This is a genomic window from Nostoc sp. UHCC 0302 (assembly GCF_038096175.1).
Taxonomy (GTDB): Bacteria; Cyanobacteriota; Cyanobacteriia; order Cyanobacteriales; family Nostocaceae; genus UHCC-0302.
The window spans coordinates 3287862-3345532 of sequence record NZ_CP151099.1 but is presented as its reverse complement, the minus strand read 5'-3'; the positions used below and the strand labels follow the sequence as shown (position 1 = coordinate 3345532).

The 57671-nt window shown below is 43.4% G+C and carries 50 protein-coding genes and 9 pseudogenes (2 of these 59 cut by a window edge); 27 read left to right on the top strand and 32 right to left on the bottom strand.

The window, feature by feature from the left end:
- The 11 genes and pseudogenes from WKK05_RS14475 to WKK05_RS14425 all read right to left on the bottom strand — a co-directional run.
- Window positions 1-253 carry the start of a hypothetical protein gene (locus WKK05_RS14475; RefSeq protein ID WP_341530338.1) on the bottom strand. Its footprint begins 872 nt before the window's first position, so only the first 253 of its 1125 coding nucleotides appear in the window; the start codon lies at window positions 251-253; its stop codon lies off the left edge, out of view.
- 16 nt (window positions 254-269) lie between these two features.
- Complete coding sequence (locus WKK05_RS14470; protein ID WP_341530337.1) at window positions 270-1304, bottom strand: hypothetical protein; 1035 nt, start codon at window positions 1302-1304, stop codon at window positions 270-272.
- Window positions 1305-1327: 23 nt separating this feature from the next.
- The gene (locus tag WKK05_RS14465) at window positions 1328-4597 is read right to left on the bottom strand and encodes a type 2 lanthipeptide synthetase LanM family protein (protein WP_341530336.1); all 3270 of its coding nucleotides are present in this window, start codon (window positions 4595-4597) and stop codon (window positions 1328-1330) included.
- 277 nt (window positions 4598-4874) lie between these two features.
- Complete coding sequence (locus WKK05_RS14460; protein WP_341530335.1) at window positions 4875-5180, bottom strand: NHLP leader peptide family RiPP precursor; 306 nt, start codon at window positions 5178-5180, stop codon at window positions 4875-4877.
- An 82-nt stretch (window positions 5181-5262) separates the two neighbouring features.
- Window positions 5263-5463: a hypothetical protein gene (locus WKK05_RS14455; RefSeq protein ID WP_341530334.1), complete on the bottom strand. Its 201-nt coding sequence runs from the start codon at window positions 5461-5463 to the stop codon at window positions 5263-5265.
- Between the two features lie 61 nt (window positions 5464-5524).
- Window positions 5525-8191, bottom strand: coding sequence for an NHLP bacteriocin export ABC transporter permease/ATPase subunit (locus WKK05_RS14450; RefSeq protein WP_341530333.1), 2667 nt, complete (start codon window positions 8189-8191; stop codon window positions 5525-5527).
- A 248-nt stretch (window positions 8192-8439) separates the two neighbouring features.
- The gene (locus tag WKK05_RS14445) at window positions 8440-8649 is read right to left on the bottom strand and encodes a hypothetical protein (protein WP_341530332.1); all 210 of its coding nucleotides are present in this window, start codon (window positions 8647-8649) and stop codon (window positions 8440-8442) included.
- 54 nt (window positions 8650-8703) lie between these two features.
- The gene (locus WKK05_RS14440; protein ID WP_341530331.1) at window positions 8704-9891 is read right to left on the bottom strand and encodes a hypothetical protein; all 1188 of its coding nucleotides are present in this window, start codon (window positions 9889-9891) and stop codon (window positions 8704-8706) included.
- Between the two features lie 118 nt (window positions 9892-10009).
- The gene (locus WKK05_RS14435) at window positions 10010-10159 is read right to left on the bottom strand and encodes a hypothetical protein (RefSeq protein WP_341530330.1); all 150 of its coding nucleotides are present in this window, start codon (window positions 10157-10159) and stop codon (window positions 10010-10012) included.
- 726 nt (window positions 10160-10885) lie between these two features.
- Window positions 10886-11605, bottom strand: a pseudogene (locus WKK05_RS14430) (IS1 family transposase).
- Between the two features lie 420 nt (window positions 11606-12025).
- Window positions 12026-12325, bottom strand: a complete 300-nt coding sequence (locus WKK05_RS14425) for a nuclear transport factor 2 family protein (RefSeq protein WP_341530329.1) — start codon at window positions 12323-12325, stop codon at window positions 12026-12028.
- Between the two features lie 150 nt (window positions 12326-12475).
- Here WKK05_RS14425 and WKK05_RS14420 point away from each other — a divergent pair, with 150 nt between their 5' ends.
- Complete coding sequence (locus WKK05_RS14420; protein ID WP_341530328.1) at window positions 12476-12751, top strand: HU family DNA-binding protein; 276 nt, start codon at window positions 12476-12478, stop codon at window positions 12749-12751.
- A gap of 366 nt (window positions 12752-13117) precedes the next feature.
- Here the strand turns inward: WKK05_RS14420 and WKK05_RS14415 are convergent, their stop codons facing one another.
- Window positions 13118-14419 carry an MFS transporter gene (locus WKK05_RS14415; protein WP_341530327.1) on the bottom strand — a complete coding sequence of 434 codons (1302 nt, stop codon included), beginning with the start codon at window positions 14417-14419 and terminating at the stop codon, window positions 13118-13120.
- Window positions 14420-14947: 528 nt separating this feature from the next.
- Here WKK05_RS14415 and WKK05_RS14410 point away from each other — a divergent pair.
- Together WKK05_RS14410 and WKK05_RS14405 are read left to right on the top strand one after the other, a co-directional pair.
- On the top strand, window positions 14948-15097 hold the full coding sequence (locus tag WKK05_RS14410; RefSeq protein WP_341530326.1) for a hypothetical protein: 150 nt from the start codon (window positions 14948-14950) through the stop codon (window positions 15095-15097).
- 136 nt (window positions 15098-15233) lie between these two features.
- Window positions 15234-16454, top strand: coding sequence for an ISL3 family transposase (locus tag WKK05_RS14405; protein ID WP_341530325.1), 1221 nt, complete (start codon window positions 15234-15236; stop codon window positions 16452-16454).
- Between the two features lie 70 nt (window positions 16455-16524).
- On the opposite strand, the gene WKK05_RS14400 is transcribed toward WKK05_RS14405, so the two are convergent.
- The 4 genes and pseudogenes from WKK05_RS14400 to WKK05_RS14385 all read right to left on the bottom strand — a co-directional run bounded on the left by WKK05_RS14400 (window position 16525) and on the right by WKK05_RS14385 (window position 18895).
- Window positions 16525-16884 (bottom strand): hypothetical protein, encoded by a 360-nt coding sequence (locus WKK05_RS14400; protein ID WP_341530324.1) that lies wholly within the window; start codon window positions 16882-16884, stop codon window positions 16525-16527.
- A gap of 119 nt (window positions 16885-17003) precedes the next feature.
- Window positions 17004-17762 (bottom strand): annotated as a pseudogene (locus WKK05_RS14395) (ISL3 family transposase).
- A gap of 45 nt (window positions 17763-17807) precedes the next feature.
- Window positions 17808-18230: a transposase family protein gene (locus WKK05_RS14390; protein WP_341530323.1), complete on the bottom strand. Its 423-nt coding sequence runs from the start codon at window positions 18228-18230 to the stop codon at window positions 17808-17810.
- 374 nt (window positions 18231-18604) lie between these two features.
- Window positions 18605-18895 (bottom strand): HNH endonuclease, encoded by a 291-nt coding sequence (locus WKK05_RS14385; protein ID WP_341530322.1) that lies wholly within the window; start codon window positions 18893-18895, stop codon window positions 18605-18607.
- A gap of 412 nt (window positions 18896-19307) precedes the next feature.
- Here WKK05_RS14385 and WKK05_RS14380 point away from each other — a divergent pair, with 412 nt between their 5' ends.
- On the top strand, window positions 19308-19910 hold the full coding sequence (locus WKK05_RS14380; RefSeq protein WP_341530321.1) for a glutathione S-transferase N-terminal domain-containing protein: 603 nt from the start codon (window positions 19308-19310) through the stop codon (window positions 19908-19910).
- A 136-nt stretch (window positions 19911-20046) separates the two neighbouring features.
- On the opposite strand, the gene WKK05_RS14375 is transcribed toward WKK05_RS14380, so the two are convergent.
- Complete coding sequence (locus WKK05_RS14375) at window positions 20047-20184, bottom strand: hypothetical protein (RefSeq protein WP_341531304.1); 138 nt, start codon at window positions 20182-20184, stop codon at window positions 20047-20049.
- On the opposite strand from WKK05_RS14375, the pseudogene WKK05_RS14370 reads away from it, so the two are divergent.
- A pseudogene (locus WKK05_RS14370) lies at window positions 20118-20255 on the top strand (HU family DNA-binding protein); the annotation flags it as partial. The gene WKK05_RS14375 and the pseudogene WKK05_RS14370 overlap by 67 nt on opposite strands.
- Here WKK05_RS14370 and WKK05_RS14365 read toward each other — a convergent pair.
- From WKK05_RS14365 to WKK05_RS14355, 3 genes are all read right to left on the bottom strand, one after another.
- Window positions 20233-20421 (bottom strand): hypothetical protein, encoded by a 189-nt coding sequence (locus WKK05_RS14365; protein WP_341530320.1) that lies wholly within the window; start codon window positions 20419-20421, stop codon window positions 20233-20235. The pseudogene WKK05_RS14370 and the gene WKK05_RS14365 overlap by 23 nt on opposite strands.
- A gap of 1014 nt (window positions 20422-21435) precedes the next feature.
- Window positions 21436-21846, bottom strand: a complete 411-nt coding sequence (locus tag WKK05_RS14360) for a hypothetical protein (protein ID WP_341530319.1) — start codon at window positions 21844-21846, stop codon at window positions 21436-21438.
- Window positions 21847-22284: 438 nt separating this feature from the next.
- Window positions 22285-23112, bottom strand: coding sequence for an IS982 family transposase (locus tag WKK05_RS14355; RefSeq protein WP_341530318.1), 828 nt, complete (start codon window positions 23110-23112; stop codon window positions 22285-22287).
- A gap of 82 nt (window positions 23113-23194) precedes the next feature.
- Between WKK05_RS14355 and WKK05_RS14350 the strand changes: the two genes are divergently transcribed.
- Both WKK05_RS14350 and WKK05_RS14345 read left to right on the top strand, forming a co-directional pair.
- Entirely contained in the window at window positions 23195-23878 is a 684-nt protein-coding gene (locus WKK05_RS14350) for a class I SAM-dependent methyltransferase (protein WP_341530317.1), read from the top strand.
- Window positions 23879-24350: 472 nt separating this feature from the next.
- Window positions 24351-26210 carry a hypothetical protein gene (locus WKK05_RS14345; RefSeq protein ID WP_341530316.1) on the top strand — a complete coding sequence of 620 codons (1860 nt, stop codon included), beginning with the start codon at window positions 24351-24353 and terminating at the stop codon, window positions 26208-26210.
- Window positions 26211-26259: 49 nt separating this feature from the next.
- Here the strand turns inward: WKK05_RS14345 and WKK05_RS14340 are convergent.
- Window positions 26260-27410 (bottom strand): annotated as a pseudogene (locus tag WKK05_RS14340) (IS630 family transposase).
- A 42-nt stretch (window positions 27411-27452) separates the two neighbouring features.
- Here WKK05_RS14340 and WKK05_RS14335 point away from each other — a divergent pair.
- The 5 genes from WKK05_RS14335 (at window position 27453) to WKK05_RS14315 (ending at window position 30131) form a co-directional block, all read left to right on the top strand.
- Entirely contained in the window at window positions 27453-27791 is a 339-nt protein-coding gene (locus tag WKK05_RS14335; RefSeq protein ID WP_341530315.1) for a cupin domain-containing protein, read from the top strand.
- A gap of 115 nt (window positions 27792-27906) precedes the next feature.
- The gene (locus WKK05_RS14330) at window positions 27907-28746 is read left to right on the top strand and encodes an alpha/beta hydrolase (RefSeq protein WP_341530314.1); all 840 of its coding nucleotides are present in this window, start codon (window positions 27907-27909) and stop codon (window positions 28744-28746) included.
- Between the two features lie 301 nt (window positions 28747-29047).
- Complete coding sequence (locus WKK05_RS14325) at window positions 29048-29353, top strand: 2Fe-2S iron-sulfur cluster-binding protein (protein ID WP_341530313.1); 306 nt, start codon at window positions 29048-29050, stop codon at window positions 29351-29353.
- A 77-nt stretch (window positions 29354-29430) separates the two neighbouring features.
- Window positions 29431-29604 carry a rubredoxin gene (gene rd / locus WKK05_RS14320; RefSeq protein WP_322650442.1) on the top strand — a complete coding sequence of 58 codons (174 nt, stop codon included), beginning with the start codon at window positions 29431-29433 and terminating at the stop codon, window positions 29602-29604.
- A 269-nt stretch (window positions 29605-29873) separates the two neighbouring features.
- Entirely contained in the window at window positions 29874-30131 is a 258-nt protein-coding gene (locus tag WKK05_RS14315) for a hypothetical protein (RefSeq protein WP_341530312.1), read from the top strand.
- 108 nt (window positions 30132-30239) lie between these two features.
- Here WKK05_RS14315 and WKK05_RS14310 read toward each other — a convergent pair whose 3' ends face one another.
- On the bottom strand, window positions 30240-30869 hold the full coding sequence (locus WKK05_RS14310) for a DUF4331 family protein (protein ID WP_341530311.1): 630 nt from the start codon (window positions 30867-30869) through the stop codon (window positions 30240-30242).
- 69 nt (window positions 30870-30938) lie between these two features.
- Window positions 30939-31976 carry an NAD(P)-dependent oxidoreductase gene (locus tag WKK05_RS14305; RefSeq protein WP_341530310.1) on the bottom strand — a complete coding sequence of 346 codons (1038 nt, stop codon included), beginning with the start codon at window positions 31974-31976 and terminating at the stop codon, window positions 30939-30941.
- A gap of 712 nt (window positions 31977-32688) precedes the next feature.
- On the opposite strand from WKK05_RS14305, the gene WKK05_RS14300 reads away from it, so the two are divergent.
- On the top strand, window positions 32689-36294 hold the full coding sequence (locus WKK05_RS14300) for an NB-ARC domain-containing protein (RefSeq protein WP_341530309.1): 3606 nt from the start codon (window positions 32689-32691) through the stop codon (window positions 36292-36294).
- 139 nt (window positions 36295-36433) lie between these two features.
- On the opposite strand, the gene WKK05_RS14295 is transcribed toward WKK05_RS14300, so the two are convergent.
- From WKK05_RS14295 to WKK05_RS14270, 6 genes are all read right to left on the bottom strand, one after another.
- Window positions 36434-36919: a hypothetical protein gene (locus tag WKK05_RS14295; RefSeq protein ID WP_341530308.1), complete on the bottom strand. Its 486-nt coding sequence runs from the start codon at window positions 36917-36919 to the stop codon at window positions 36434-36436.
- A gap of 566 nt (window positions 36920-37485) precedes the next feature.
- Window positions 37486-37794: a hypothetical protein gene (locus WKK05_RS14290; RefSeq protein ID WP_341530307.1), complete on the bottom strand. Its 309-nt coding sequence runs from the start codon at window positions 37792-37794 to the stop codon at window positions 37486-37488.
- A 49-nt stretch (window positions 37795-37843) separates the two neighbouring features.
- The gene (locus WKK05_RS14285) at window positions 37844-39538 is read right to left on the bottom strand and encodes an alpha/beta hydrolase (RefSeq protein ID WP_341530306.1); all 1695 of its coding nucleotides are present in this window, start codon (window positions 39536-39538) and stop codon (window positions 37844-37846) included.
- A gap of 68 nt (window positions 39539-39606) precedes the next feature.
- Entirely contained in the window at window positions 39607-39774 is a 168-nt protein-coding gene (locus WKK05_RS14280) for a hypothetical protein (protein ID WP_341530305.1), read from the bottom strand.
- Between the two features lie 400 nt (window positions 39775-40174).
- The gene (locus WKK05_RS14275; RefSeq protein ID WP_341530304.1) at window positions 40175-40480 is read right to left on the bottom strand and encodes a 4a-hydroxytetrahydrobiopterin dehydratase; all 306 of its coding nucleotides are present in this window, start codon (window positions 40478-40480) and stop codon (window positions 40175-40177) included.
- Between the two features lie 103 nt (window positions 40481-40583).
- Entirely contained in the window at window positions 40584-41357 is a 774-nt protein-coding gene (locus WKK05_RS14270) for a Coq4 family protein (RefSeq protein ID WP_341530303.1), read from the bottom strand.
- A gap of 188 nt (window positions 41358-41545) precedes the next feature.
- Here WKK05_RS14270 and WKK05_RS14265 point away from each other — a divergent pair, with 188 nt between their 5' ends.
- Window positions 41546-45247, top strand: coding sequence for an NB-ARC domain-containing protein (locus WKK05_RS14265; RefSeq protein ID WP_341530302.1), 3702 nt, complete (start codon window positions 41546-41548; stop codon window positions 45245-45247).
- Between the two features lie 252 nt (window positions 45248-45499).
- Here WKK05_RS14265 and WKK05_RS14260 read toward each other — a convergent pair.
- Window positions 45500-45661 (bottom strand): annotated as a pseudogene (locus WKK05_RS14260) (four helix bundle protein); the annotation flags it as partial.
- Window positions 45662-45722: 61 nt separating this feature from the next.
- Between WKK05_RS14260 and WKK05_RS14255 the strand changes: the two are divergent.
- Together WKK05_RS14255 and WKK05_RS14250 are read left to right on the top strand one after the other, a co-directional pair.
- Window positions 45723-46213, top strand: a pseudogene (locus WKK05_RS14255) (DUF6444 domain-containing protein); the annotation flags it as partial.
- An 89-nt stretch (window positions 46214-46302) separates the two neighbouring features.
- Window positions 46303-47047, top strand: a pseudogene (locus WKK05_RS14250) (transposase); the annotation flags it as partial.
- Here the strand turns inward: WKK05_RS14250 and WKK05_RS14245 are convergent.
- Window positions 47044-47463: pseudogene (locus tag WKK05_RS14245) on the bottom strand (DUF4277 domain-containing protein). The pseudogenes WKK05_RS14250 and WKK05_RS14245 sit on opposite strands and share 4 nt — an antisense overlap.
- A gap of 467 nt (window positions 47464-47930) precedes the next feature.
- Entirely contained in the window at window positions 47931-48380 is a 450-nt protein-coding gene (locus tag WKK05_RS14240) for a glycosyltransferase (protein ID WP_341530301.1), read from the bottom strand.
- A 27-nt stretch (window positions 48381-48407) separates the two neighbouring features.
- On the opposite strand from WKK05_RS14240, the pseudogene WKK05_RS14235 reads away from it, so the two are divergent.
- The 11 genes and pseudogenes from WKK05_RS14235 to WKK05_RS14185 all read left to right on the top strand — a co-directional run.
- Window positions 48408-48924 (top strand): annotated as a pseudogene (locus tag WKK05_RS14235) (transposase); the annotation flags it as partial.
- A gap of 771 nt (window positions 48925-49695) precedes the next feature.
- The gene (locus WKK05_RS14230; RefSeq protein ID WP_341530300.1) at window positions 49696-50232 is read left to right on the top strand and encodes a VOC family protein; all 537 of its coding nucleotides are present in this window, start codon (window positions 49696-49698) and stop codon (window positions 50230-50232) included.
- Between the two features lie 144 nt (window positions 50233-50376).
- On the top strand, window positions 50377-51243 hold the full coding sequence (locus tag WKK05_RS14225; RefSeq protein WP_341530299.1) for an oxidoreductase: 867 nt from the start codon (window positions 50377-50379) through the stop codon (window positions 51241-51243).
- 243 nt (window positions 51244-51486) lie between these two features.
- Window positions 51487-52197, top strand: coding sequence for an SDR family oxidoreductase (locus tag WKK05_RS14220; RefSeq protein WP_341530298.1), 711 nt, complete (start codon window positions 51487-51489; stop codon window positions 52195-52197).
- A gap of 286 nt (window positions 52198-52483) precedes the next feature.
- Window positions 52484-52810, top strand: a complete 327-nt coding sequence (locus tag WKK05_RS14215) for an NIPSNAP family protein (protein WP_341530297.1) — start codon at window positions 52484-52486, stop codon at window positions 52808-52810.
- A 53-nt stretch (window positions 52811-52863) separates the two neighbouring features.
- On the top strand, window positions 52864-53121 hold the full coding sequence (locus WKK05_RS14210) for a hypothetical protein (RefSeq protein WP_341530296.1): 258 nt from the start codon (window positions 52864-52866) through the stop codon (window positions 53119-53121).
- A 279-nt stretch (window positions 53122-53400) separates the two neighbouring features.
- Entirely contained in the window at window positions 53401-54126 is a 726-nt protein-coding gene (locus tag WKK05_RS14205; RefSeq protein WP_341530295.1) for a VOC family protein, read from the top strand.
- A 258-nt stretch (window positions 54127-54384) separates the two neighbouring features.
- Complete coding sequence (locus WKK05_RS14200) at window positions 54385-55401, top strand: nitrilase-related carbon-nitrogen hydrolase (protein ID WP_341530294.1); 1017 nt, start codon at window positions 54385-54387, stop codon at window positions 55399-55401.
- Between the two features lie 43 nt (window positions 55402-55444).
- A complete protein-coding gene (locus WKK05_RS14195; RefSeq protein ID WP_341530292.1) occupies window positions 55445-56536 on the top strand; it encodes a thioredoxin family protein in 1092 nt (363 codons plus the stop codon).
- A gap of 60 nt (window positions 56537-56596) precedes the next feature.
- Entirely contained in the window at window positions 56597-57532 is a 936-nt protein-coding gene (locus tag WKK05_RS14190; RefSeq protein WP_341530291.1) for an NAD(P)H-binding protein, read from the top strand.
- A gap of 120 nt (window positions 57533-57652) precedes the next feature.
- Window positions 57653-57671, top strand: partial view of an alpha/beta hydrolase gene (locus tag WKK05_RS14185; protein ID WP_341530290.1) — the beginning only. 1034 nt of this gene lie beyond the right edge of the window; the window shows 19 of its 1053 coding nt (coding positions 1-19); its start codon is at window positions 57653-57655; its stop codon lies beyond the right edge, outside the window.

Here is a 57671-nt window from a genome sequence, read left to right as displayed (position 1 = left end):
TTTCTGGTAATTTTGTTTTGGGATGAGTACCTGTTAAGATTTGTGAACCAACTTGACAATGCCTTGTACATAATAAAAAGTCCACTGTATCTTGATTTTTACCTAAACGACATTCAAACCCAAATAAAGAAGTGAGTTCTGCTGGTAGTTCTTTAACTAGTTGCTGAATATTCGCCAAACTTTCAGAATCGATTAAAGTAGGTGGAATATCAGCAGCGATCGCTGTGAGATAATCTGTTAATGGACTGTTCATAATTTGTCAATTTAAGCTAGTTTTGTAACCAATTTTCATAACGACTCAACGCTTCTAAACAAATGGCTGTGGTAAATTCATCTGAGCCATAATGAAGTGTTCCGCCATCTACCTCTGATTCTATAAGGCACATAGGTTCTTTAAACCAAGAGCCATTTTCGCTCTGAGTATGGCTGAGATAAATAATTGCTTGATGTAACCAATCACCTAAGATACCGTAATTGAAAGCAGTACAGATGGCATAAGCTGTTGATAATGGACTTTGATTTATTGAACCATCATTTGCCAACGAGTTGGTAATTTTTTCTATGTTTTTCCCTACTGATTTTTGTAATGATTTTGCACCGTTAGCATAAGCCCTAGAGATGAGATAAGGCAGCACAAAGTTATTCGGAAAGTAGATAAAAGATTGGGCTTCTTTATCTTCCAAAATCAATTGATTTAAATAATTACTTACATTTTGGGTAGATTCATTATCTCCCAGATATAAAAGAATATTTGCTAAAACTCCACTACAAATATCATTTTCTGGAGGTGCTATATAATGTGTGCGTTTAGTATACTCTGGGTGCTTAGGATAATCTTGTAACCAGGTATAAAACAATCCATCATTATTTATATTATTCAAAAAAACATCTAAATTATCCGGCACATTAAAGCCGTTACTTTTTAAACAAAACGATGCACAAGCTGTATCATCTAAATCTGGCAAAATCCCAATTGGTGTATAGTAAACGAACCTGCCTCCAGATATTTTAATGTTACGATTAGTACCAAAGAAACGCCAAACAGCAGGTGATTCCATTTCTTGGAAGAGAAATTGCAAAGCTTTATTTCGGATTGTATTAACTTTGGGATTATTGATAAAACTGAGCGAGTAGAAAACAAAAGTAGTAATATAAGTTGTGCTAATATATTGGCAGTTTTCCTGCATTTTTGGGTTAAAAGATATGAAGGTTTTAAATTCTCCATGAGGCAACTGATTTTTCAGGAGAAAGTCCAAACCTTTGACTAAACAATCTTTTGTTTGATGTTTAAGTAATACTGCCATAACATAAATCCTTTAAAAGTAATTTATCCCCACATCAAAACTGAAGGCAAATTTTCGCTATCTATCAGCCGCAATAGCTGGTAACCAATACCTGATACTCCTAAAAAGAAACCTGGATCGTAAATATCGCAAAGTTTCCTAGAAAATAGATAGAATCCTCCCGCAGATTGGGATCTTTGAATTATCCAAGCTGCTTGCTGTTGAGCAGTTTGGCATAATTCTGGGCGAGAAAGGCGGTGTGCTGCTTCTAAAAGAAAATCCATTTTTCCTAAATTGCCACAGCAGAGAAAATCTGCTCCATTCATGTCAAACTTCTGGATAACTTGGACAGATGTTTCTATTTCCTGGCGAATTCCTTTGTTATCTAAAATGCCCAAATTGGCTATACGAGTTAAGCCAATACCAGTAGAACCATAACACCAGCTGGCAATTCGCATATTTTGGGGATTTTCACCTTGTAACCAATTTTTAGCTTGGGGATGGAAAACTGATTGTTCGTAGGCAATTCCCTCTTCAGCAGCTTCTAAAAAGAATGGTATTTTAGTCACTGCGTATAACTGTAACAACGCATGAATAATGCCTGTGACTCCATGAGAAAATCCAATGATTACTTGCTCGTCAATGGTTTTCCAAGCCTGGTACTTGCCGTTAGCGAGAACGCGCTGCTTTAGTAAATGTTCGCCACAAGCGATCGCTTGTTTCAAAATTCCTGAGTCACCAGTGACGTTGTATAATGTCAACAGTCCTAAAATTGTCCCAGCAACCCCTGCGATTACATCTAAATATTCATCTGTAATAATCTGTTCATGACTAATAAATGAGGCAATATATGTTGCTTCTTCTATCAGTACAGGCTCATCTATTAATTGACTAATTCTGACAAAAGCATAAACTAGTGAGCCTAAACCTTCAGCGCCACCAATGCCCATATCCTGAGCTATTTTGTTAAACTCTGTACTGAACAATTTTTGACGTAGTGGCTGCAAAATTCTTAGTGTTAAATCGTGCCATTCTGCATCTTTTGTCACCTTGGCTAAGGCAGCAAAAAATAAGGCTACTCCAGTAGTACCACTGTATAAATTATAATCTAATGGCTGTAATTTGAATCTCTGGGCAGTGAAGACATAACGAAAACCAATCCACGTGATACTACCATCCTCAGCATAAGTTGCCCGATCTTTAAGATCGGATGCGATCGCCATTACTTGTTCTAGTATCTCTTCATTACTTAAAGCAGCGATTGTATCTAGAGATATATCCTTGGCTTCATCTGTGTTCGTACTTTCATGGCGGACAATATGGGAGTATAGCGAGCCTTTGATCAACTGAATCTGTTGTTGTAAATCTTGATTTCCTAGTTCTCTAAACCGATGATTTACTACAGATAAACTATCTAGCGGACAACAGTTTTTGATAGTTTCAGTTGGTGAAAGTATTAAATCTTGGCTATCCGAAAGCATCGTGAAATAAGGTACATCCAACTGCTCCATAGCCTGTAGTTCATATTTTAGTACCTGCCAAAATGGATGTATCTTTTCCGAAGTGAGAAAAGCTCTACTAAGAACATCAAACTCAATACTGCGATCTATACCATCTTTAAGATATTTTGGTGCTAATGTCCTAGATAACAAAAATCCATAGACTCGAGTATCTCGAAAAATAAATCGCAGTTCTTGATGCTTAAACTTTGTCAAAGGACTATCGGGAGCTAAAATTGCTTCTCTGCGCTCTAGTAGAAACTGATACATCTGAGCAAAACCATCAACAATTTCTCCGGTGTAGTCTGTCAGTGAAAGCTGTACACCATCCAACAAAGGAACATTTTTCTCAACCCCTATGGTTGCATAATCATTGATCGTGTTCATGCGATCGGTATTAATATTTTGCCATTTGGGTTGGCGAAAGGGTGTTTGTTGGTTTAAAGTACCTCCTATGGCGCTGAAATCGTAGGCTGTCCTACCATCTGGGCCAAATTCCCACCAAGGTAATAAACCAATTCGTAACACAGAATTTGCTATTTGCTGATTAGCTTTAGAAATTGCTCCGGTGGAATCATTATGCTCATCATCAACTTGTGGACGAGGCTGCATGAGGGATTCCATATCTGCGAGAACAGGATACTCGCCGTGAGCAATCACATTTTCGTTATGGCAATCTGTGGTATCCAAAGCATACAATAAACATAATAACATCCCCATGCGTTGATAGTAATTATGTGCTTCTGTTGGATTATTGCAAGGTAATTGTTCTACAAATTCTATCCACCCATATTGAGAACGATCTAATACCTGAAGTACTTTAAAGGATAAAGGCACACCCTGTTGATTTAACCAATCTAAAAATTGAGTGTAGGCGACTTCTACACCACAGTCTTTAGGCTTGTAAACTAATTTCATTCCTGATGTAAATGTCAGGATAAAAACTGAGCGTCCTTGCTGATGAGGATCGGAAATAGAACACTGGATAGTAACTACTTCTCCCAATTTTTCCCCGCTATGGAACTGATGCTGAATTAAATCCCAATCACTAGCTAAACGTTGAATAAATTCAGCCGTTGCATTCACCCATAAGTCTAATACTATAGCAACTAATCGAGCTAATACACTATATTCTTGGAAAAATTCTAATAATTGTCCTTGGAGTAAATTTTCAATAAAATCTAAATATTTCTCCCTCCCTGTTTTCTCATTCTTAATTTGTTGGAATAAACTATTAAGTGCAGACTGCCTAAAATTGCGAAAGATATTAAATTCTAAATGAAGAGCCTGACTGCAAGTAGAAGACAATCTCTTTAGTAAGCTGCGCTCAAGACAAATATGTGCTGTCTCAGCAAGACGTGAAAAAGCATTACTATTCACTTGAGCAATTAATTTTTGTCTAGCAATTTGAATAAATGGTAAAAACAATTCTTCAAAGGGAATTGGATGCTGAGGATCAAAGCACCTATCTAATGAATCAGAATTTCTTAAATTTTGAATGGGAAAGGATGCTGTTGCTTCTAATATAGTTTTTAAAGTTTTAGCCCAACTGGGGACATTTGGACTATTGGGAAATTTAGTTGCACCCAAAACTGGGAGAACTTGAGCTAAATCCAGATTTTGCCAAGCTAAACGCTTAGTAAAGTTTGTTTCATTCCCTTCTGCTGCAATGCGACACCAAGAGTCCAGACGAGTATTCGCCAGTTGTTTGTTAATTTGGGTTTCATCAATAGTCCAGCCGCTAGCTAGACGTTCTTCTATAGTGCTAGATTTATTGATAATATAATTTAAAGACTTTTCTAAACTTTTTTCCATGATTTTTTTAAGGAAAAGAATAAACAATGAAATACGTAAGAGAATTAAAACAAAGATTAATTCCCAATACGTCATTATTAACAAACAATAGAAGAAAGAAAATTAGCGGCACACTCTCAAGAACTAGAGTTAGTAGGGTGTATAAAGCTACCTATTTTCATATTGCATTACAGAATGACAGTTATAAACAATGTGAATAGCTGCACTTTAAGTAGCGTTTAAAACACCCTACATCTCATAAAAAACCCTACACTTTAATGTCAAAACATTAAAAGTATTAGTCTAAACAGGTCTTACTCCAGCTACAAATTGTGCTAGGCGCACCACCAGCTACAGATGCTAGTTGCTCTAGAGATAGTTCTGCTTCCTCTTCTTCTTCATTAGCACTAGGAAGTACTAAGTACAAGTTTGTATCATTTGCTTGCAGTACTTGAATGTTAATTGAATCGGGAATATCTATACCTAATTCTTGGGAGATTGCTGCTTTAGGCTCGTTCAATAAGGATTGTCTAAAACTCGAATCTCTTAAAGCTCTAGCGATGATTTGAGATTGTACATCATTGTTGTTGTTTAGTTGAATCATGGTAATAAATCCTTGTTCGGTTCGGTTGTTTGGTGGACAATTTAAAAAATACAAATAAATCGGGGAAAACTAGGGGAGATTTTCACCCGATCGCATAATTCATCCGAACGCTCCCTGTCAGGCTGGTGGTAAAGGTGTTAATTCCAAACCTAAAACTGGTATAAGGTTGCTCAACTGCTGAACTGGCTCCTAAAATTGCTGCTTCTTTGACTGGTTTTAACTTCATCCTTAATGCCTTATCTGTCGCAAACATTTTTTGAATTGGTATAATTTGCGAAATCATCCCGCAATTATGCAACGTCTAGAAAAGTTAATTCACTCAGCAAAATTAATGCGATAGACCATTAAGCCATCTGTCGCGCCATCAAATTAGCGAATAATCCTTCTTGATTGACTAATTCCTCAAATTTGCCCTGCTGTATAATACGACCGGCTTCAATCACATAAATTCTGTCAGCGTTGCGGATAGTGCTGAGGCGATGGGCGATGACTATGCGCGTTACTCCCAAATTCTCTAAACTAGCACTGACTATGGCTTGGGTACGATTATCTAAAGCGCTGGTAGCTTCATCAAAAATCAGGATTCTTGGTTTTAAAACTAAAGCACGGGCAATTAACAGCCGTTGACATTGCCCACTAGAGAGGTTTGTCCCTCCTTCGGAAATAACGGTGTGCATTCCCATTGGCATCGACTTAATATCATCAGCAAGCCCAGCCATCTGTGCGGCTTCCCAAGCCTCTGCCATTGTCACTAATGCGCTACTAGAAATGTTCTCAAAAATCGAAGCGCTATTAATGCGGCCATTTTGTAGAACTACACCAATTTGCCGCCGCACCGCAGATATGTCTAACCCGGATAATTCTTGACCATCATAGTAAATGGTGCCATTTTTTAATGTTTCAAACCCCAACAACAGTCTAATAATTGTTGATTTGCCACTACCAGAAGGCCCTACCAAAGCAATAAATTCTCCTGGTTCTGCCTCAATTGTGACATTATCTAAATTCAGGGGGCCATCCTCTCGATAGCGGAAAGTTACGCGATCGATTTTCACTTTACCTATTAATCGTCCCGGATCGCTCTTACTCAAGTCAATTTCTGGTTTGGCTTGAAAGATGGGCTTTGCCCGTTCCCAGAAAATGCTGATATCCAATATGCTGATTATGCTGTTGCTCAGTTGTGTAGCGCCAGCGATAAATATGGCAAAGGCTGAGTTAAATGCCAAAAATGTACCTGTGGATAATCCTGTGCCGTTGGGAGATGGGGCTTGTGTAACTAACATGACTGCCAACCAAAAAATGATCATTGAACTAATGGTTGGCATGACGGTATTAAATATCGCTAAAGCATCTTCTATCAATTCTGTACTCAGCTTGAGTTTTAGCTGTTGACTATACTTTTTTGCCCAGTGAGCAAAAGCTCTATCCTCTGCACCTGTGACACGGAGTTTAGATATGCCACCAACCATCTGCACATTAAAACCAAAAATATCACCCTCTGTTTCTTCTAAAGCACGCAACTTCTGGCGGGTAATAACACCAAAGATGGATGTCAAGATAATCGTTAATAGTCCTACTGCTACGACTACTAAAGCCAAGTTAGAACTGTAGAAAAATAACAGTCCCAAGTTGAGTAGGGAGAAAAAGCTGGTGAAAATTGTCCTTATAAGCGTGCCGCTGAGTTTCTGGCGAATTTGAGTGATGATGGAAATACGAGATTGTAAATCCCCAATGGAATACTCACGAAAGAAGGAAACCCGCAGATTGAGTAGTCTATCCCAAAGGGCGGCTTGAGAATCTAAAGTGGCTTTACTTTCTAATCTCAGGATGGAAAACCCTTGGGTAATTTGAAAAACCACTGCACCAAAACTAGCCGCCAAAAGACCAAAACTGATTTGTACTAACAAAACTTTGTTGGCATCGGGAATAATGGAATCGATGAGAATGGCAGTTGCTAAGGGGGTTAGCATTCCTACTAATGCGCCGACAGCTCCCATCAAGAGGACGATCGCTATTTCTTGTATATTTCCCTTAAAGGCAAACTGCAACAAATCGATCGCTGTCACATTCTCCATTGGTAGGGGGCGATAAAATACGTAAGCAAACGGCGCTAGTTGTTTAGCCGTATCATTGTTAACACTAATGCGCGTAGAATATTCTGGGTCAAAGATTTCATATTTTCTGGCGCCTACTGGCAGTATAGCTACAGGACGGTTATCTTGATTGGTATATGCTAGTAAGGCGCTAGTATCTTTTTGCCACCATTGCTCTTGAAGTAATACCCGGCGGATGCGGATTCGAGATGCACGAGCGATCGCTTCTAATGGTTCTTTAATCCGCTTCATGTCCTCAGAAGGCGCAGGGGGTAAAATCTTAATTTCTAACGCCTTTCCCACCGCACCAGCAGCAATCATCAGGCTTGTACCTTCCTGTAATTGAGCTTGTTTTGGCTTGAGAACTAATGCTAAATTGCCTAAAGCACCAACTTTTACTTGATAGTTAAGTTTTTCTCGTTCTTGGAATTGCTGCTTTTTGATGGTTAACTGCTCTTGTTCTATTTCAATGAGAATTTGGCAGAATTCCCTATGTAATTTATAGAGAATAACTTGAATAGTTTCCCAATCAGTAAGTTTTTCAGGATGGGAAAAAGCAGGAGGATTTACCCATTTATCATCAGCATAATTACAGATATTTTTTTCCCAAATCTGCAATAATTTCCCTAAACTTGCTGCTATTTCCTGACTTAGGCATTCGTCGCCTTCTTGGTTTGTTAACTGCCACAGTACAGTATCTTCCATTGCTATAGCTAAAATTTTATGGCTATTAGCTGATATGCCAAATAATGCTTCCCCTGGATTGACGCTAAATAGATAACGGCGACTACCCTCAATACCATTATCAATGGGAATAGCAAACACAGCGATTACCCCCGATTCAACCCGCCAACAGGCATGCTGATTATTTAATATCAAGAACTTATTACCTGTAAGCAGTAATCTAGAATCACTCATTAGCAATTGGCGGTGCAATAGTTGTATGCTAGCGGCATATAGTGTTCTATTGTATTTCCACTTCTGACCGAATGTTAGTAAAGCTTAAAAAAATACCTGGCTCTGCGACTTTGTCTAAAACTTTAGCATAAGTATCGTCACTCCAATACCTTCGCCAAAACAAAAGTATGAAGAGGGTAGTGCTATACACCTGTATAAGAGATAAGATAATTGATATTAAATGCCAAATTGCCAAAATTGCTCAGGGGTTATCTTATCTCATATTCCAACTCTAGAAGATTCAACAATTTTTCTTCCACAGCAGTAAGATAAGGTCGATTCAGTTTCCCCAACGACTGCAACAGACTTTTGACTGTCTCCTCCAGCGAATCAGAATATATTCGCGCAAGGCGATCGCTCAAGGATTGGATCTGTTGACACTCCTGGGGTAGGTAGTTGAAGGACTTCAGGTACTGCAAGCCAACCGTATACTCCTAGGGTGTTGATTTTGTTGAAGAAACCCTCAAAATTTCTCATGCAGTTTCTGTGTCGCTAGTTGAGACAGAAAACAAAATTCTTCTTTTCGAGAGCATGGATTGACCAAAAACTTGAGCCGCCCAGTCTTCAACATCTAAAAAACGGATTGTTTCTAATGCTTTTTTCACAAGAGTAGTTGTCAAATTCATGGTTGATAAACAAATACTCAAAAACATTTGACCTATTTGTTTAAAAGGAGAACGAGAAGAAAATTGCTTGTATTTTCCAAATAGCGATTCCAAAACATCCGTTGTAGCTAATAATGTTTGTCCTGGTTGAATAAAAGAAAGCTCAATTGTTAAATAGCCCAGAATTTTTTGTGCAAACTCTTCGGGATAATTCACAAGCATTGTTAAGTGTTGTTGAATAATACTGAATATTTCTTGGTTTAGCCCACATAGTTTAATTTGAGTTTCTACAAAACGAGTGATTTGAACCATTTGGCTCCAATTTTTTAGGGAATTTTGGTAAGCCGCTAACCATGCAAACTTCTCTTTCAATTTACTGTGAAGAACGTCTGGTTCTATACTTGGTACTAAATAGGTTAAAGTATCTAACGGCGAATTCAATATACGGAAAGCCCAATCTAGAAGTTTTTCTACGTTGAAATAACGGCACTGTGAACGTTGCGATGGAGGGGATAAGAAAGATAATTCCGTCTGTTGCAGTTGTTTTCGGCATTGACTACACTGCTGTATAAAAGACTGATATTTTTCGCAATTTCTTAACTCATGCTTCAGGAATAAAGCCATTGCATGAGTTACATCATATGTATAAATTACATCAGGAAATTGACTTTTATACAGCTTTATTCCTCTTTGAATATCGCTGCCTCTGTCCGCAATTATTTGTTTAGGGCGACCAAATTTTTGAGTGATTTCCGTCAATTTCTGCTCTATGAGTTCGCCTTTGGTTGAACGCATTATCTCCAATGCCAGAACTTGAACATCTTGATGTTGCAATCCTCTTTTTGACGGAAAAACTTCTTCTATTAGCAGTTGTTCAGGAACTCCCAAAACTACTAAACCTTTTTCATTTCCTAGTTCTACCGTTAAATCAACAATAAAAATCCAATCATCTCGGTATTCTTTTTCTCTCGTCAGTTCATACAACCCAATTCTCCCTAACCATTTTCTAACGCTACTAAAGCTAGGCGTAGCTTCAGAGAAAATTTCTTTATACAACTCAAATGTATGAACAACCCCTCTATAACTGCTGCCACATTTGATTACCTGTTGTACTGAAATTTGTATGGTTTCGGCTGAATAATGATGCCCCTTAGCAACTAACTCTCCTTCTGAATCAATCTCTTTTTTTTTCCAAGCCTGTTTCTATGTTTGCTTTTTGTAGTTTTTCTTCAGCATTTTTGGCTCGATTCTTCCAATAATCTCTTGACGCGGATAAATCTCTCACTTTTATTTCTAATGCTCTCAGTTTTTTTTGCTTTTCCAAGGCTCTCTGTTTCCAATTGTCTCGACCCTTGTGAAATAGCCTTGCCAACCGACTACTTGGACTTTTAAACTCTTGCATTTACTCTCAAGTGTTACATAGTTCTTGCATGAGAAACTACCATCCTCAAGCTCTCAAAGTCAACACCCTAGTATACTCCCCATCCCAGGTTTTGACGGTACAGCTGAAGTCATTTACCTGATTAACGATGCCCCAGCAGCCACCCTTGCCTCGGAGTTCCGGGTTGGGGTAAAAGTAGCGGTGCGATGTAGAAGTTGAGTGTTAAAGGATGAAATGAATCCTTACAAAATGAGTGGAGAGCCAACTCTCCCAGTGGCGGACATTACCATCCAACGTATGTCAAGGTCAAAGGTACTGCATCCCCAGACGACCCTAATCTTAAAGATTATTGGCAACACCGTCAGACCCAATACGGTAAATCTTATTGGGAAAAAGGTTCTAAGTTTTACAAAGTAGCCTGTAACTGGCAAAATGTCCACTAATTGTAAAGATTTTGTAAGTGACCTTTAACTCAGTATTTTCATACTTGAATTCTACTCTTTTGATAACTGGCGCTGACGGAAACGCAGATATAGCAATCCTACTCCAGCTAAAACTGTAGCTCCTGTAGTTAGAGGTTCTGGGACTGGAGTTAGTAAGAAAGAGCGGCGTTCACCATTGTCATTAAATGCGTAGCCGATAATCGGCGTTGCTGAATCAAAATATGAATTATGCGATCACCTCAAGCTTGCGGGCGCTATGCGCCCGCAGCGCATCATCACCGTACTGAAGATAATGTATTACTAATCGAATAGAATACCTCAGCATTTTTTCTGATTTGGAGTAACACTCATGTTTTACGATGTAAGCGAGCCAGATAATGTCTTAGACGACTGTTTTCTCCCTCTACTCTCGTCATATAAGTCTTACTAACAATATGGTCTTCATTACTGATAAAAACAGGATAAACAGTATATCCATCAGTAACATAAAAATAAGACTGCCAACATCTTATAATCTGCCACAATATTTTAAAAGTTTCTGAACTCCTATCGCCTAAAACCCAAGATATAATTCCCGCAGTACTATGATTTACGGCTGTCCACAGCCATATTTTGTTTTTTTTTACCGATGAAAGTTTCTAGTTCATCAACTTCTGCAACTTCTGGTATTTCACTTCTATCAGGCGTATCTGTTAAAGCCATCCCAACTTCTTTCACCCAATTTATCACAGTAGTATGATGTACTTTTTTAACTCTTTCTATAGCTCGAAATCCCAAACCGTTAACGTACATCTCTAAGCACTCACGCTTAATATCCTCTGTATATCCTTTCTGATCATAAAACTCAATAAACTGACGTTTGCATTGAACACAGATGTAATGAGAGTTTACCTCTTTGTTGACCATTCTTACGAATGTGAGTTGATGCACACCTTGGACATTGCATAGCGATCGCCCTAATTCATATTTCTATTCTGCAACGCCAAATTCTTAAGACTTAGGATTGTCAAGGATGCCATACAAAGGTTTATGTAACGCACCCAAGTTCCTAACAGCTACCAAATCGGGGAGATGTGCCAAATTCTAGCTAAAGACAACCCAGAACTCAGAGGTAAGGCTGGCTGTTAGGCGATTGTCAAACAAGTGAACGACTTCAGTTGCACTGTAAGACTGTGGGATGGCTAATTGACGGTTGGGTTGCAGTACCTAAAGTCCTACAATTACCTGCCTGCCGAATGCCATCGCATTACACGAGTGTATTCGAGTGAACTGGAGGAATCGGTGCAGAGGTTTTTAGAGTCGCTGGCGAAGCTGAATCGGGCTTATTTGACGGCTTTGGAAGAAAAAGTGTTGAATTTGCTAGAGTTTAAAATAAGAGCTTGGTAACAAATTGATTTATTCTAATGCGGTTATGAACTTGAACAGATTGTGAATCTGAAATTTTGTCAGTGGAACAGCTTATGTCTTCAATTGTCCATTTCTGCTTGATATCTCCGAATGAGCCAAACAGTTGACGTACTCCGTCTGGGCCTGGAGTCAGCCCAGGTAAAGCACCATGAATCTTCCAATTCGGGGCAGTCATAGAGCAAATATCTTCAATCTGATGCTCACTAATCAGGTCAAGCCATCGTTGAGCAATTATTTTGTTGTCCTCAATTTTAGACATCACTACTCCTTTTCTAGCAAACTGAAAAACTGAATAATAATTTAAATAATAGGAGGTACTGATGCAAGAGTTCTTTTATTTGCAGTGAAAAACTGGTGTGTTAAGGTTTTTGTACGCCCAACTTTTAAAAACAACACTTAGAAATAATTTATGAACAAAGGTGAACTAGTGGATGCTGTAGCAGCAAAGGCCAACGTCACAAAAAAGCAAGCTGATGGAATCGTCAGTGCTTTTTTAGAAGTAGTGAGCGAAGCTGTAGCAAATGGGGAGAAGGTAACGCTCGTTGGCTTTGGGTCATTTGAGCGACGCGAACGTGCCGAGCGCGAGGGGCGTAATCCCAAAACCCAAGAGACAATGACTATTCCAGCTACCAAAGTGCCTGCGTTTTCTCCAGGGAAGCTGTTCAAAGAAAAAGTAGCGCCATAGATGCATTAGGTTTACCGCTAGTAATCAATCACTGCTCCTGCTGTAGCCCTTGCTGTTCTCAAGACCGCATAGGGTAACTGTAGGGGGGACGTGGGTGTTGGGTTGCAGATGTTAGACAAGCGCGATCGCTGTGTTTATTTTAAATATCCAATCACTGCTTAGTAATGGTCTAGTACATTGGGGGCATAAGCTAAGAATTTTGACTTTTGAGAAGGTCAGCGGTAGTAGTAGGTTGCCAACCCAAGCAGAAGCTGGGTTATGGCTGGGAAAAGGGATTCATGTTAAAGGGGAAATGGCTAAAAACATTCTTGCCCTTTCCCCTTGTCCAATAAATCACCAAGTTCACTCTCAAGAGCGAATGTATCATCAAGAGATAGTATCGAGTCTTTCTAAAGAAGAGTCATGACGCACTATCAGAGCAAGAATTCCGCCAAATAGCAGTGCTGCTGCCATTACAAGCAGCCCTCCGGTAAAACTATTAGTGGCATCTTTAATTAAGCCGATAACGTAGGGAGCAACAAATCCTCCTAAATTGCCTACAGAGTTAATTAACGCTAAGGAGCCAGCAGCAGCTGTACCACTCAAAAAAGCAGTGGGTAAAGCCCAAAATGGCCCTAAAGCCCCCCAAATTCCCAGTGCTGCCAAGGAAAGGGACGCTAGCGCAGTCACAGGCTGATGAAAGTAAGCACTTAAAACTAGACCAAATGCGCCAATAAAAGCTGGGATAGCTACATGAGCGCGGCGTTCTCCAGTCTGGTCTGAGTGGCTACCAACAAAAACCATTCCAATCGCACCTACAAGATACGGAATAACTGAAAGAAATGCCACCCATAGGTCACTTAATCCAGAAAAACCTTTAATAATTTGTGGCAGCCAGAAACTAATACCATAAAGACCAATTACTAGTGTGAAATAAATCAGGCTCAGTAACCAAACTTTAGGATTGACAAGAGATTGAAGTAAGGTGTAACTCTTGTGCCTAGTTTTGTGTTCGTTTTCTAGCCGTAATCTCTCCTGGAGCCAGGAACGCTCCTCTACTTCCAACCATTGAGCTTGCTCTGGACGTTCGCAGAGATAACTCAGCACTACAAAACCCATAAAGATGGCGGGTAAACCCTCTACTAGAAATAACCACTGCCAACCTGCTAATCCCATAATTCCATGTAGGGTCAGCAGCAGACCAGAAAGGGGCGCTCCTACAATCCCAGCTACCGCAGTTGCTGTCATAAATAAAGCTACGGTTTTAGCGCGTTGAATTGTTGGGAACCAATAAGTGAGGTAAAGAATAATCCCAGGGAAAAAGCCAGCTTCGGCAATTCCTAATAAAAAACGTAATAAGTAAAAGCTCAAAGGACTTTTAACGAACATCATACTTGCGGCAATTACGCCCCAAGTTATGACAATCCGGGCAATCCAAACCCTAGCACCAATTCTTTCTAGGATAAGATTGCTAGGAATTTCAAACAAAAAGTAGCCCAGGAAGAAAATCCCTGAGCCGAAACCATAGATTGTGGAACTAAAGCCCAAATCGTGATTCATTTGCAAGGCGGCAAACCCGACATTAACCCGATCCAAATAAGCAATGATATAAAGCACAAATAACAAGGGAATCAGCCGCCGAGTTACCTTGTTTAATACCTTTGGTTTGAGCGTTTCATCTGATGTCATCTCACTTGTCCAATTTTATTCCTTGCGGTTGCTGTTATTTCAAAGTCAAGCCATGCCTGCGGCGGGCTGTGCCTACACCTTTAACCAGGGTAAGGTTTCGTCTACATTGATTGCTCTACTTCTAAACACAGACTACAGTATCAGATGCAGTTGGTGTGCGATGGCGGAACGCCATCACACTTTTGGGAATTCCCCTATACGTTGCTCTTGTATCAATTGAGATAGTTGCGATTAGGTGCTGGCAATTGAATCACAAGAGAAAAACGTGAATACTTAACCGCATCGGTAGGAGGATAATCTGCCGACACTACAATTAAGCCAACTTTTATATCCTCGATTGTGATAATTGCTATAGCAAAGCAAGTGATGCCCAAGGACGAAAGTTGAGTTTCTTTAATACCTCAATGAGTGGAGAATTTGAGGGAACTGTAACTGAAGCTCAAGAGGAAATCCAAGTAATATTAGTTACATTAATAGAGTGAGATGATGAAGCTCGGTTTGGTGGTATTGTTATTGAAACTATGATAGATGATAATTTGCCTAATTAGTAAGAACGCGATCGCTATCATCCAGAATTTATGCGATCGCAATAATAATCGATTCTCACGAGTAATTAATGACAGTTTAAAGAAGTTGGGTTCTTCCGGTAGTTTTATGCTGTTAATTAAAAATTACTAGATTTTAGCGGCTGTAATTTAGTGTTATTGATACTTAAAACCCTTGTGGTGTGAGCATTTAAGAAATATTAAGCATACTTAAAAAGCCGTGGAAATTTAGTTTAGATTAAAACACGGTAAAGTTTTAGGCAAACGCTATGAAATTTCCTGTAGAACAAATCCTGAACCTTCCCGAAATGCAAGTATTAGATTTTCAAGAACTTGAAGGGGAAGAAATAATTATAACCATAGAAAAAGGAGTGAATTATTCAACTTGTCCTTCCTGTCGACAAATTACTCGCAGCATACATCAAAATCATTGGCGGATGATTCATGATTTACCGTGGAATAAAAAATCAGTACTCTTAAAAATAAATCACCGCCAATTTAAATGTCATAAGTGTAAAAAAGTATTTAGTGAACAACTAGATTTTGTAGATAAAAGTAAAGGATATACTAAAAGATTAGCATCCGACATAGTTCAGCAAGTATTAAATAGTAATATCCATAGTGTTGCCCAGAGAAATGGTTTGAGTGATGAACAAGTAGAATCGATGTTAAATAATCTGGTGTCACAAATACTAACTATTAACTTAAGTCAGGTAAGAAAGTTAGGGATAGATGAGATTGCATTGGTGAAAGGACAAGGAAACTACTTAGCAGTATTAGTGGATTTAGATAGTCATAAACTAATAGAGATAGTGCAGTCGAGAAGAATAGAAGATATCCGTGAAGTTATTGTAATTTGGGGAGTTGATGTACTTAATCAGATCGAAGAAGTGAGTATTGATCTCTGGTCACCTTATAAAAAATTAGTAGAAGATTTAATGCCAAATGCCAACATAACTGCTGACAGGTTTCATGTGATGAAACAAATTACGGATGAATTAGATACTATGCGTAAAAATGAAAAAGAAGCTGCAATGTCGTTAGATGATGAATTAGAAAAAGCCAGAAAGTTAGAAGCATTAAACAAGAGTAAACATAGCTTACTGAAAAATGAAAACTCTTTAAATGAAAAGCAAAAATTGAAATTACAATCTGTGTTAGAAGTTTCGCCTCATCTCGCTAAAATGCACGCACTTAAAGAACAATTTCGCCAGATATTTGACACGACTAAATCTTGGGGAGATAGCATCACGCAATTATTAGATTGGATGTATGATGCTCGTTCATATTTTCCGAAAAGTCTAGGGACAATGGTGAGATGGTTTGGGGAAATAGTTGGTTATTTTGACGGCAGAACTACCAGTGGTACTGTAGAAGGGATTAATAATAAACTCAAGTTAATTAAACGACTTGGATATGGCTTTCGTAACTTCAATAATTTTCGTATACGCAGTTTATTAAACTGGCACTTTAGTATTAATTTTCCATAAAACGGACGCAAGAACCAGAAGTTGCACAGTGATTATATTGCAATGTTAACTACTCCCTTATGTTCTTTTATCAGCTAGAAGTGGGCGTATTTCTTTGCCGTCGTAGCCAAAAAGCCGCCCCCATCAAGCCTATAAGAGCCGAGGTAGTGGCAGTATTTGGCTCTGGAACTGTTTCCTCAAATACCTGGATAGTTCCATTTACTTTCGATGTGCCTGTGGTAGGAATATTTGGGTCTAGACTGATTTGATAAACTTCCTCAAGTGTGAGTGTGCCGACAGCGCCTTTAAATAAACCTTCGCCACTAGTAATAGTAAAAATATTTGTAGCAGTCCCTTTTGAGGAGAGGAAGTCAATTACTCCAGTAGCGTTATTTGTGCCAAACAATTTATTACTGCCTTTACCAAACAACACTACTTCGCCTACTGGCAAGCCTTGTAAGCCAAATGTAACAGCATCTGTGTTAAAACGGAACTCTCCAGTAGCAAAGTCAATTTGGCTGTATGTTAAACCGCTAACTTTTGTGGCTCTCCCAGATTAGATATGATAAATTAGTAGCAGAAATACCAATTGAGTAAAATTCTTCTTCTAAAATTATCAAAGTTAGTTAAACCATAAGCTCTTCTTTTAATCAGCTTAATCTTTTGATTAATTCCTTCAACAACTCCTTGAGTAGTTCGGCTATCAAAATAAGCGAGAATCTCATCTATCCATCTACTTATTGTTCGACAACTTTTCGGGAAGTATTTATAAGCTGTTTCTGTCCATTCTCGGAATTTATATAAGGCTTCATCACTGGTTATTTGACTGTCAAATATATCTCTAAGTCCTTCTTTCATTCAATACATTTTTCCTAGCTCAGGGGCAACTTTCTCCACTGATTCTATCTTCGCCTTTTCCTCGGAGTTAAGGTTTTCTTTTTTCTTTAATAAAGGGTATTTACTATGAGTCAACCCCGCTAATGTACTTTCTCTCTCTTTCTTATTTTTAATTTTTTCTGCTGCTCTTTTTGCTTTCTTTCTCTTTTGATCTAACTCCTCGTTTATTTGTTTCATGACATGGAATCTATCGGCTACTATTTGAGCATTTGGCATCATTTCTTGGATTAAACTTTTATATGGTATCCATAAATCTATGCTAACTTCTTCTATTTGGGTTAAAATCTCTAAACCTAGACTAGATAAGTATTCTGCTATTACTGCTTTATTTCTTTTCTCCAATAATGCTATTGGTTTTTTTGTTTCTAAGTCCACCAGAACTGCCGCATAATTTTTTCCTCCTTTTAACTGGGTGATTTCATCTATCCCCAACTTTTTTAACTTATTAGGTTTTTCTGTGAGTAAATCAACTTCCAGTTATTTTAATACTGTTTCCACCTCAGAGGTTGTCATTCTATTTCTGATGGCTGCACTTTTTACATTAGTTTCTAATACTTCCTTAATTACTTTCATCGCCAGTCTTTTTGTATAAGTTCTTCTGGCTTTGATAAAATCTAACTCTTCACTGAATACTTTCTGACATTTTTGACATTTCAACTGACGACGATTTACTTTTAACAATACTTGATAATCGCTTAGGGGTATATCTCTGACTCTATACCAATGATTTTGATGGATTTTATCGGAGGTATTTCCACAGTGAGGGCATTTAGCAACTTTCAGCTTATTTTCAATTTCTATTACTATTTCATCATCTGTAAGAAAATGGTAATTAATAACCTTGACATCTTCAAGATTAATAACTTTAGTAATGAAATGAAGTAAGGGATTAGATGGCATATTTATTAAAACAAAGGTTTTAATATCAATATTTTTGAATTTTTATATTATTTAATTAGTCTAGAATTCTATTTATAGCTTGGGTTTGCTCTATTAAAAAATCTAAATTATCTAAGATTTATTTAATTATTTATATTATTTTACCATAGTTACTCTGGGAGAGCCATTCTTCATACTGCTCAAATGTAATTCCTGCTCTTTCTAGTTCGGGTTGTGGCAGTAGAGGTTGAGGGTTAGTCATAGTAATGTTTGCAATAACTGATATCACCCTTGCTTACTACTCTAAATTCAAGAGCGTATCTATCATTAGGGTACAAGTCGTGTGATCGCATATTCGCCGGGAGCAACGCGCTTACGCCATCCCACCTTATTTTTTAGCGATGGACTGATACCCGCTTACCTGGGGAAAGCTTTCTTACCCAAACCAAAAATTTCTGCATTTGCGGTTCATTTTTGAGCTTGTCTAAAGTGTCGAGTTCAAGGGCTAGCAGCTTATTATCGAATAAAACATGAATCTGGCGATGGCAGGCAGAACAGATATTTGCTGTTGGGCCAGGGTCTTGTTTTTTGCGTTTGGTATATTGTCGCGGAACCAAATGATGGACAGTCAAAGATTCCATCTCTCTTTGGCAGAGTTCGCATTGCTGTTGTGGATTGTTAGACACCGATGAAATTGACTGACTGTTTTGCTAAAACTCTATTTAATAGGATAGCTATCACTAAACACATTCTGCACGCGATTGCGTAAGTGCTTTTTCAAAAGAGGAAATCAGTGGTATACGATGTCTACTTTTAGGGCTGTGCCTACGCCATTTTTCTAGCTTGAAACTGGAACCCAGAGGCGTAGTTTACCGCCAATTCTTGGAGACGCTCCCCGCGTTTGGCATCGCTTCCCTCGGATCAACCCCTGCACCCCTAATCATATTTAAGAGCTAGTGTCCAAACGGATAAGCGAAGAAAAAAAGTGATCACCTACCTGTTCAGTATTGCTGTTATCTTTCTATCGGCTAATACCCTAATTTCTTAATCAAAGCTACACTATCATCGGAAAATGTCAAGATTTTGGGATAGCAGCAGATGATTGATCTCTACACCTTCACCACGCCCAATGGACGCAAAGCTTCCGTCATGCTGGAAGAAGTCGAATTACCCTACAATGTCCACAAAATTGACATTACTACTCAACAGCAATTTACACCTGAATATATTGCCATCAATCCCAATAGTAAAATTCCCGCCATTGTTGACCAAGAAACTGGGATTAAAGTTTTTGAATCGGGTGCAATTCTAATTTACCTAGCCGAAAAAACAGGTAAACTCTTACCCACTGAACAAAAAAGCCGTTTTCAAGTCCTAGAGTGGCTGATGTTCCAAATGGGAGGAGTCGGGCCAATGTTTGGGCAACTTAACCACTTTAAACGCTTTGCACCCGAAAAACTTCCCTATGCCATCGAACGTTACGAAAAGGAAACTTTACGCATTTATGGTGTTTTAGATAAACAACTGCAAGACAATGAATTTATCTGTGGTAACTATTCTATTGCGGATGTTGCAACTTATCCGTGGGTAGCGATTTATGAATTTCAAGGTTTAACACTCGACAATTACCCAAATCTTAAACGCTGGGTGGAGATAGTGCAGCAACGTCCGGCTGTGCAACGCGGAATGCAAGTCCCTTAAATACAAGACCAGGGATAAGTCAACAAGAGTGATGATGAATGATTAAATAATCCAACCCCTTCTCATTCCCAAGCGCACTCATGCTGCGAAGAGACAAATTGAAAGGGTTTTTATTAGCGATCACTTCAAAAGCTAGTTAATTTGGGTATTCCACCTCAGACTTGCGCGTTTTAGCCAACTCATCTTTGAGCAATTCTTCTTGAAAGCTTTGGCTCATTTGAGCGACGCGAACGTGCCGAGCGCGAGGGGCGTAATCCCAAAACCTAAGAGACAATGACTATTCCAGCTACGAGAGTGCCTGCGTTTTCTGCTGGGAAGCTGTTCAAAGAAAAAGTAGCACCATAGATGAATTATTGCTAGTGGTCAAGCAATCTAATCGCTGCAAAGGCGTAGCGTTCGCCTTTGGCGTTGGCGCAGCCATCGCTCTTATAAAGGCAGCGTGGGGCAACGGCGGGGGAACGTGAGTGTGGAATTGCAGATGTTGCAGAGGCGATCGCTGCACCAATGCCAAAAGCGAATGCGCTTCACTGACAAGATAATGTGATTGTCTTTTGAACTAATACCACAGCTAATTACTTCCTCCATCGGATCTCCCAACAATGGCGAACTACAGAATATGCTTGCTGATGAGCGGTTGCTGATGAAAAGAAACTTGGGGATAGATTAAGGTGTGTAGGTGTAACCCCTAAAAGTGGACATCGCTCTATTAGGCAATGCGTAGGCTAGCGCCTCCCCAATCGCTTCTCCCAAGAATGGCGAAAGCCTTGCTGATGTAGGCTATGGGATTAATACTAAGTCTGCAAAACCTTGGCTGCATCGGATGAACGGGAACGTTAATGCTTAACTAACAAATTTAGCTGTGTTACCCCACACCAATCTATACTCTGATTAACGTGTCACTCAAATCTCTATGAGCTGCGAACATTTAGATAATCTGACTGTGGACACTCTGATTTCTAAAGCAAACTATCCAATGTTCCGCTGTGAAGAGTGTATCCGGATCAACAGTCGCTGGGTGCATCTTCGCATTTGCCAAAGTTGCGGCAAGATGCTGTGCTGTGATTCTTCTGAACATTAACACGCACGGCAGCATTATGAGGAAACTGGACATTCAGTGATTAGCTCGGCGGAGTTAGGAGAACAGTGGTTATGGTGTTTTTTGGATGAACAGGTAAAGAACTATTAAACTAAGGCGGTGCGCCTTCCCTGTGTTCGTTCATTTTTGAGACGGTGGCAAGCCACAACTTGATTTAAAGAGGAGCTTCCTCAACGAGTACTCGTTAATCCGAGCTTGCTATCTAGCGCCATCAATATCTGGTAGGCGGCTTTGACGCGAGCCAGGATGGGATAGTTCTTGTTCGCCATCATCATGATGCCGATGCCCTTGACTGGAACAAAGGCAACATAGTAAAAACTGCTATAACGGCGAACAGTCCGCTACTTACCTACCACAATTTCATCTACTGTTAGGGATTGAAACGGAGTTGCAGATACTGACCTTTTGTCTTTACAAGTTTAGAGTTAATCAATTCCCAAAACCTTTAGCAGATTTTTTCTTTTTTGTCGGCTCTATTGTCATTAACTCTGCTGTAAAACCTCTAGAATTTTGCAACATTAATTTATGAATTCGCTGATGTTGGTAAGCCTGAACTTCAGAAGCTAAGGGATGATTATGGTCAATTTTTAGATGAGTAATAGAAGAAACGTATTTTTCTTGATTTTCGGGACTGTTTGGCTCTTTTAGCCCGCACATAATCCCGCCTTCATCTCCTGAATAACCCACGAAATCAATTTCAAATTCTCTGTCTGGATTGGCAGGTTCTCCTTTTTGTTTTAACGTTTTAAAAAACTGTTTGCCAGCCTTGACTTTAATTGGTAGACTTTGTTTTAATTTTTCAGTCAGTGCTTTTGCTGCATTGTAATCATCAATCCTCATCTGTCTTTCTCCTTGGGCGATTGCACCTACCAAAAGTAGAGTAACATTTGCTTAATTCAAGTCTTACCTGGAGTAAATATCAGTTTACAAAAAAGCTGTCCCGTGCTGTGCTGAAATATTTGGGGGAACTGAAGCGGCCGTATTTAACAAATGTTGAACAAAAGCTATTAAGTTTGATAGAGCTTGAATGTGAGATGAAAGGCTAACGATGACACTGACGAAATATGGAACCTTATGCACGGAAGTATATGATATTACCAAGCCTATCGGTGGACAATACCCTGATGTTCCATATTAACCCAAGTTGCGGGTAATAGAATATAAATGAGGATATGGGAAGTGTAGGCAAAGTAAATAAGCAGTTGTACGAGCTACAACCACTATAAAAGCGCAATCAGGAATGTTCAGTTTAGTTGAATACAAAGTTACATTTGCAACTTAGTCAATAAAAGCTCGTCGCAGAGTGTAGGCAAAAATAAAAGCTTGCACTTTCAGTAAAAACCCTTCATATGTTACTGCATGAATCGATTTTTGGAAACAACTAGTAATCCCGCTGAATACGGTTTCAATGTAATGACGAATAGACTGTTTAATGTATTGATTCCACGGTGTATCTTGGCGTTTAGAATTACTTTTTCTCATGACTTGCATCGAGATTTGACTAGTTTCAATCAAGTCATCTTCCACAGTGTAATCAAGATAGGCAGAATCGGCATAAACTTGGCTCCCAGGCAGTAAATTCAAGGGCAAAGCACTCAATCCCCGTATATCTGTTGCGCTAGCTGGCATGAACACAAATTCAACAGGAATACCTGTTTTGGTAGCTAATAACTGTACTCTCACACCATAAAAATAACGTTTCTTGGATGCGATATAACCCCGATATTCTTCCGATTGAATTAACTTCGCATTAAAGATCCGAATGTTATCGCATATTGGTACGATCAACGAGTCTAAAAGATATTCCGTATTTTCACTAATTTCTTTCAGGGCTGTTCCTATTTGATGAAATAAATCGTTAATTAACATCGAGACATTATGCAATCTCCGATTAAATCGTGATTTTTCTAACATTCCGGGTATCAAGTTATGCTCTTTCATATAGCTGCAAGCCTGACTCTGATTACCACTAAAGAACATCGCCGCGATTATTGCCGTTGTGATAATTTCTGCATCACTCATTTGGCAACGAATATCTTCCTTATGTCCAATCATCTTCAAGAGGTCATCTATGACAGAATATATAGTAACTATTTCATTTAACATTTCTCCCTCCTCATTGTCTGTCTGGAGGGATTTTCTTGTTTATGTACCCCTATGTCATCTCTCTTGGAGAGTAACTAGCAACTTGAATTATTACATAAAATATCTTGACAAAATTGGTGGCAGAACTCTGGAAGTCATGGTGGGTACGGGACGACTACTCATCCCACTGTTAGAAGCAGGTCTTAACGTTGAAGGCATTGATGCTTCACCAGATATGCTTGCTTGTTGCCGCAAACATTGTTTAGAAAGAGATTTGGAGCCTGTCATTTACCAAGGTGAGGTAGAGAATCTGGACTTGCCTGGAAAGTACAATGCAATAGTCGTGACCTTTGGCTCGTTCATGTTGTTGTCACGCTCTGCTGCTATTGCGGCATTGCAAGCCTTTGCACGACACCTGGAACCACAGGGGCGTATTTTTATTGATTTGGAACTTCCGATTGAAGATTTCAAAGCCCAGAACATTGTTAAGCAACGGGAGCCAATTGAGTGTGCTGACGGCTCAATCATCCTCATGCAATCTTCTTCTAGTATTGACTGGTTAGAACAACTAAACTTGACGCTCATTCGCTATGAAAAGTGGTTAAATGGTAACCTCATAGCTACTGAACTTCAACGTCTGCCACTGCATTGGTTTGGCAGGGATGAATTTATATCGTGCTTACAAGAGAATGGTTATAAAGACATCACTTTGTGTGCTAACTATACCCCAGATTTACAGCCTAATTCTTACAAAGATACTCTATGTTTTTCAGCATTAATGCCATAGACAACTATATGTAATTACTATGGTTAGAACGGCTTCAGTTGCACCGTGAGAACTTGGAATGGTGAATGCACTGTTGGGGTGAAGCATCTGCTTACATTCAATTACTTGCCTGCTGAATGTAAGCAGATGCAGCTCTTTGCGATCGCCCAAGTGCACACCGTAGGTGATAAGCTCTTCTTAAGCCTTCTCCTTCTCCCACTCGTGAGAGGCTACGCCAATGGAGACGAAGACGGCGAACAGCTATCCCATTTCACGGATGTATTCCATTGAACTGGAGGAATCGGTGCAGAGGTTTTTGGAGTCGTTAGGTTAGATAAATCATGCCTATTTGACGATTTTAGAAGAGAAATTGTTGAACTTCCTGGAGTTAGAAATTGAAGGTTAACGTTTGTTAAGTAATGTTTGACTGTCCTGCTCATTACTTCTGGTTAAAATAGGCTATTTATGTAGTGTGCTGAGGGAATTTACCGAGATGCCAAAAAACAGCCAAAGCAATTCTAAAGGTAACGTTAAGCAAGAAGCTTCCGTTGGTTCGCGCATCCTTGAAGCACTTACCAAAGGTGAAATTTCTCAGCTACTCGATGAATTATTTGTGGTGTTATCCGAGGAACAGCGAGTCACTGCATTTGCTCAACTGCAAGCCAATACCCAGGAAACTTTAACTCAAATTATCGCTCCACCTCAAACAGTAGAACAGGTAAAAACAAGCAATATTCGACCAACTTCTAATGCGAAATTAGAGCAAACTTGGTCGCAACTATGGGAACAATGGAATCAGATTATTTGGCAAGCATCCCAAGAAGAGGGGAAATATATAGTTCAAGAAGTAAGCTGGGAAGAACCTTACTTTGATGATTGTACTTTTGTTGAAGATTTAGAAGCAGTTGCACAAAAGATGAAGCCATTAGTAAAAATAGCTTTTGAGAATGGCTTTAGTCATGACGATGGTTTTGCAGCCAGTTTGTTATTAGCAGAAAGCGAAATCTCTAATGGTATACCCGACTGGATGGAAATTGCTAACGGGATTCATTTGGAAGGAGCGACAACAAGCAGCCTGTTGGAGTGGGAATGGTTGTTGGTGCAGTCACAAGGACAAGATGGGTTCAAATTTGCTCAAAAAATTAGGGAATGGTCAGAAAAATTTTCCGACACCAGTTTAGATGATGATGCTGTGATCGATTTCTTTTCCAATTTACCTGATGTTCAAAAAAAACTAATTTTTGACGAAATGACGGACAATCGAGAAGTTCAAGAGTGGAAAGATGACCTAGAAAATACCCACTCTTGTTGGCATATAATTTACATGGAATTAATGCAACAATTTGCAACCCCAGAGATATATTTGAACAATCTCCGGGCTACTATTTCCCAGGAATGGCAAAATGGTTTACCTATAATTGAGGATTTGTTGGGTAAACAGGAGTATCGAGAAAGTCTGATAGTAATTCAAGAGACTTTGGATGCGTTGTTAAAAAACAAACAAGATAAAAATCCCTGGACACCAGAAAATTCGCTGCTATTTGTTGTTATGGATGGATTTTCCTACGATCCTGGAAATGGGGAAAAGCAAAAAACTTTACTTCGCTATTATCAACAAGCTGTTCGAGAACTGGGAGAAATAGAACGAGCGAATGCTTTGTCAATTCAGCAGATTACTTTTGAATGTTGTTATGACTGGTCGAGTATGTTCAAAGCTTTTGCTGAAATAACAGTTAGTAAAAATACTCAGCAAGCCTTATTCACATCTTGGCGTGAATCGATAATTAAACGTGGTACACCGTACAGATATTCAGGTTTATATACAAAAGCAAAATCCGTAGATACTTGGTGGTTGCATTGGTTGCTCGATAGTATTACATCTGAAGAAAAAGGACATAATTGGTTTAGGAAACAAATTATAGGGTGGTTGGAGAATTTACCTGGAGATCAGAGACAACTGGGTGAGGAATACAGTGTTTTGCATTTGTTAACAAAAGATTTGACCGAGATAAAGTATCATGGAAAATCCCCCTACCCTAAGTTTTATGAGGTTGTAATTCTACCGAATCAACTATCGACACGGGATGATATTTCTAGGAGAAAGTATCTCGAAGAATATGCACCACTCAATTTGTGGGAAAGAGTGATGGCTTATTGGCAAGCAAATTTACACAACTTTATACCGAAACCAGACTCGTCCAAAAGCTCGGATTATACAAAAAATGCACAATGGATGTCTGCATTAAAGGAGTTAGCACCGGAGAATTATCAGAGGTTGTTGTCAGAGTGGGAAGTCCAGCACAAACGACGACCTAATTTGTGGAAAGCGATGAGAAATTTGGGATTGATGTAATACTTTCTGTAATTCCTTAGATTGACCGTTCGACTAAGCTAATCAGCATTTAAGCTGCAACATAGCTGAAATTAGTTTTATGTTTGATTTTCCGATGCCACTTAATCACTAACTCGCCTTGATTCAACAACTTATCTAGCAGTGTTTGTAATTCATCTACTGATTTAAATAAGCGATGAGCAATATATTCTTTACATGAATGCCAAACTAATTCGATAATGTTATAGTCAGGGCTATAAGCAGGCAAGAACTCTAAAATAAAATTCGGGAACTCTTGGGATATTTTAGCTAGAATATCTTTGCGTTTATGAAAACTAGCATTGTCTAAAATTAAAATTATCTTTGGCCCATACTTCGAGAAATCTTTACCCACATTTCCTTTACTTACCCACTCTTGTTTTATTAGTTCATTTAATTGTTGTAATTGCTCATAAAAAATATCTGCATTTCCCTTTTTTACAAAAAAGCATACGCGTTTCCGGTCTAATTCTCGAATTGCTCCCATGACGTTTACTCGACCACAACGTCGTTGTCCTGGAATATTCTTGCGTTTTCCTTTTTTACCCCAACCCTTGCGACGAATCACGCGTAAACTAAAACCACTCGTCGCGCGGGTACGCGCGCCCGCTACGCTAACGTCCAAAACCATACCTGCAAACGCTCTGGCTGTTCTCGCGCTATTGATAAATATTGAGCAAGTTTTTCTTTAAACTTCGCTCTCTCTATTGGGTTTTGTTTATCTTCCAGGTTATACTTAGCCCAGATATAGCTATACTTTTTTCGCTTTAATATCCTCCTTACTTGAGAGCTACTTAAATCAATTCCTGTTTTTTCGGTTAAATATGTAGCTAGTCGCTCTGCTGTCCATTTTCCAAATTCATACCCTAAATCTGAGGGTTCTTGGTCAACAGTTTTTAATAACAGTTCAATATATTCAGGCGTAGCTTTTCGGTAATATTCGTCCTCTCTTTTATTATGTAGAGTTTCCAAATTATCAGGATCACCGTGCATACACCAATATGCTACTGTTCTATGCGAACAACCTAAAAATTTAGCAATCTCGTATTGTGGTTTCCCATCATTCTGTAGCAGAATAATGAGAATTCTTTCCCTGACGTGTGGCTGCTCGCTCTCTTTCAGAGCTTGTTGTAGCTTACTAACTTGTGACGGCGTTAAAAAGTTCTTGGCTGGTGGTGGCATCTTTGCTTTGAAACGTCTTCATCTTTCTATTATGCAACTTACGTGCCGATTAGCTTAACACTGGTCTTTGATCATGCCCTTCCCAATGTGCCCGGCAAGAGCATGAAAGGCGTGCTAGTCGAATATGCGCCCGGTGACTCATCGCCTGCTCACACCCATCCAAGCTCGGCTTTCATCTATACAACGGTTCTGGAGGGCGCGATTCGTAGCAAAATCAATGACAATCCGGAACAGGTGTATCACGCAGGTGAGAGTTTTTTTGAAGTACCTGGCAATCATCATCTTGTCAGCGCAAATGCCAGTGATACTCAACCCATGCGGATGCTAGCTGTCTTTGTCGTCGATACCGATGCAACGAAACTGGTCACACCCGACAAATAGTGGAACGCAAAATTACACATCTCAGGGTCTGAGTAAGCTGAGCAATCTAGAAATGCACTGGCGGGAAGTTATACCGCTGTGTTTGATCAACCATTTACAAATTTAAGGAGAATGTATGACTGTTCAAGCAAAACCACAAAGGCTAAACATTTTGGAAGTTGCAAATGATCCACGTCTTTCTCAGGGCACAAAAGCATTCTTGAAGGAGTTAAATTCAGCCGGTGTGGCGTTAGAAACACTCACTCCACTCGAAGCCCGGCAAGTCCTCGTGGATGCTCAAGCTTCTGTTCAAGTTGATCTTTCAGGCATTGATGAGTCTGAGAAAACGATTATTGCTGATGGTTATGCAATTACGCTCAACATCGTGCGACCTGCGGGTGTCAAAGGTACATTGCCCGTTTTCATGTTTATTCATGGGGGTGGATGGGTCTTGGTTGATTATCCAACCCACAGGCGTATGGTTCGCGATCTCGTTGTACTTTCAGAGTTTGCGGCTGTCTTTGTCAACTACACCCGCACGCCAGACGCGAACTATCCCCAGGCAATTAATGAAATCTATGCCGCCACAAAATGGGTTGCCGAGCATGGTGAGGAGATTGGAGTGGATGGCAAAAACCTGGCGATCGTTGGCAACAGTGTCGGAGGCAATATGTCAACGGTAACGACGTTAATTGCGAAAGAAAAGGGCAGTCCACACATCAAGCTGCAAATCCTGATGTGGCCGATCGTCGATGCAAATTTTGAAACGGAGTCTTATCACCAATTTGGCGATAAACGGTTTCTCACAACGCCGTTGATGAAGTGGATGTATGACATGTACATCGCTAATCCAGAAAAACGCAAAGACATTTATGCCTCTCCCTTGCAGGCTACAGTTGAGCAACTCAAAGGATTGCCCCCGACGTTAATTCAAGTTGCAGAAAGCGATATCTTGCGGGATGAAGGTGAAGCCTAGGGACGCAAGCTTGATAAAGCTGGGGTAACTGTGACCACCGTGCGTTACAACGGCATGATTCATGACTTCAGACTGCTGAATGGTTTAGCCAAGCTTCCAGGCACCCGTTCTCTTTTTGTCCAGGCAGCCGCTGAACTGAAGAAATATCTGCAATAGGGAACGATTGGGTTTCTGAACCGATTTGCTCAATCACTCGAAATGCACTGGCGGGGAATTATACCAATGTTTCTGAAGTTACCCTAACCTTTTGCAATGACCCAATTTCCCAGCACTTTTTTAGAGAAATTAGAGGTTTTGTCTCATGGGAGTTAGTTACCAAGTCAGGCTGTTTAATGAAGCCGAAGACATTGATCAAACCGTTGCAGTTCAAGATGATCGCTACATTCTGGAAACGGCGGAAGAAGCAGGAATAGATTTGCCCTACTCCTGTCGGCAGGGTGTGTGTTCTACTTGTACGACAAAACTGATTGAAGACGCAGTTGACCAATCCGAACGATCTTCTCTCAGTGAAGAGCAGATGGCTGAAGGGTATGTGCTCATTTGCGTTGCTTATCCCAAAGCAGATTGTGTGTTAGAGACGCACAAAGAAGAGGAGTTGTTTGATTGAACACGTTGGTGAACCAGTAACGTAGTGAACAAATGATAGATTTTCCAAGCTTTTCTCATACTACTCAGGAAGTACTTATGGAACGATATAAATGTCCGGTCTGTGGTCACATTTATGATCCGGCGGAAGGCGATCCAAAGTCTGGAATTGCTCCAGGAACAGCGTTTGAGGATCTGCCGGAAGATTGGAAATGTCCAGTCTGTCGCACGAAGAAAGCAAAGTTTCAACCAGAGCTATCAGCGGCAGTTTAGCGGGTTGTGTCGTAAAAGGTAATGCGTTCTAAACCGAATGGCACTAAGACTCATGTAAAACCTCGTCAGGGCAGGGTGTTGGGGGTAGGGTTGCAGGTTTGTGTTTAAGACAATTAAATTTTAGTTGGGCGGCGGAGTTCAACATCTTCTTAATTCCCCACACCCGAACCTGCAACCCCACACCCTCTCATCCAGTTATATCAAGGGTTTGTGCTTAACTTAGTGCCATTCCGTTCTAAACCGTAAAATATAGATTAAGAGACAAACTCATGAGTCGTGATTTGCAATGCCTTGACTCTACTCCTGTCGATAGCCTTGAAGTGTCGCGCAGCTTTCCGCAACAACACTTTAACTCCCGTTTGAATAGTGCGCTTACCTTTGTTGCACAAGAGGTGAGTGAATTACTTCAGCAAGCTTATTCGGTTCAGGTTGATGGCAACAACCCTGCTGGTACAAATGGCACTAAGAAAAGCGTAAATCCCTGGTATCACTGGCTTTTGGGTGTGGGGTTGCAGGTTCGGGTGTAGGGAATTAAGAAGATGTTGAACTTTTTGACGCATTCGCATTCAATTGTCTGGAACACGAACCTGCAACCCTACCCCCAACACCCTGCCCTGGCGACGTTTCACCTTTTCTTAGTGCCATTCCTGCGCGTATGCTTGAGGATCAGTTGTCGTGCCTGCAAGTTGAGTCACCTTTGCCGTGAATGTAGCGATCGCATCCCCATATCTGGCAACGTCGTCTTTTGGCAGACTTTTGTTGTAGACATCTTTCAAATGTTCATCCTGAATAAACACTTGCTGAATCAGCGGAGTCGCCGCCCGATTGATGGTCTTCCACTTGCCTTCATGTTGAATGGTGGTAGTTCCCCAAAGCTGTATAGTCTCAGCCCCTAGAGCAGTATTAGGTAACTCTAAGACGATCGCGGTTACATTATGCCCTGCTAAAGCATTCTCAATCGTATCAAACACACTGGGATCAAACCGATTTTCTTCTAGAATCAGCTTGGCAAATTGCCCAAACTCGCCCAGGTTGAAGAAGAAAGGATCAGCAACCAAACCCGTCCAAAGTCGTCCACCATCACTGATCGCGATCGCTTCACCTGTATTACCTTCCGCAATCAGCGTGCCATTGCTATCAAATTCTGTAGCGGCACTGCTCTCTAAACGCCGCAGTTCGATTCGCTGAACGTTGTTAGAATCGGGTTCTCCAAACGTAATGCGGTAATCTAAATCTTCGATCACGTCAGCATTGGTATCACACATGCGCTAAACCATGCAATGCGTGAGCGATCGCATGAAGGACAACGATCGCGGTTCCATATCGAGCAACTTTCATCTTTTATCCTCCTTACACGATTCATTGGTATGAGCAGCAGATTTAACAAGCCATTCCAACGATCGCGGTTGAAAACTTAATTCCCGTCTTGCTTTAGCATTCAACACGCCACGCATTTGAGTGCCGTAATAAATCGCATCCGCTCCCCCGATTTGTATCGCATCCTTAACAGATACCTGAGGTGGTGGTGCAGCATTCAGCCATCGAGCATAAACAGGTAGCCACTCGCGTACCTTCAAGGGCTGATTATCTGCGATTAGATAAATGCCAGGATTGCCTCGCTCTGCCGCTGATACAGTGGCGATCGCCGCATCCTCAATGTGCAACCACGACCAAACCCCCTCGCCATTGCCCACGATCGGGAATTGCTGCTGTCGTACCTGATGGGCAACATCACCATCAGGGGCAAACCAAGTGTCAGACCCGTAGAAAAAGCCGTAGCGCAGAATAATTCCTTCCAGATCAGGTGCTTCCAACAAACGGCGTTCAAGCTCTGTAACCACGCGAGCATCGGCAGCAACCGCAGGCGAACCATCAAACGCGAGGGGCGTTTCCTCGTCTGCCAATCCAGAACCGGGAACTGCCCAAAATGCGATCGACTGCCTTAGATAACGCCGTACTCCGGCTGCTTGGGCGGCAGCTAGCACATTCGCACCCCCTTCTAACCGGATGCGTGTGTTGAACTTGGTGGCAGCACTCATCGACTCGCGGGTGTAGGTTTTGGGATAGGCAGTAAGCTGCTCAATCACGACTTCGGGGTGAGCCTGGAGAATTGCCGCTTTAATGGAATCTGGGTCGAAGACATCGGCGATTGCGAAACGCAACTCCGAAGGACTCGCGGATTCCACGCCCTGTTGGGCTAACGCTTGCGCCTTCTCTAAAGAACGGGTTAATGCAACAACATCATGACCATTGGAAAGCAATTGTGCGATTACTGGACGACCGATTGCTCCGGTTGCGCCTGCAACAAAAATCTTCATCAATAAATCTCCTAAAGAACGCTTTGGCTTAAACCGAATGGCACTAAGACTCATGTAAAACCTCGTCAGGGCAGGGTGTTGGTGGTAGAGTTGCAGGTTCGTGTTTAAGACAATTAAATTTTAGTTGCGCGGCAGAGTTCAACATCTTCTTAATTCCCCACAGAATGGCACTAAGACTCATGTAAAACCTCGTCAGGGCAGGGTGTTGGGGGTAGGGTGTAGGGAAAGAGTAAGAAAAATAGAATAGGATAAGAACATTAATAAACTTCTTGCTCACTACACCCCACACCCAAAAGCCTTACGAATAATAGGTTTGCCGTTATCTTAGTGCCATTCAATTCCCCACACCCGAACCTGCAACCCCACACTCAAAAGCCAGTTATATCAAGGGCTTGTGCTTAACTTAGTGCCATTTGGCTTAAACCAGTGAAGCCTTTGACATTCGTATCGATACACACCTCTAATCGCACAATTCCTCCTCTGTTGGCTGTTTAGAGGTGTGCCAGATTACAGCTAAACAATCTTCTAATTTGCTTTGTTAATACTCTTTTCCCGTATTGTTGCTCTTGCAGTGCTTGTAGAAATTGATGCAAATAGGTTTTGCAGGGTTCTGACTAAGCTGTTCCTATTCTTGGGTGATCGGCTAGATTAGCCCAGATAAGTTTGGTAAGATAACCCTTAACTTAAGTTCGACTTAAGCAGATGAATTCAAATCAATTCCTCAAAATCTAAGCGGATCGGTACACACTCGCTCCGGGTAATTTTAATGCCAATGCAAAAAAATAGACGCCATCGAGGAGTTGTCCTGACGGCACAGGGGTGGGATCGGTTCCAAACGGCAAAAATTCAGGCAGAGTTCAGCGAGAATGCCGGAGATCGCTTCACTCTGGAAGAACTGAGTGAGCGCATGAACTTATCTCTCAGCACGATTGTTAAAGTGTTGGGATGTACAGAACCCGTGGATAAGCAGTCGTTGCAGTTGGCATTTCGAGCCTTTAACTTAGAGTTAAGCAAAAATGATTATGCCCGACCCAAAAGTGCCCCTGACGAATTAGGAGATCACAGTGCAGCGCATCCATCCCAGGTTGTCCCGAAACAATCCCAGCTTGATTGGGGCGGTGCGATCGATACTGCTCTGCTTTGTGGACGCACAGAAGAACTGGGAAAACTGAGACAGTGGGTATTGGCGGAACAATGTCGATTGGTTTTGCTGTTAGGAATTGGTGGCATTGGCAAAAGCACTCTGGCTGCTAAATTAGTGCAGCAGATTCAACCTGAGTTTGAAGTGGTGGTGTGGCGATCGCTGCAAAATGCACTGCCCTTAGAAAAGTGGCTAGAAAGTGTATTACCTGTTCTATTGCGGGAACGGGGAGAAGATGTTGCCCTGCCCAATAGCCTGGATGGCAAGCTGTTGAAGTTGATGGAGAGTTTACGCGCTTGCCGCTGTTTGCTGATTCTGGATAATGCCGAGACGATTTTGAATGCAGGGCAACCCGGACAGTATCGCGCTGGTTATGAGGGATATGGTCAACTGTTTAAGGAGATTGGGGAGACATCCCATCAGAGTTGCCTACTGCTCACAAGCCGGGAAAAGCCTAGAGAGATTGTGCCCCTGGAAGGTGCGGAGCGATCGGTACGAACACTGCGACTCAATGGACTCAACCCCGAAGCTGGGCAAGAATTATTTCGGTATCTAGGAACCTTTGCAGGGACGCAATGGGAGTGGGAAACATTAGTGACCCATTACAGCGGTAACCCTTTAGCGTTAAAGATGGTGGCGGCAGCAACTCAAGAACTATTTAATGGCAGAATTGCTGAGATTTTGAATTATGTGCAGCAGGGATTAGCGGTTTTTGATGATATTCGAGATTTACTCCAGCGACAGTTTGATCGCCTATCTGAAATTGAGCAGGAAATGTTCTTCTGGCTTGCCATTAACCGGGAACCGCTATCACTGTCGGAGTTGGGTGAAGATTTAATCACGACCGCTTCTAAGCGCAGATTACCGGATGCAATTCAGTCTTTATTGCGGCGATCGCTCATTGAAAGGGAGGGTGAGCGGTTTTTTCTCCAGCCCGTCGTGCTGGAGTATGCCACTCATCAACTCGTAGAGTGTGCTGTTAGAGAGATTGCTAGCCAATCGCCAAAATGGCTTAGAAGCCAAGCCCTGATCAAAGCACAGGCGAAAGATTACATTCGAGAGATGCAAAAGCGATTGATTGTAGAACCGATCGCTGAAGAGTTGCGAATCCAGTTTGGCAATTCTCAAGCAATCGAGCAGCAGTTGAAAGCGATGCTGAAACGTCAGCAGCAAACACTTCAGCCGAATTATCTGGCAGGGAATCTCCTCAACCTGCTGGTGCATTTGCAAATCGATCTACGCGGCTATGATTTTTCGGATCTAGCCGTGTGGCAAGTTGACTTACGGCAGGTCAACCTGGCAGGGGTCAATTTTCACAACGCTGACCTGACAACCTCTGTGTTCACTGAACGATTAAGCGGCATTGATTCAGTCGCCTTTACCCCAGACGGTGAACGATTGGCAACAGGCGGTGTAGATGGCAAAATCCGTCTTTGGCAAGTGGCAGATGGCAAACAGTTGTTGACGATTCAAGGGCATCAGAGTTGGATCTTATCGGTCAGTTTCAGCCCAGATGGTTTGATTCTTGCCAGTGGTGGTGAAGACTTCACCATTTGCTTATGGGATGTGGCATCGGGGCAATGCCTGAGAACATTAGAGGGACACAGGAATTCCATTTTCTCTGTCTGCTTTAGTCTGGATGGTCAGACTTTAGCCAGCGGCGACGAGGACTCCACCATTCGCTTGTGGGATGTGGCATCGGGGCAATGCCTGAGAACATTAGAGGGACACAGTGGGCGAGTTTGGGCAATCAGCTTTAGTCCGGATGGTCAGACGATCGCCAGCGGCAGCAATGATACCACCATTCGCCTGTGGAATGTGCAAAACGGTCAGTGTGTCAAAACCTTGCAGGGTCATGTGGGTGGCATTCGTGCAGTTAGTTATGCACCAAGCGCAGGCTTCGCCAATAGCCCGGAGGGTCAAACGATTGCCTGTGGTGGTGATGACGCAGCGATTCGCTTGTGGAATGTGCAGGACGGTCAGTGTCTGAGCGTCCTGCACGGTCATACGAGCGTCATTCAGGCGGTCAGCTACAGCCCAGATGGTCAAATTCTCGCCAGCGGCAGCTTCGATGGCACGATTCGTCTTTGGCATATGCAAACGGGGCAATGTCTTAAGGTGCTGCAAGGTCATACGCAGGCAATTCGCTCAGTCAACTTCAGTCCGGATGGTCAGACCCTTGCTAGCGGTAGCTATGATTTCTCGATTCGCCTGTGGAATGTGCAACGGGGGCAGTGCCTCAAAGTTCTTCGAGGAAATTCGTCTGGAGTCCGCTCCCTGCGTTTCAGCTCGGATGGTCAGTCTTTAGTCAGTGGCAGCACGGATCAGTCCATTCGTCTGTGGAATGTCCAAGACGGACAGTGCCGGGGTGTATTACAGGGTCATTCCGGTTGGATTCATGCGGTTAGTTTGAGTGGCAATGGTCAGTTTTTAGCAAGCGGCAGCACAGACCAGACGGTGCGACTATGGAATGTTCAAGAGGGTAAATGCCTCAGAGTACTACAGGGTCATACATCCTGGGTTCTCTGCGTCAACTTCAGTCCCGGTAGTCAGACGATCGCCAGCAGCAGTCAGGATACGACCGTGCGGTTATGGGATGTGCAAACGGGTCAGTGCCGCCGGGTGTTACAGGGACATTCAGCCTGGGTTTGGTCAGTTAGCTTCAGTTCCGATGGTCAGTCTTTGCTCAGTGGCGGCAGCGATCGCACGGTGCGACTGTGGCAGGTGCAAGACGGTGAGTGCCTCAAGGTGATAAACACGCCCAGTGGTATCTGGTCTGCTTGCTTCAGCGCGAATGATCAAACGTTCGTCACTGGACATTTTGATGCGGTTGTTCGTCTCTGGGATAGTCGCAGTGGTCAGTGTCTCAAGGAGTTGCAAGGACACACGGGCTGGGTCTGCTCCACTAGCTTCAGCCCCAAGGGTCAAATGCTGGCAAGCAGTGGTTGGGATGCTTCCATTCGCCTATGGCATCTGCAAAGCGGGGAATGCCTCAAGGTCTTACAGGGTCATACAGGGGCAGTCTATTCCATTAGCTTCAGCCCCGACGGTTTGATGCTCGCCAGTGGCAGTCATGATGAGACCATTAGGCTGTGGGATGTCAGAACAGGTGAGTGCCTGAAAACCTTTAGAGCCGATCGCCTCTACGAGGGTATGAATATTCGAGGTGCTCAAGGACTAACCGCTGCTCAGCAAGCCACACTCAGGGCATTAGGAGCGATCGAATCTTAATGGGAAGCGACCCCTTGAGGGCATCGTGAAGCACGCGCCCTTGGTTTAAGTTCTAAAATACCTATCAATCCAGACATGTTGTTTTTTGAGACTCATTCTTACGCATTTTTGGTGAAAAAGGTGCGATCGCCAAGTTTGGCTACGAAATTACAAGGGTTGCAGAGTACTGTTGAACGCAATTCACCAAAATGATACTGCTGGCGAAACATTGCTTAATCTGCCGATTGAGCCATGATAAAGCAATCAATAAAATTATCCGGACAAGCCTATCGAGAGAAGGTTGAGAACCTTCCAGATTATAGTCTCCGGTTTTACAGTCACGGAACATAGCTTCAATCCCAAAACGTTGCTTATAGATTTTTACAGTTGTTGATACATCTGAGAGATTGGTTGCTAAATACCAAGGTGATGGCTCTTGCTTACCACGATATTTGCGTTTCCAATAAACGGCTAAATTGCACCGACCAAAACCCTGGTTTTGCGTAAGATTAACTTGATAATAAAATTTGCGGACACCGGGATAAATTGGAATTGTATGTAGGGGTTGAAATTTTTGTCTTTTTTCTCGAAAAGTAGTGGATTTTTTTGCCGGAACACAAACTTCAAACCCTGACGATGTAACCAACAACCTAATTCATTGCCATGAAATTTATGCTTTGAATCATAATGTGAGAAAAATTTTGAACCATAAATTAGAAAAAAGTTAACGAAAATTCAGGCTTATGCGCCAATCACAAAATAAAACTTTGAATCAAATCATGAGTAAGAGTTGAAATTCTGAACCATAACTAGAGAATGAGTTGAAAAAACAGAATTGGACAAAACTTGCATAAAAAATCCCTGAAAAAATTTCTCTAACTTAAACTTTCAATTCAAAATATGGTTCAAACGCCCATGTTATGGTTCAAAACTTTTGTTTTAGCAGATATCTGAGTAAAAATAAAATATTTCATTGTCCAAGCGAACGCTCTGTTGTTAAGCGATACCTGCGGCACACTTCGTGAACGCCTACTCAAATCGTAGCTTAATAATAATGATTATCAAGCTAAAAAATTGATAGTAACGTTGCTTTTATCAGTCTTTTTATCCCCTAAGCGATAATCATTATTAGTAAAAAAACTCGAATGTTAAAAGTGAACTATAAACTGGATACTCATTTTTGAAGCATATCATGAGTTAAAATCTCATTTTTTAGTTCAAATTACAAAATTCCCTATCGCCAATGATGACTAATTGATAATGTTCCAATAACCTAATTACTGGGCGTAATACTTTTTGTTGTTTTTGGAGGTTACTGCAACCTTCTTTATCAAGTAGACACCAAAATATTGGTAGTGCCCTTTTTTGATAAATCACACTCACCATCAAAATATTATTGTCTTTCCATTGGGTTCTATCCAGGGCAATAATCAATTGTGACTGAGGCTTAAATAAGCGTGATAAAATTTTTTCAAGGATGGGAAACCATAGTAGCACTTCTGCCCTAATGGCTAAAGTCAAGTTAAAGAAGTCGGGGATCTATTTTTTCTTATTTCTTTTGCCTTGTTCACTATTTCTTGTTTAACAGGGCATTGGTAGATGCAAACGATCGCACCAGTTCAAGGTTTATCGGGGACTGACTGATAGACTTGGCGTAAGAAGCACTCAGGTAAAAACGGTAATCTGGTTGATTGGCAATGTGGGTTTCAAAGAACGCAACACTCAGAACTTTTGCATAAGAGTGAGCGATCGCCGGATTGGGGCCAATAAACTCTGGTGGAACGGGCAGCACTCCGCGTCCTGAATCCGTTTTAAGCAGCGAAAAGTGAGTTGCTTTGTCCATTAATACCAAATATTTATCGGATGCCGTTAGCCAGCTAAAGGGGCGAATTTGTTCGGGGACTGCCGGAGCAAAAATATCATCACTTCCTGAAACCAACATCACCGGAATTTTAATTTGCTCTAATCCCGACTGTCCGAATACGGTACTATCGAGGGGATTCATGGCAATCACAGCTTTGATGCGATCGTCTTTGAGCAAATAGTCTTTGGAGGCTAACTCGTCAACTCTGCACTGAATCAACAGCGATAAGTTCAGGGAGTTATTTGGATTACAATCCTTGTCTACTTGCTGAAAATTAATGGCAGCACCCGCCAATGCCAGTACCGTATATCCGCCAAGAGATTGACCGATTGCGCCCACTCGATCGAGATTCAACCGTCCTCGAAACCTGGAGTCTGATTGGGAAAGCCGTTGTAGTTCATCCAATAAAAATTTCACATCCAACGGGCGATCGATTGCTGCCATTGCGCTAGGCGGACTTGCTAATCCCGAAAAGTAATCCTGATACTTTTTCCCATTGGTGTCTGGGTGTTCGATGGCAGCAACTGCAAATCCATAGGATGCAAGATGCTCTGCCAGATAGGCAAAGCTCTGACGATCGGATGCTATCCCGTGGGAAATCACAATGACTGGAATCGGGCTTGGATTAACATCCCCGTTTTTTGGTTGAGGTAGGTACAGATCCACTAGCAGTTGACGATTCCGGGATTGATCGTTTAGGTTCAGCGTTGCTTTTTGCCAGTTTAACGATCCACCTTTTCGCAAATCAGAGCGTTGGGAAAAATCAATGAGTGTCTGAGATGCCTCAGCGATCGCATCTTGCTGAATGGCAGCAATCAGAGAATCTCGCTGTTTCAAAATTCCTGACAGACTGCTAACGATTCCACGGACACGGGGCAAGTTAAACCAAATCGTATGGCTGGGAAATTTCCGCAACACATTCACAAGCGTTAAGCCATCAGAGTCTGCTGCTGCCAAGATGAATGCCGATCGCAGTGCATAAAACCCATTTTGTTTGGAACCTGTTTGAAAATCATTTCCCAACCGCTTCATTACCGTTTCTCCTACCGGAGAGTAGGTAAACTGGGAGACTAAAGTTGGGGTGACATCAAAACGCCGTTGCAATAAATCTCGCAAACTTGCTAATTCCTCTGAATTTGCAAATTTGGCATAATAGGCAAAATCACTGTCGATTTTTCCCTTCTTAGCAAAGGTTTCTAATGAATTAACAGGCAGATCAAACTGCCCAAACGGTGCATAGTAAAACGAAATTCGTTCAGCTCCACAAGCAGGAATCGCAGATGCGATCGCAGAAACCATTCCCCCCAGAACTACTGCAAACTTTGCCAGTAGCTTTCTATCAGGATTGGCTATGATTTTTCGCTGCTTATGAATACATTTAGCTTGGGTCAGTAATTTCATATTCACCTTCAATCAGATTTAGGGCGTTGCATAAATGCGGGATGAATCAGTTAAACACGGGTATTTTTCTATACTCTAAATGATGATGTAACCTGCCAGCCAATTGAGCGATCGCCTCGCTTGTTGTCGGGTAATGGTGCTATGACAACATCTCTGTTAGGGAGCCAGCACCCACTCGTTTTAGGCGAACTGCCAGAACCGCAGATGTCCAGCGCAGGGATTTGAGGACTACTCAAAAAAGGCCACAGCGACCTGGGGACGTTGTAGCTTTATCTGGATGTCACGCCAGAGCAGAAGCGTAAGAAGGTGGCTGCCGAGATACCTGCAAAAAGAGACACGTTGTAAATAAATATTGCAAACAATCCCTTGTTGATTTACGCGCCTTGCCCCAAAATGATAGAGGTCGAATCAAATTTTTGCACGGTAAAACCAAGCTTTCACCTCTTTTTGTCCCTGACACTTGCCCAAAAATGACCCTTTTAGGGAATGTTTTTATTTGAATAGTCAAGTAATGGTCGAGGCTGAAACGAAGGTAAATCAAGGGTTTTGACAATTGAGTTTACAAAACTTTACAATGCGTCCCATTTTGCACATATCTCGGCGGATACCCATGAAGTCCTTACCTGAAGCAGGACTTTACAACTCTAACGTATCAATGCTTTGGGCAAGAGTAACATCATTCATGGTAATTCCACCTGCATCGTGGGTTGTCAGTTGAACTGTAACCTGGTTATAAACATTGAACCACTCTGGATGATGGCCTTGAGTTTCTGCAATCAGTGCAACGCGAGTCATAAAACCAAATGCTGCGATAAATGAGGTGAATTCAAAGTAGCGGTGGAGTTTACCGTCTACAATCTTCCAATGATTTAGTCTTGCGATCGCGCGCTCCAGTTCATCTGGTGATAGCACAGAGCAATGTACCAATTGATTGCCAATCATACAATTTATGTCTCCAATCGATTTATCAGAATTGCGTAAAACTTGAAGGGCATCTGAGCCTGTTGGATGCCCTTCAAAGCCTGATCAATGGGAGATGATGTCCTCAACAGTTGATTAATGGGCGCTGTGCTGCGAGAGTGGGGGCGATCGCATCCCGCAGATAAGGACGGCTATACCAACTCCAGAGTCCTTCGGTCACTGGCACAATGTTTAATTCGGCACGCCACTCGTCTATAGGACGTTCCAGTCCTTCTTCAAACTTCACCGGAAACAAGGGTTTTGCTTGCCGTGCAATGCGGATGCCTTGAGAAACCAGGTCAAAATTATATTCCAGAGGAGAATCGATGCCTTCCCGTGCTTGATTAGCCATGAACGCTAGCAACGAACCAATCAAATCAATGAACGTGAATGCGGGATAGCCAATTTGCCCAACCGTCACTGAAATCACTCCCAGTTCACCGTAGTCATCAAAGCTAAAGCCCGTCAAAATATGATGCAGATCATGAGTTTTGCGAACGCGATGGGTAATGTAATCGACATCTGATTCAATTTTTCGGAGGCGATAGAACCGTGGATCATAGTTCATGGCACTGAGTACCCGAGCATAGGTACAACCCAATGAGCCTTCCGGCAGCTTCAGCAAGGTTTCCAGATCAAACTCTGGGCCCATATAACGCTCATCAACTAATTGTGCTGAGTCTGGATTTTGACGGACAACCTGCAAACATCTTTTCATTTGCTCACTATCAGTTAAAGCATCCTCAATATCGAAGATGTTTTGTGTGTCCACTCTCCCCCCAGCAACCATGTCAACTAAAGACAGCAGTTTATCAACATTTTCAGGAGTTGCTAGTTCGTTGATATATTTGAATCCCATGATTGTTACCTCGCGGTGCGTTGTTTTTTGTCGTGACTAAGCTGTTCTTATTCTTGGGTGATCGGCTAGATTAGCCCAGATAAGTTTGGTAAGATAACCCTTAACTTAAGTTCGACTTAAGCAGATGAATTCAAATCAATTCCTCAAAATCTAAGCGGATCGATACACACTCGCTCCGAGTAATTTTAATGCCAATGCAAAAAAATAGACGCCATCGAGGAGTTGTCCTGACGGCACAGGGGTGGGATCGGTTCCAAACGGCAAAAATTCAGGCAGAGTTCAGCGAGAATGCCGGAGATCGCTTCACTCTGGAAGAACTGAGTGAGCGCATGAACTTATCTCTCAGCACGATTGTTAAAGTGTTGGGATGTACAGAACCCGTGGATAAGCAGTCGTTGCAGTTGGCATTTCGAGCCTTTAACTTAGAGTTAAGCAAAAATGATTATGCCCGACCCAAAAGTGCCCCTGACGAATTAGGAGATCACAGTGCAGCGCATCCATCCCAGGTTGTTCCGAAACAATCCCAGCTTGATTGGGGCGGTGCGATCGATACTGCTCTGCTTTGTGGACGCACAGAAGAACTGGGAAAACTGAGACAGTGGGTATTGGCGGAACAATGTCGATTGGTTTTGCTGTTAGGAATTGGTGGCATTGGCAAAAGCACTCTGGCTGCTAAATTAGTGCAGCAGATTCAACCTGAGTTTGAAGTGGTGGTGTGGCGATCGCTGCAAAATGCACTGCCCTTAGAAGAGTGGCTAGAAAGTGTATTACCTGTTCTATTGCGGGAACGGGGAGAAGATGTTGCCCTGCCCAATAGCCTGGATGGCAAGCTGTTGAAGTTGATGGAGAGTTTACGCGCTTGCCGCTGTTTGCTGATTCTGGATAATGCCGAGACGATTTTGAATGCAGGGCAACCCGGACAGTATCGAGTTGGCTATGAAGACTACGGTCGCCTGTTTAAGGAGATTGGGGAGACATCCCATCAGAGTTGCCTACTGCTCACAAGCCGGGAAAAGCCTAGAGAGATTGTGCCCCTGGAAGGTGCGGAGCGATCGGTACGAACACTGCGACTCAATGGACTCAACCCCGAAGCTGGGCAAGAATTATTTCGGTATCTAGGAACCTTTGCAGGGACGCAATGGGAGTGGGAAACATTAGTGACTCATTACAGCGGTAACCCTTTAGCGTTAAAGATGGTGGCGGCAGCAACTCAAGAACTATTTAATGGCAGAATTGCTGAGATTTTGAATTATGTGCAGCAGGGATTAGCGGTTTTTGATGATATTCGAGATTTACTCCAGCGACAGTTTGATCGCCTATCTGAAATTGAGCAGGAAATGTTCTTCTGGCTTGCCATTAACCGGGAACCGCTATCACTGTCGGAGTTGGGTGAAGATTTAATCACGACCGCTTCTAAACGCAGATTACCGGATGCAATTCAGTCTTTATTGCGGCGATCTTTAATCGAGAAGGTCGAGCCTACACTGATTGAACGGGAAGAAGGGCGGTTCTTTCTGCAACCTGTGGTACTGGAGTATGCAACCGAGCAATTTGTGCAGTTTATTTCTAAAGAAATTGCGACCCAAACACCAACACGATTAAGAATGCATGCGCTGATGAAAGCACAGGCAAAAGACTATGTGCGAGTGATGCAACAGCGATTGATTCTTGAACCGATCGTCGAACAATTGCTCATACAACTGGGCAGCAAGCAAGCGATCAAGCAGCAGTTGAAAGCAATGCTAGAACAGCAACAGCGACCTTTGCAGCATCTACGGAGCAGCACAACTCAACCCAACTATGTTGCAGGCAATCTTCTCAACCTGCTGATCCATTTGCAAGCCAATTTACAGGGATGGGATTTCTCAAATTTAACCGTGTTGCAAGCCGACCTGCGGCGGGTGAATCTGTCCAGAGTCAATTTTTGCAATGCTCATTTAGCAACGTCTGTATTTGCTGAAAACCTCAAAAGTTTAGTATCACTCGCCTTTAGCTCCGATGGTCAGTTATTGGCAACGGGAGATGTCGATGGTGAAATTCGGCTATGGATGGCGAATGGTCAACCGTTACTAACGTTACAGGGACATACTGGGTGGGCGTGGTCACTGGCTTTTAGCCTGGATGATCAACTTCTGTGCAGTGGCAGTAGTGATGGTTTAGTGCGGTTGTGGAATGTTCAGGATGGTCGTTATTTGAACGCCTTGCAGGGTCATACCGATGCCGTTTGGTCTGTTGCCTTTTGCGATTGCACTAACCCGTTATCAGAGCCGATTCAACTTCTGGCTACCGGCAGTGAAGATCAGACGATTCGCCTCTGGGATGTGCAAAACGGGAATTGCCTTCATGTCCTGCAAGGGCACAGTGGTGCCGTTCATTCAATTAGCTTTAACCCTGCTGACGGTACCCTAGCCAGTGGCAGTCACGATCAAACGAACCGACTATGGAATGCTTGGGACGGCACCTGCGATACCGTTCTACAGGATGATTCAGGTGGAGTATGGGCGGTTGGGTTTAGTCCCGATGGTCAACTTCTCGCTAGCGGTGGCAACGATGGTTGGGTGCGGCTGTGGGATGTTCAGAAGAAAGTCTGCCTCTGCGTCTTTGAAGGGCATACCGACTGGATCTGGTCTGTGAGTTTCAGCCCGGATAGTCAAACCTTGGCAAGCAGCAGCAATGATGGCTCCATCCGCTTGTGGAATATTGCAGATGGCACCTGTCTTAGCATCTTACAAGGACACACTAGCGCAGTTCGCTCCATCGCCTTTAGCCCTCGCATAGCCGATAACCTGCTTCTCGCCAGCGTTAGCCTAGATTTCTCGATGCGGCTCTGGAATGGGCGGGATGGAACATGCCTCAAAGTGCTACAGGGGCATCCGAGAGGAATCTGGTCAGTGGCGTTTAGCCCTAACGGACAGATAGCAAGCGGCAGCCAGGATGGATTCGCGCGCCTGTGGGATCAGCAGAGTGGAGCTTGCCTGAAAGTATTTCCGGGACATACAAACTGGGTGCGCGCAGTTACGTTCAGCCCCGACGGTCGAGTGTTGGCAACGAGTAGTAACGATACTCAAATTCGCTTGTGGGACGTTGATAAAGGTATTTGCCTTAAAGTGTTTCAAGGACATACCAGTGGCGTGCGATCGCTCAGCTTTAGCCCGCTTTCTACTCAAACAGATAAAGAAAAATATATTCTGGCAAGCAGTAGCTTTGATGCCTCTATTCGTCTCTGGGACATTAACAACGGAATCTGTTTCAAGGTTTTGTCTGGTCATACAGATTGGGTCTGGTCGATCGCCTTTAGTCCCGATGGTGCAATCCTGGGCAGTTGCAGTAATGATTCGTCAATTCGATTATGGAATGGGCAGGATGGAAGTTGTCTCAACGTCTTACAGGGACATACCAGCGGTGTGCGATCGATCGCCTTCAGCCCCGATGGTCAATTCTTGATTAGTGGCGGTGACGATCAAGAAATACGTCTGTGGGATGTTCAAACAGGCAATTGTTTGCAAACATTCCAGGGTCACACAGGTTGGGTGTGGTCTGTTGCCTTCAGTCCAGTTGGTTTAGAAAGCTCAGAGGGGAAGAGTCAGTGGTTTGCCAGCGGTAGTGAAGACAAAACGGTTCGGCTGTGGGATGTTCAGACGGGTCAGTGCATCAAGAAACTGCAAGGTCATAGAGGGTGGGTATCTTCGGTCAGCTTTAGTGCCGATGGACAACTACTGATTAGCGGCAGCCAGGATGAAACAATTAAACTTTGGAATATAGAAACAGGACACTGCATCAGAACATTGAGAGCTGATCGCCTGTACGAAGGGATGAACATTCAGGGCGCTCAAGGATTAACTACCGCCCAGCAAACCTCACTCAGGGCATTAGGAGCGATCGAATCTTAATGGGAAGCGACCCCTTGAGGGCATCGTGAAGCACGCGCCCTTGGTTTAAGTTCTAAAATACCTATCAATCCAGACATATTGTTTTTTGAGACTCATTCTTACGCATTTTTGGTGAAAAAGGTGCGATCGCCAAGTTTGGCTACGAAATTACTATGCTTTGAATCATAACTTGGTTCTTGGCAACTTTTGGTGATCTCGGTTGGGGAAGGCAGAAGGCAGAGGGCAGAAGTCGGAAGGGTAGAAGTAATAAATTCAAGCTTTGATTTTGTTTAAGCTAGCAACTAATATACTTTGCATTTCCTCGACCTCATTCAATAGGGGAGTGAAAAGGTTTTTGTCAGCTAAATCTACTTCTTTAGCAATGATTAATTGGGTATCAAGTTCTCTCAAAGAGCCTAATGCAATATGTAAAAACGTAAGGATTCAGGTAACAGAGTATTGACAAAGGGGACAGTTGAGGTGGAGTATCACAAATATGAACCAAAACCTGCCTCAAGAAGTAGAGAGAGAAAGTTTGGGCCAGTTATCGAAAGAAGAACTGGTAAACATGATCATTGAGCAGAGCAAGGTAATACGTGAATTACAGCAAGAAATAGAGCGTTTAAAAGTCAGTAGAGAAATAGAGCAGTTCTAATTCGTCCAAACCGCCATCAGGGGACATCCACAAGAAGAGTGAAAACAAAAAAGCACCCCCACAAGAGGAATCAAATCAGCCGAAGAAGAAACCGGGTGGGCAACCAGGACATCAAGGCAAAACCCGTAAGGGATTTGGCAGAGTAGCTCGTTATGAAATTTTACGCCCTGGCAACTGTGTCTGTTGTGGTCACAAAGCATTTGCTCCTCTTGCATTAAAAGTAGAAAAACAGTCAGTAGCGCAATTAGTGGAACATCCCATAGAAATAGAATGTCACGCTTGAAAACGTGAAATCTCGCGCTTGGCAGGGTGTTGGGGGTAGGGTGTTGGGTGTGGTGTTTAAGACAATTAAACTTTAGTTGCGTCAAGGAGTTCAACATTTTCTTGATTTCCCAAACCTGCAACCCCACACCCCACACCCAAAAGCCCTTGGTCAGTCAAGGGAGTTAAAGAGTGGCTGTGGGTAGTTGCCAATTCTGAATTCTGCCTATTTACTGCGGCTGATACTCGTTCACGATCCGAGTTAGAAACAATTTTAGGCACTAAATATACAGGCGTACTCAGCAGCGATGATTTTAGCGTTTACAACGGCTATCAAGCTGTTGCTCAACAGAAATGTTTAGCACATCTACGCCGTCACTTCAAGAAATTAATTCAACTTCCAGGTCTTCACAACCAAGTTATTGGTAAAGCATTCGTTAATTTAATTGATGAAGCTTTTAGAAATTACGCTCTTCGGGTTTGAAACTCTTAATTCCAGCCTTTACAACGATTGGGTCAATGAATTCAAATTCAAGTTGCAATCCTCTATTGATCAATGGATTAACTTAGCCGGAGCAAAAGCCGGGCAGCTTTTACGTTCTTTGCGCGATAAAGCTCATCAATGGTGGTATTTCTTAGATAACCCTGAAGTGCCTCCTGATAACAATCAGGCTGAACGAGAGTCCTTCGGACACGCTTCGCGAACGCTGCGTTTAGCTGTCACCAAACGTAAAGTTAGTGGTGGTTCCCGTTCGATGGAGCGGTTTCAACATACTGCTAATTTGCTGACAGTGGTGCAGACTTGTTGCCGTCAAGGTAGGTCTGTCATTGATTTTTTTACACAAGCTCTAATTGCTGATTCTAGTAATTCTCTATCTCGCCCTTCTTTACTTCCTCAATATTAGACCTGAATCCTTACTGATGTTGAATCTAAGTGTGATGATGAGAGTGATATCTGATATATTTGTACAGCATTTAAACTAATTGCTAAAAATACTGTATCTAGTCCTTTTATAAATAATTTATCTAATATTCTTCCCAGCTTATCATCATTGAGATATTCTGGTTTTACTTCTGCACCAATTAAGTGTTCGCAAGCGATTAATTCAAAGAATTTTGGGAACATATATAAAGGCTGTGACATCATACTTAATCCGTTTAAAATCATCGCCTTTACCACCTGACCTGCACTGACTTTTTCTCCTGGCTCTGCCCCTAGTCATTTATTAATTATTTCTACCATCCCAATTGAATCTACTATTCCTGCTACTATCCCTAAATGGTCAATCTTCTTCAATTCAAGGTCTTTGGTACTAAACATAACAACAGACAGAAATTCCACTAAAATATCTGTTGAAATTTTCTCCTAATTATGCCGATTCAAAACGTTTTTTTATCTTTTTATAGTTATTGAGGATAAAGCTTTCAATGATTTTGAACCCTTTTTGACATCAAAATAACCTAAGAACTAAAATTTTGTACTTAGTCGTAAATATTCAACTGTATATCTAAGTTAATTATAATAATTTCTATTTAGCTCTAATAGATTCTAGTCAATTCTTTTAATTATTAGTTCTTATGTACTAAATATATCTGTTCCTTTGGGGTGTGACAGTTGTAGGTGCGGAATGTGGGCTAGAACGAATCAATTCTATTTTAAATATGTGAGCAATATATCTAAGTAAAAACTTAGATATCTTCTGTAACACATTAAGATAGGCAAGCGAGCAGATCCCGCTTAAGCGCTTCTCCAAAGGAGACGCTAGCACGAACGGCAATCGCTCATCACTACTCATCCCGCAATAATCCTAGATGTCGATGGAATGCTTCAACAGCATTTGCTACACCATCTTCACTCCTTATCTTCTGCCCTAACTCTTGGGCTTTCTTCTTCATTACCTCATCGCTTAGTACAACTTCAATAGCCTCTGCTAGAGTTTCTTCTGATACGTGATTATACGGGATTGGTGATGGGCTGACTCCCAACCGATTCAGCTTTTCACCCCAAATTGGCTGATCTGCAAAGAAGGGTACAACGATTGAAGGTATCCCGGAGCGTAACACTGCCGCAGTTGTACTTGCACCTGCGTGATGTACCATTGCCTTCACTTGAGGAAACAGCCAATCATGGGGAACTTCCTTGCGAACAAACGCGCGTAACGAGTCTTTGATCCCTACTGTTCTCCCAACGTTTCCCCAGCCTGACAAGATGATGCTACGTTGATGAGTTTTTTTCAAAGCTTCTAGAATAATGTATGTGAGCTTATCTGGATTTCAGAATTTGACGAACTATTTTTATATTTCACAGAATCACAAGTAACCAGTGATTTTATTGTTGATGTTCTCACAGATTTCTGGTTAAGAGAAAGCTGGCGATTTTCCAAAATAAAAACTTTAGTCATTAATCAAGATAATGGAGGAGAGAATAGCTCTAGCCGCACACAATTTATGGAACGCATAGTTGAATTTTCTCAAGAATACAAACTTAACTTACGTTTAGCTTACTATCCTCCGTATCATAGTAAGTATAATCCCATTGAACGAACTTGGGCAGTTTTAGAGAATCAGTGGAATGGAAGTATTTTAGATAAAATTGAAACAGCGTTATATTTTGCTCATAACATGACATGGAATGGGAAGCATCCTGCCTGTTGTTAAACTAGTTACTAAAACTTATGAATTAGGAGTTAATCTCTCGAAAGAAGCCATGTCAAAAATTGAAAATCAAATTAAGCGTTTGACTAATTCAGGTCACGAAACTTTCCCAAATTTAGGCAAATAGTTTATTGATATTTGCTATGAAACAACATAGATTTAAAAATAGTTCTCAAAATTTTATATAGCAGAAATTAATAATATTAGCATTATCAAACAGTACTCTCCAGCAAAGCCGGAAACTGCAAATTTTTGATGTGCATTTAGGGAGTTTTGGGTTGCCAACGGCAACCCAAAACTCCCATTCTTATAATGATTATCGTTTTAATATATCTGTATATTTTATTCGCTATCTGTATATTTTATTCACTGGAAGTCCCTTATCTGACTGGTATGGAGGAGAAGTTGTTGAGTGTAGTTGAGGCAGAATACAAGTAGTCCCTGACAGAGCTAGACTTTGAATACACCTAGCGCAAGTTAAAGATGAAATTGCCCTGACGAAGCTGCAACGGAAACTGAAAATGCCTATGGTGGATGTGTAGCTGGGGCTACTGCTCGGTGGGTTTGCACTAGAACAGCGTGGGGAATTTTATGAAAATGACAAAATTTTGGTAATTGGAAATTCTTCTAAAGTTTGATCTATTTGATCTATTTGATGAATTGGCATCCATAGATCAACCAATGGCGTGAAAGACAAAGTGAATCTTTCCTCAAAATATTAGGCGTTTCTTCAATCAAGGTTTAGCAAAGAGTTTCAGCAACACAGATGGACAGGCGAATGCGCTCATTTTCGCTGAAGTATATCAGCTTTAATTGCTTGTGGCTCACTTCCTGCTACTTTCCTCCAATGCCGAATAGTTAAGTCGCGTTTTAACTCAACTAACTTGAGTGGTCTAAATTGAGCGATCGCAGAAAAATGAAGTTAATCGAGGTGGGCAGCAAGCTCACAAATCTAAAGGAGAAAAAGATGAGTAGCAATCACGTAAACAGTCAAAACATGAAACTTGAAGTTGTGGTATTACCCGTCTCCGATGTTGATCGCTCCAAGCACTTCTATGAGACGTTGGGATGGCGGCTAGATGCTGACTTCGTTACCGATAAGGACTTCCGAGTGGTGCAATTGACTCCTCCTGGCTCGGAAGCCTCAATTATCTTCGGTAAAGGAGTTACGTTAGCCGCGCCGGGTTCAGTTCAGGGTCTGTACCTCATAGTTTACGACATCGAGGCAGCCCGCGCCGAACTCGTCGAGCGTGGTGTCGAGGTGAGTGAGGTGTTCCACGACGTGGGTGGGATATTCCACCACGCCGGAACTGAGGGACGGGTACCTGGCCCCGATCCAAAACGTCGCGACTATGCGTCCTTTGCCTCATTCAGCGATCCAGACGGCAATGGTTGGGTGCTCCAAGAAGTAAAGACGCGCGCTCCCGGACGGTAACGGGACATCAATCGCTTAAGGATCAAAAGGAGCCAGTAACACGTTTTTCACTCCTTTTGATACTCACGATCAGTGCAGCAGTCATGCACTAACCGAAACAGCTAAAGCCAACAAACTAGACAACACCTAAAACGAGGATACAAAATGAAAACGCAGAAAGTATGGTTCATTACCGGAGCGTCCAGGGGCTTTGGGTTAGAAATTGCCAGAGCAGTCCTGGCAGCAGGCGACCAAGTAGTAGCGACGGTTCGCTCTCAGCCCGCACAACTCGCCGCTACCCTGCACAACCACCCCGATCTGTACGTTGTGCAGATGGATGTCACCCAGGAAGACCAGGTACAAGAGGCTGTCAAGCAAGGCTTTGCCCGTTTCGGCCGGGTTGATGTCTTAGTCAATAATGCCGGGTTTGGCATAGTTACTGCGATCGAAGAAGCCACGGATACCGAAGTCCGCAAACAGTATGATACCAACATATTTGGTTTACTGAACGTGACTCGTGCCGTGTTGCCATACCTGCGCCAGCAAAAATCCGGTCGGGTCATCAATATAACGTCGCTGTTCGGCTACGATGCAGTTCCGGGCTGGGGATTGTATGGGTCTACTAAATTTGCAGTCGAGGGTCTCTCGAAAGGGTTAGCAGTCGAACTAGCACCGCTCGGCATCTACGTCACGGCAGTAGCTCCCGGTCTTTTTAGTACTGACTTCCTGAGCACTGAATCCTATGTTGCCGCTAAAACCATTATCGACGATTACCAGGAAACGGTAGGGCCGATGCGTAGCGGAGCCGATGCGCTACACGGTCACCAACCTGGCGATCCGAAAAAGTTTGCTCAAGTGATTATTCAACTCGCCAATACAGAACGTCCGCCGCTGCATTTGCTCGTTGGGAAGGACACGATCGCGATGTACCAGAGCAACGCCGCGAAAATGGCACAGGAAATCGAAGCATGGCTGCCAGTCGCTACCAGCACCGACCATGACCACCGCATAACGGCTCCGACCATAGCCTGACCTACAACATTCACACATTATCTCCAAAGGAGAATGATAACTATAAAGACGCTTATGTTCTTTAGGTTCAAAACTCTGCTAAGTTGAGGTAATTTATGTCTTATATCCCATAGCTGATATCACATAATTACAAATTTGTCAATGTGTAAGTTCTGTAATGAGAACAGACTGCATTGCATTGTGCCGTTCAATAAATTCCTCCCTCATTTCACCAACCCCTCAAAAGCATAAAGGAGTTTTACTATGGGCATTGAACAGAAAGTCGCTGTTATTACCGGCGCGTCGCAGGGCATCGGCGCAGCCCTTGTCAAGGCGTACCGCGATCGCAACTATCGGGTGGTCGCTATCTCACGCTCAATTCAGCCATCGGATGATGATGCAATCCTTGCAGTGTCAGGTGACATCGCCGATCGAAAAACCCCCGAACGTGCGATTTCCGAAGGCGTGTCCCGCTTTGGGCGCATCGACACGCTCATCAACAACGCGGGTATCTTCATCGCCAAGCCATTTACTCAATACACCGAGGCTGACTACGCGGCGTACCTGGGCACTAACGTCACTGGCTTCTTTCACATGACGCAACTCGCCATCGCAGAAATGGAGAAGCAGGGGAGCGGTCATATAGTGCAGATATCGACAAGCCTAGTAGACAACCCGATCGCTGGCGTACCATCTGTACTTGCATCACTTACAAAAGGCGGACTGAATGCTGCGACCAGATCGCTGGCGATCGAGTATGCCAAGCGCGGTATCCGGGTAAACGCGATCGCGCTGGGTACCATCAAGACGCCAATGCATCCCGCTGAGACCCATGCACAGCTCGATGCTCTGCACCCGATCGGTCGTATGGGCGATATCTCCGACGTCATCGATGCAATCCTCTACCTGGAATCAGCCAACTTTGTCACGGGCGAAATCCTTCACGTCGATGGTGGACAGAGTGCGGGACACTGACACCACTTTGCGCCAAGAAGAATCACTCTGACGAAATGGCACTAAGAAAAGGTGAAACGTCGTCAGGGCAGGGTGTTGGGGGTAGGGTGTTGGGTGTAGTGTTCCAGACAATTGAATGCGAATGCGTCAAAAAGTTCAACATCTTCTTAATTCCCTACACCCGAACCTGCAACCCCACACCCTCTCATCTAGTAATACCAAGGATTTACGCTTTTCTTAGTGCCATTCCACTCTGACGCTCTCAACCAGAATTGCTCAACCGCTTAGCCTTTAAAGGAACACAAGCATGATCTACGAATTACGCATTTATAACGCCATGCCCGGACGACTACCCGCGCTGCTGTCGCGCTTCCAGAACCATACGTTACAGATTTGGGAAAAGCATGGCATCCGTCAGGCTGGATTCTGGACAACGTTAGTTGGCGAGAGCAATCAGCAGCTTACCTATATGCTTGCCTGGGACAGCATGGCTGAACGCCAGGAGCGCTGGAACGCATTCCTCGCCGACCCCGAATGGATCGCGGTCAGCACCGAGACTGAGAAGGACGGACAACTCGTGCAGAGCATCAGCAATGAGTTGCTGGCACCGACTGCCTTTTCCTCGGTGAAGTGAAGATATCAAAAAGTTTGACCAGTCCATTTCAACACCATTGGAGAGTAACAATCATGAGTGAAGCAACAATGAGTCAAACTAAGCATTCCGCTGATCCAACCCCCCCAACCCTGGAAGGGAAATTGACTCTGTTAAAGAAATTAAGAGATGAATTGGGCAGTGGAGATACCATTCGTCGTCTGTTTTTTGGCGATCTGGAACCCATTGCGCCATTGCGCTCCAACCTGGAGGAGCGAATACGGTGGTTCATCTTTATAACCAAGTTAATGATGTCACAATTGCCTATTGCACTTCCTACGATGTATTTTTAGCTGCCCGTCCGGGACGAGTTACCGAGTTTGACCCGGCTGAGATCAAATAAAAGTTTGTTGGGGTGCGATCGCGTTTAGAGACGCTTCAAAGGCGCGAAATACCCGCATAGCAGGAATAGATTGCAGCATTCATCCTTCCGCTTTTTCTGCGCTACACCAACACCAATACCCACATTTGAAACAAATAGCCGACTCAATTAAAGCAATAAGTCGCGTTTTAACTCAAAGAACTTGAGTGGTGTGCATGGGGCAATCGTAGAAGAATGAAAAGTAACCAATTTGAACATCAAACTTACCAACCAAAAGGAGAACAAGATGAGTAGCGATCGCGTAAACAGTCCAAACATGAAACTCGAAGTTGTGGTGTTCAGCGTTTCCGACGTTGACCGCGCGAAAGCATTCTACGAGAATCTCGGCTGGCGACTCGACATCGACATCGTGCAGGGCGACTTCCGCGGCGTGCAGATGACGCCGCCCAACTCGGAAGCCTCGATCATCTTCGGCAAGGGAGGCACTCCGAACAATTCTGGCTCGGCGTACAGCCTGGTCCTTGCCGTGGACGACCTCGACGCCGCCCGCGAAGACTTAATCGCTCGCGGTGTCAACGTGAGCGAAGTCTTCCACTACGCCGGTGCTCCCTTCAATAACACCGTGGAGAACCCGCGCGTTGGCGGACGTGACCCGCAAGGCCGTTCCTACTTCTCGTTTGCCTCGTTCGAGGACCCAGACGGGAACCTCTGGCTGCTCCAGGAGATCAAGGAGCGACTTCCCGGCCGCGAGTGGAAATTGACGCAGGCACGAGCCACAGATATTCCAACCCTTGCAAATCTCCTCCGTGAGACGGCGGAGCACCACGACCATTACGAGAAGACACACGCCAAGCACCACTGGTGGGACTGGTACGCGCCCTACCTGAGCGCGCGTCAGAACGGCAGCAGTCCAGAAGAGGCCGCCGCCGCGGCCGATCGTTACATAGAGGATGTTTTTCCTGTTTTTTCCAGATGATGCGGTCAGAGTTGCCACACCCGCCAAGTACGCCGACGACTAGGTAGCGGCAGAGGCTTACGAAGCCAACGATTTTTGCTCAGGAACTCAGGGCAGCGTTCAGGTCGCTGCGCTGAACCCGAGGACGCGGACGGGAGCAAGATCCGTCCGCGTCCTCGCTTCGGAACCTACGCAGATGTGTCGGCAGCATTCCTTCACTCCGTATCCGTATCAGATTAGGAAATTGTTACTTAACATGAACAGTAAAATTTTAAAACAATGAAAAAGACTAAAAATATCCTTGCTAGTACGATCGTTAAAGCCGCCGCTGTGCAGATTAGTCCCGTGCTGTACAGCCGGGAGGGTACCGTCGAGAAGGTTGTGAAGAAAATCCGTGAGCTGGGCAAACAAGGCGTCCAGTTCGCGACCTTCCCCGAGACCATCGTTCCCTATTACCCCTACTTCTCCTATGTGCTAGCCCCGTTCGCGTTGGCAAAGGAACATCTGCGGTTGCTTGAAGAGTCGGTTACGGTGCCGTCTGCTGAAACCCGGGCGATCACCGAAGCCGCGAAGGAAGCAAACATGGTTGTTTCGATCGGCGTCAATGAGCGCGACGGCGGCTCGATCTACAATACGCAGCTTCTCTTCGACGCAGACGGTACGCTGATTCAGCGCCGCCGCAAGCTTACGCCAACTTATAACGAGCGGATACTCTGGGGCCAGGGTGACGGCTCGGGTCTGCGCGCCATCGATAGTACCGTTGGGCGGATCGGACAACTTGCCTGCTGGGAGCATAACAATCCTTTGGCACGGTATGCGATGATCGCTGATGGTGAGCAAATCCACTCGGCGATGTATCCCGGATCGTTCGCCGGCCCACTGTTCGCGGAGCAAGCGGAAATTAACGTCCGCCAGCACGCTCTTGAATCCGCCTGCTTTGTCGTCTGTGCGACCGCGTGGCTGGATGCTGATCAGCAGGCTCAAATCATGAAGGACACGGGTTGCGCTATCGAGCCGATTTCTGGCGGCTGCTTCACTGCCATTGTGAGTCCGGACGGCCAAATCATCGGCGAGCCTCTCAAAGTGGGCGAAGGCGAAGTGATTGCCGATCTTGACTTTGCCAAGATTGACGCCCGCAAGCGACTCATGGACGCACGCGGTCATTACAGCCGCCCCGAACTGCTCAGCTTGCTGATTGATCGAACACCCACGTCGCCCGTCCATGAGCGCACCCCACACCCCAATGGTAATGGCTCGCACTTGGTCGTCGAGGAGAGAACTGTCGAGGTTTTCTAATTCCACTGTACCTATCCGAACGCAACGACAGGGAGGTCAGTGCGTGTCTAAAAAAATCAATCATAATCGCCGCTACTTTTTAACAACTATGCTTAAAACTATTGCTGCCACCCAGCTTGGTATGATCGGCTGCACCACACAACACGCTACGTCGGCAACGGCTGAGTTACTTATTGAAGGTGAACTGCCTTCTCTTGTCGGCGCGATCGCGTGGCTCAATTCGCAGCCATTAACAGTTGACGAACTGCGTGGAAAAGTCGTGCTGATCAACTTCTGGACTTATACCTGCATCAATTGGCTGCGCCAACTCCCTTACGTTCGCGCGTGGGCCGAGAAGTATAAGGATCGGGGACTAGTAGTAATTGGTATACATACACCGGAGTTTGAATTCGAGAAGAATATCGATAATGTCCGCCGAGCCTCAACAGAAATGAAAATTGACTATCCGATCGCCGTAGATAACGATTATGTGGTGTGGCGTGCTTTCGAGAACCATTATTGGCCAGCCCTTTATTTTATAGACACGCAAGGACGCATTCGTCATCACCAATTCGGCGAGGGCGAGTACGAGCAATCGGAAAGGGTCATTCAACAGCTACTGTCTGAGTCACGAACTGGCCATGTCAGTCCGAAAATGGTCGAAGTCGACGCTCGCGGCTTTGAAGCCGCCGCCGATTGGGGCAGCCTGAAATCGCCTGAAAACTACCTCGGTTACGAAAGAACGGAGAATTTTGCATCTCCCGGCGGCGCAGTGTTAAACAAGCGTCATTTATATACCGCCCCCGCGCAATTGAAACCTAATCAATGGGCGCTTTCGGGCGATTGGACAATTGGAAGACAAGCCATTGTACTGAACAAATCCGGCGGGCGAATCGCATACCGCTTCCATGCACGCGACCTTCATCTCGTCATGGGACCGGCCGAGCGAGGAATGTCCCTGCGGTTTCGCGTACTTGTAGATGGGCAGCCGGCAGCCGCGGCTCGCGGACTTGATGTCGATGTGCGAGGCGAAGGCACGGCTACCGAACAGCGATTATACCAACTGATTCGACAACCAAAGCCTATCACCGATCGACAGTTCGAGATCGAGTTTCTGGATTCCGGGGTGGAGGCTTTTGCGTTCACTTTCGGTTGATAACGCAAACAGATACACCTTCGCAACGAGCGACAAGAAAATGAACGCAAGGTAAATGATATGACGATGAAATCAACACATGACAGCCCAATCCTCGTAACCGGGGCGGCTGGCGATCTCGGTGCGATCGGCCGCAACCTCACTGCAATGCTGCTTGCCAAAGGGCATAAGGTGCGTGCCTTAGTTCGCCGGGAGGATGAACGCGCTGAAGGTCTACGCCAGCTTGGGGCCGAGGTCGTGCAAGGCGATCTAACTGATCTTACCTCGATGCACCGCGCGATCGAAGGTTGCACCCGCATCTATTTCGGCATGTCAGTCTCGGCGGCGTATCTCGAAGCCACGGTCAACACTGCTGCGGTGGCACGCCATCACGGTGTTGAGGCTTTCGTGAACATGTCGCAGATGACGGTGACGCAGATGAGTATTACCGAGACCACCCTGAGTCCGCAGCACAAGCTGCACTGGCTGGCAGAACAGGCATTGGCATGGTCGGGGCTGCCGATCGTCACGGTGCGGCCGACGGCCTTCCTTGAAAGCTTCTTCCTGCGTCTCGCCACTGCTGGAGTCCGGGACAGTGACGAACTGGCGCTACCGCTGGGGAACAGCAAGACCTCACCGATCTCGGCGGTTGATGTGGCGCGCGCCGTTTCCGTGATTCTCGACGACCCGGCACCGCACATTGGTCATGTTTACAATCTGACTGGATTTGAGTCGGCTGATCTAGACTACTATGCGCGCGTCTTTTCCGAGGCACTTGGCCGAACGATCCGCTATCGTAATGTGCCCCTCTCCGAGTGGACGGATATGCTTTGTGAGTTTGGAGTGCCAACACACCTCCTCAACCACCTCGCGGTGATGGCCGAACTTCACATGCAGGGGCGGTATGACCGCATGACGGATGACCTGTTCAAGCTCACTGGCAAGACGCCGACGAGCATGTACGACTTTGTGAAATTGCACGCCGCCCAATTCATGCGAAGTGAAGTTACGGCTTGAGGGGCAGGTCGCTCGTAGTGCCTGGGCCTCGTCTGGGCTGGACTCTCTGGTGGAATCTCCTGGATAGAGTCTTGTCGCCAGCTAAAGCAAGTTGAGTTGAATCCAATTGGAAAAAGATAAATGTCTGAAAAAATCAACT

Bases quoted from the DNA above. Each gene is read 5' to 3' on its own strand.
- WKK05_RS14470 (WP_341530337.1), bottom strand. From the start codon at position 1,304: ATGGCAGTATTACTTAAACATCAAACAAAAGATTGTTTAGTCAAAGGT.
- WKK05_RS14465 (WP_341530336.1), bottom strand. From the start codon at position 4,597: ATGGAAAAAAGTTTAGAAAAGTCTTTAAATTATATTATCAATAAATCT.
- WKK05_RS14460 (WP_341530335.1), bottom strand. From the start codon at position 5,180: ATGATTCAACTAAACAACAACAATGATGTACAATCTCAAATCATCGCT.
- WKK05_RS14455 (WP_341530334.1), bottom strand. From the start codon at position 5,463: ATGATTTCGCAAATTATACCAATTCAAAAAATGTTTGCGACAGATAAG.
- WKK05_RS14450 (WP_341530333.1), bottom strand. From the start codon at position 8,191: ATGAGTGATTCTAGATTACTGCTTACAGGTAATAAGTTCTTGATATTA.
- WKK05_RS14425 (WP_341530329.1), bottom strand. From the start codon at position 12,325: ATGTCTAAAATTGAGGACAACAAAATAATTGCTCAACGATGGCTTGAC.
- WKK05_RS14420 (WP_341530328.1), top strand. From the start codon at position 12,476: ATGAACAAAGGTGAACTAGTGGATGCTGTAGCAGCAAAGGCCAACGTC.
- WKK05_RS14415 (WP_341530327.1), bottom strand. From the start codon at position 14,419: ATGACATCAGATGAAACGCTCAAACCAAAGGTATTAAACAAGGTAACT.
- WKK05_RS14410 (WP_341530326.1), top strand. From the start codon at position 14,948: ATGATAATTTGCCTAATTAGTAAGAACGCGATCGCTATCATCCAGAAT.
- WKK05_RS14405 (WP_341530325.1), top strand. From the start codon at position 15,234: ATGAAATTTCCTGTAGAACAAATCCTGAACCTTCCCGAAATGCAAGTA.
- WKK05_RS14390 (WP_341530323.1), bottom strand. From the start codon at position 18,230: ATGCCATCTAATCCCTTACTTCATTTCATTACTAAAGTTATTAATCTT.
- WKK05_RS14380 (WP_341530321.1), top strand. From the start codon at position 19,308: ATGATTGATCTCTACACCTTCACCACGCCCAATGGACGCAAAGCTTCC.
- WKK05_RS14360 (WP_341530319.1), bottom strand. From the start codon at position 21,846: ATGAGGATTGATGATTACAATGCAGCAAAAGCACTGACTGAAAAATTA.
- WKK05_RS14355 (WP_341530318.1), bottom strand. From the start codon at position 23,112: ATGTTAAATGAAATAGTTACTATATATTCTGTCATAGATGACCTCTTG.
- WKK05_RS14345 (WP_341530316.1), top strand. From the start codon at position 24,351: ATGCCAAAAAACAGCCAAAGCAATTCTAAAGGTAACGTTAAGCAAGAA.
- WKK05_RS14330 (WP_341530314.1), top strand. From the start codon at position 27,907: ATGACTGTTCAAGCAAAACCACAAAGGCTAAACATTTTGGAAGTTGCA.
- WKK05_RS14325 (WP_341530313.1), top strand. From the start codon at position 29,048: ATGGGAGTTAGTTACCAAGTCAGGCTGTTTAATGAAGCCGAAGACATT.
- rd (WP_322650442.1), top strand. From the start codon at position 29,431: ATGGAACGATATAAATGTCCGGTCTGTGGTCACATTTATGATCCGGCG.
- WKK05_RS14315 (WP_341530312.1), top strand. From the start codon at position 29,874: ATGAGTCGTGATTTGCAATGCCTTGACTCTACTCCTGTCGATAGCCTT.
- WKK05_RS14310 (WP_341530311.1), bottom strand. From the start codon at position 30,869: ATGTGTGATACCAATGCTGACGTGATCGAAGATTTAGATTACCGCATT.
- WKK05_RS14305 (WP_341530310.1), bottom strand. From the start codon at position 31,976: ATGAGTCTTAGTGCCATTCGGTTTAAGCCAAAGCGTTCTTTAGGAGAT.
- WKK05_RS14300 (WP_341530309.1), top strand. From the start codon at position 32,689: ATGCCAATGCAAAAAAATAGACGCCATCGAGGAGTTGTCCTGACGGCA.
- WKK05_RS14285 (WP_341530306.1), bottom strand. From the start codon at position 39,538: ATGAAATTACTGACCCAAGCTAAATGTATTCATAAGCAGCGAAAAATC.
- WKK05_RS14275 (WP_341530304.1), bottom strand. From the start codon at position 40,480: ATGATTGGCAATCAATTGGTACATTGCTCTGTGCTATCACCAGATGAA.
- WKK05_RS14270 (WP_341530303.1), bottom strand. From the start codon at position 41,357: ATGGGATTCAAATATATCAACGAACTAGCAACTCCTGAAAATGTTGAT.
- WKK05_RS14265 (WP_341530302.1), top strand. From the start codon at position 41,546: ATGCCAATGCAAAAAAATAGACGCCATCGAGGAGTTGTCCTGACGGCA.
- WKK05_RS14225 (WP_341530299.1), top strand. From the start codon at position 50,377: ATGAAAACGCAGAAAGTATGGTTCATTACCGGAGCGTCCAGGGGCTTT.
- WKK05_RS14220 (WP_341530298.1), top strand. From the start codon at position 51,487: ATGGGCATTGAACAGAAAGTCGCTGTTATTACCGGCGCGTCGCAGGGC.
- WKK05_RS14215 (WP_341530297.1), top strand. From the start codon at position 52,484: ATGATCTACGAATTACGCATTTATAACGCCATGCCCGGACGACTACCC.
- WKK05_RS14210 (WP_341530296.1), top strand. From the start codon at position 52,864: ATGAGTGAAGCAACAATGAGTCAAACTAAGCATTCCGCTGATCCAACC.
- WKK05_RS14200 (WP_341530294.1), top strand. From the start codon at position 54,385: ATGAAAAAGACTAAAAATATCCTTGCTAGTACGATCGTTAAAGCCGCC.
- WKK05_RS14190 (WP_341530291.1), top strand. From the start codon at position 56,597: ATGACGATGAAATCAACACATGACAGCCCAATCCTCGTAACCGGGGCG.